Source organism: Paenibacillus kribbensis (assembly GCF_002240415.1).
Classification (GTDB): Bacteria; Bacillota; Bacilli; order Paenibacillales; family Paenibacillaceae; genus Paenibacillus; species Paenibacillus kribbensis.
The window spans coordinates 3,461,348-3,519,018 of the sequence record NZ_CP020028.1 but is presented as its reverse complement, the minus strand read 5'-3'; the positions used below and the strand labels follow the sequence as shown (position 1 = coordinate 3,519,018).

The 57,671-nt window shown below is 48.1% G+C and carries 60 protein-coding genes (2 of these 60 running past the window's edge); 56 read left to right on the top strand and 4 right to left on the bottom strand.

Going from position 1 to position 57,671, the window contains the following annotated elements:
- Positions 1-118 carry the beginning of a beta-galactosidase gene (locus tag B4V02_RS15605; RefSeq protein ID WP_094155486.1) on the bottom strand. 1,913 nt of this gene lie to the left of the window's left edge, so the window shows 118 of its 2,031 coding nt (coding positions 1-118); its start codon is at positions 116-118; the stop codon falls past the left edge of the window.
- A 137-nt stretch (positions 119-255) separates the two neighbouring features.
- On the opposite strand from B4V02_RS15605, the gene B4V02_RS15600 reads away from it, so the two are divergent.
- From B4V02_RS15600 to coaD, 8 genes are all read left to right on the top strand, one after another.
- Positions 256-1,092, top strand: a complete 837-nt coding sequence (locus B4V02_RS15600) for an AraC family transcriptional regulator (RefSeq protein ID WP_007429964.1) — start codon at positions 256-258, stop codon at positions 1,090-1,092.
- Positions 1,093-1,284: 192 nt separating this feature from the next.
- On the top strand, positions 1,285-3,102 hold the full coding sequence (locus B4V02_RS15595; protein ID WP_094155485.1) for an APC family permease: 1,818 nt from the start codon (positions 1,285-1,287) through the stop codon (positions 3,100-3,102).
- Positions 3,103-3,269: 167 nt separating this feature from the next.
- Positions 3,270-4,388, top strand: coding sequence for an acyltransferase family protein (locus tag B4V02_RS15590; RefSeq protein WP_094155484.1), 1,119 nt, complete (start codon positions 3,270-3,272; stop codon positions 4,386-4,388).
- Positions 4,389-4,557: 169 nt separating this feature from the next.
- A complete protein-coding gene (locus B4V02_RS15585; protein WP_094155483.1) occupies positions 4,558-5,190 on the top strand; it encodes a hypothetical protein in 633 nt (210 codons plus the stop codon).
- The gene (locus B4V02_RS15580) at positions 5,183-5,698 is read left to right on the top strand and encodes an accessory gene regulator ArgB-like protein (RefSeq protein WP_094155482.1); all 516 of its coding nucleotides are present in this window, start codon (positions 5,183-5,185) and stop codon (positions 5,696-5,698) included. The genes B4V02_RS15585 and B4V02_RS15580 overlap by 8 nt, the downstream gene beginning before the upstream one ends.
- Positions 5,699-5,703: 5 nt before the next feature.
- Entirely contained in the window at positions 5,704-5,826 is a 123-nt protein-coding gene (locus B4V02_RS15575) for a cyclic lactone autoinducer peptide (protein ID WP_007429969.1), read from the top strand.
- 322 nt (positions 5,827-6,148) lie between these two features.
- On the top strand, positions 6,149-6,790 hold the full coding sequence (gene rsmD / locus B4V02_RS15570) for a 16S rRNA (guanine(966)-N(2))-methyltransferase RsmD (protein WP_007429970.1): 642 nt from the start codon (positions 6,149-6,151) through the stop codon (positions 6,788-6,790).
- Complete coding sequence (gene coaD / locus B4V02_RS15565; RefSeq protein WP_007429971.1) at positions 6,783-7,304, top strand: pantetheine-phosphate adenylyltransferase; 522 nt, start codon at positions 6,783-6,785, stop codon at positions 7,302-7,304. The genes rsmD and coaD overlap by 8 nt, the downstream gene beginning before the upstream one ends.
- Here the strand turns inward: coaD and B4V02_RS15560 are convergent.
- On the bottom strand, positions 7,267-8,562 hold the full coding sequence (locus tag B4V02_RS15560) for a nucleoside recognition protein (RefSeq protein WP_244188334.1): 1,296 nt from the start codon (positions 8,560-8,562) through the stop codon (positions 7,267-7,269). The two genes, coaD and B4V02_RS15560, sit on opposite strands and share 38 nt — an antisense overlap.
- Before the next feature lie 189 nt (positions 8,563-8,751).
- Between B4V02_RS15560 and B4V02_RS15555 the strand changes: the two genes are divergently transcribed.
- On the top strand, positions 8,752-9,783 hold the full coding sequence (locus B4V02_RS15555) for a SepM family pheromone-processing serine protease (protein ID WP_094157015.1): 1,032 nt from the start codon (positions 8,752-8,754) through the stop codon (positions 9,781-9,783).
- Here B4V02_RS15555 and B4V02_RS15550 read toward each other — a convergent pair.
- The gene (locus B4V02_RS15550) at positions 9,773-11,008 is read right to left on the bottom strand and encodes a nucleotidyltransferase (protein ID WP_094155480.1); all 1,236 of its coding nucleotides are present in this window, start codon (positions 11,006-11,008) and stop codon (positions 9,773-9,775) included. The genes B4V02_RS15555 and B4V02_RS15550 overlap by 11 nt on opposite strands.
- A 285-nt stretch (positions 11,009-11,293) precedes the next feature.
- Between B4V02_RS15550 and B4V02_RS15545 the strand changes: the two genes are divergently transcribed.
- The 29 genes from B4V02_RS15545 to B4V02_RS15405 all read left to right on the top strand — a co-directional run bounded on the left by B4V02_RS15545 (position 11,294) and on the right by B4V02_RS15405 (position 37,669).
- Complete coding sequence (locus tag B4V02_RS15545; protein ID WP_094155479.1) at positions 11,294-11,812, top strand: YceD family protein; 519 nt, start codon at positions 11,294-11,296, stop codon at positions 11,810-11,812.
- Positions 11,813-12,002: 190 nt separating this feature from the next.
- Entirely contained in the window at positions 12,003-12,176 is a 174-nt protein-coding gene (gene rpmF, locus B4V02_RS15540; protein ID WP_007429979.1) for a 50S ribosomal protein L32, read from the top strand.
- Positions 12,177-12,452: 276 nt separating this feature from the next.
- Entirely contained in the window at positions 12,453-13,049 is a 597-nt protein-coding gene (gene fapR / locus B4V02_RS15535; RefSeq protein ID WP_007429980.1) for a transcription factor FapR, read from the top strand.
- Positions 13,033-14,025 carry a phosphate acyltransferase PlsX gene (gene plsX / locus B4V02_RS15530; protein ID WP_094155478.1) on the top strand — a complete coding sequence of 331 codons (993 nt, stop codon included), beginning with the start codon at positions 13,033-13,035 and terminating at the stop codon, positions 14,023-14,025. The genes fapR and plsX overlap by 17 nt, the downstream gene beginning before the upstream one ends.
- Before the next feature lie 8 nt (positions 14,026-14,033).
- On the top strand, positions 14,034-15,023 hold the full coding sequence (locus tag B4V02_RS15525) for a beta-ketoacyl-ACP synthase III (RefSeq protein WP_094155477.1): 990 nt from the start codon (positions 14,034-14,036) through the stop codon (positions 15,021-15,023).
- A gap of 79 nt (positions 15,024-15,102) precedes the next feature.
- A complete protein-coding gene (fabD, locus tag B4V02_RS15520) occupies positions 15,103-16,044 on the top strand; it encodes an ACP S-malonyltransferase (RefSeq protein ID WP_094155476.1) in 942 nt (313 codons plus the stop codon).
- A gap of 42 nt (positions 16,045-16,086) precedes the next feature.
- Positions 16,087-16,836, top strand: a complete 750-nt coding sequence (gene fabG / locus B4V02_RS15515; protein ID WP_094155475.1) for a 3-oxoacyl-[acyl-carrier-protein] reductase — start codon at positions 16,087-16,089, stop codon at positions 16,834-16,836.
- Positions 16,837-16,945: 109 nt separating this feature from the next.
- Complete coding sequence (locus tag B4V02_RS15510) at positions 16,946-17,179, top strand: acyl carrier protein (RefSeq protein WP_007429985.1); 234 nt, start codon at positions 16,946-16,948, stop codon at positions 17,177-17,179.
- A gap of 219 nt (positions 17,180-17,398) precedes the next feature.
- Entirely contained in the window at positions 17,399-18,637 is a 1,239-nt protein-coding gene (fabF, locus tag B4V02_RS15505) for a beta-ketoacyl-ACP synthase II (RefSeq protein WP_094155474.1), read from the top strand.
- Between the two features lie 12 nt (positions 18,638-18,649).
- Positions 18,650-19,348 (top strand): ribonuclease III, encoded by a 699-nt coding sequence (rnc, locus tag B4V02_RS15500; RefSeq protein ID WP_007429987.1) that lies wholly within the window; start codon positions 18,650-18,652, stop codon positions 19,346-19,348.
- A 271-nt stretch (positions 19,349-19,619) separates the two neighbouring features.
- The gene (smc, locus tag B4V02_RS15495; RefSeq protein ID WP_094155473.1) at positions 19,620-23,189 is read left to right on the top strand and encodes a chromosome segregation protein SMC; all 3,570 of its coding nucleotides are present in this window, start codon (positions 19,620-19,622) and stop codon (positions 23,187-23,189) included.
- Positions 23,190-23,227: 38 nt separating this feature from the next.
- The gene (gene ftsY / locus B4V02_RS15490; RefSeq protein WP_094155472.1) at positions 23,228-24,244 is read left to right on the top strand and encodes a signal recognition particle-docking protein FtsY; all 1,017 of its coding nucleotides are present in this window, start codon (positions 23,228-23,230) and stop codon (positions 24,242-24,244) included.
- Entirely contained in the window at positions 24,207-24,458 is a 252-nt protein-coding gene (locus tag B4V02_RS15485; protein WP_157739747.1) for a hypothetical protein, read from the top strand. The genes ftsY and B4V02_RS15485 overlap by 38 nt, the downstream gene beginning before the upstream one ends.
- The gene (gene trhA, locus B4V02_RS15480; RefSeq protein ID WP_094155470.1) at positions 24,452-25,102 is read left to right on the top strand and encodes a PAQR family membrane homeostasis protein TrhA; all 651 of its coding nucleotides are present in this window, start codon (positions 24,452-24,454) and stop codon (positions 25,100-25,102) included. Before B4V02_RS15485 ends, trhA begins: the two co-directional genes overlap by 7 nt.
- A 175-nt stretch (positions 25,103-25,277) precedes the next feature.
- Positions 25,278-25,646 carry a putative DNA-binding protein gene (locus B4V02_RS15475; RefSeq protein WP_094155469.1) on the top strand — a complete coding sequence of 123 codons (369 nt, stop codon included), beginning with the start codon at positions 25,278-25,280 and terminating at the stop codon, positions 25,644-25,646.
- A gap of 52 nt (positions 25,647-25,698) precedes the next feature.
- Positions 25,699-27,075, top strand: a complete 1,377-nt coding sequence (ffh, locus tag B4V02_RS15470; RefSeq protein ID WP_007429993.1) for a signal recognition particle protein — start codon at positions 25,699-25,701, stop codon at positions 27,073-27,075.
- Between the two features lie 65 nt (positions 27,076-27,140).
- Positions 27,141-27,413 carry a 30S ribosomal protein S16 gene (gene rpsP / locus B4V02_RS15465; RefSeq protein WP_007429994.1) on the top strand — a complete coding sequence of 91 codons (273 nt, stop codon included), beginning with the start codon at positions 27,141-27,143 and terminating at the stop codon, positions 27,411-27,413.
- 23 nt (positions 27,414-27,436) lie between these two features.
- Complete coding sequence (locus B4V02_RS15460; RefSeq protein ID WP_007429995.1) at positions 27,437-27,667, top strand: KH domain-containing protein; 231 nt, start codon at positions 27,437-27,439, stop codon at positions 27,665-27,667.
- A gap of 96 nt (positions 27,668-27,763) precedes the next feature.
- Positions 27,764-28,279: a ribosome maturation factor RimM gene (rimM, locus tag B4V02_RS15455; protein WP_094155468.1), complete on the top strand. Its 516-nt coding sequence runs from the start codon at positions 27,764-27,766 to the stop codon at positions 28,277-28,279.
- Positions 28,279-29,097, top strand: coding sequence for a tRNA (guanosine(37)-N1)-methyltransferase TrmD (trmD, locus tag B4V02_RS15450; protein WP_094155467.1), 819 nt, complete (start codon positions 28,279-28,281; stop codon positions 29,095-29,097). The genes rimM and trmD overlap by 1 nt, the downstream gene beginning before the upstream one ends.
- Before the next feature lie 226 nt (positions 29,098-29,323).
- The gene (rplS, locus tag B4V02_RS15445; RefSeq protein WP_007429998.1) at positions 29,324-29,668 is read left to right on the top strand and encodes a 50S ribosomal protein L19; all 345 of its coding nucleotides are present in this window, start codon (positions 29,324-29,326) and stop codon (positions 29,666-29,668) included.
- A 101-nt stretch (positions 29,669-29,769) separates the two neighbouring features.
- Positions 29,770-30,396, top strand: a complete 627-nt coding sequence (lepB, locus tag B4V02_RS15440; RefSeq protein ID WP_094155466.1) for a signal peptidase I — start codon at positions 29,770-29,772, stop codon at positions 30,394-30,396.
- Positions 30,397-30,483: 87 nt separating this feature from the next.
- Positions 30,484-31,344: a ribosome biogenesis GTPase YlqF gene (gene ylqF / locus B4V02_RS15435; RefSeq protein ID WP_043890903.1), complete on the top strand. Its 861-nt coding sequence runs from the start codon at positions 30,484-30,486 to the stop codon at positions 31,342-31,344.
- Positions 31,345-31,557: 213 nt separating this feature from the next.
- On the top strand, positions 31,558-32,205 hold the full coding sequence (locus B4V02_RS15430) for a ribonuclease HII (protein WP_094155465.1): 648 nt from the start codon (positions 31,558-31,560) through the stop codon (positions 32,203-32,205).
- A 91-nt stretch (positions 32,206-32,296) separates the two neighbouring features.
- Positions 32,297-34,417, top strand: coding sequence for a DNA ligase (locus B4V02_RS15425; protein ID WP_094155464.1), 2,121 nt, complete (start codon positions 32,297-32,299; stop codon positions 34,415-34,417).
- Complete coding sequence (locus B4V02_RS15420; protein ID WP_007430005.1) at positions 34,414-34,713, top strand: EscU/YscU/HrcU family type III secretion system export apparatus switch protein; 300 nt, start codon at positions 34,414-34,416, stop codon at positions 34,711-34,713. Before B4V02_RS15425 ends, B4V02_RS15420 begins: the two co-directional genes overlap by 4 nt.
- Positions 34,713-35,096, top strand: coding sequence for a YraN family protein (locus B4V02_RS15415; RefSeq protein ID WP_007430006.1), 384 nt, complete (start codon positions 34,713-34,715; stop codon positions 35,094-35,096). The genes B4V02_RS15420 and B4V02_RS15415 overlap by 1 nt, the downstream gene beginning before the upstream one ends.
- A gap of 169 nt (positions 35,097-35,265) precedes the next feature.
- On the top strand, positions 35,266-35,817 hold the full coding sequence (locus B4V02_RS15410) for a nitroreductase family protein (RefSeq protein WP_007430007.1): 552 nt from the start codon (positions 35,266-35,268) through the stop codon (positions 35,815-35,817).
- A gap of 115 nt (positions 35,818-35,932) precedes the next feature.
- Positions 35,933-37,669 carry a YifB family Mg chelatase-like AAA ATPase gene (locus B4V02_RS15405; protein WP_094155463.1) on the top strand — a complete coding sequence of 579 codons (1,737 nt, stop codon included), beginning with the start codon at positions 35,933-35,935 and terminating at the stop codon, positions 37,667-37,669.
- 149 nt (positions 37,670-37,818) lie between these two features.
- Here the strand turns inward: B4V02_RS15405 and B4V02_RS15400 are convergent, their stop codons facing one another.
- Positions 37,819-38,247, bottom strand: coding sequence for an organic hydroperoxide resistance protein (locus B4V02_RS15400; RefSeq protein WP_007430009.1), 429 nt, complete (start codon positions 38,245-38,247; stop codon positions 37,819-37,821).
- Positions 38,248-38,394: 147 nt separating this feature from the next.
- On the opposite strand from B4V02_RS15400, the gene B4V02_RS15395 reads away from it, so the two are divergent.
- From B4V02_RS15395 to B4V02_RS15310, 18 genes are all read left to right on the top strand, one after another.
- Positions 38,395-38,865 carry a MarR family winged helix-turn-helix transcriptional regulator gene (locus tag B4V02_RS15395; protein ID WP_007430010.1) on the top strand — a complete coding sequence of 157 codons (471 nt, stop codon included), beginning with the start codon at positions 38,395-38,397 and terminating at the stop codon, positions 38,863-38,865.
- A gap of 334 nt (positions 38,866-39,199) precedes the next feature.
- Positions 39,200-40,360 carry an ADP-forming succinate--CoA ligase subunit beta gene (gene sucC, locus B4V02_RS15390; RefSeq protein ID WP_007430011.1) on the top strand — a complete coding sequence of 387 codons (1,161 nt, stop codon included), beginning with the start codon at positions 39,200-39,202 and terminating at the stop codon, positions 40,358-40,360.
- Positions 40,361-40,409: 49 nt separating this feature from the next.
- The gene (gene sucD / locus B4V02_RS15385; protein ID WP_007430012.1) at positions 40,410-41,339 is read left to right on the top strand and encodes a succinate--CoA ligase subunit alpha; all 930 of its coding nucleotides are present in this window, start codon (positions 40,410-40,412) and stop codon (positions 41,337-41,339) included.
- A gap of 227 nt (positions 41,340-41,566) precedes the next feature.
- Positions 41,567-42,685, top strand: coding sequence for a DNA-processing protein DprA (gene dprA / locus B4V02_RS15380; RefSeq protein WP_094155462.1), 1,119 nt, complete (start codon positions 41,567-41,569; stop codon positions 42,683-42,685).
- A 366-nt stretch (positions 42,686-43,051) separates the two neighbouring features.
- Positions 43,052-45,154 (top strand): type I DNA topoisomerase, encoded by a 2,103-nt coding sequence (gene topA, locus B4V02_RS15375; RefSeq protein WP_094155461.1) that lies wholly within the window; start codon positions 43,052-43,054, stop codon positions 45,152-45,154.
- Between the two features lie 27 nt (positions 45,155-45,181).
- Complete coding sequence (trmFO, locus tag B4V02_RS15370; RefSeq protein WP_007430015.1) at positions 45,182-46,522, top strand: FADH(2)-oxidizing methylenetetrahydrofolate--tRNA-(uracil(54)-C(5))-methyltransferase TrmFO; 1,341 nt, start codon at positions 45,182-45,184, stop codon at positions 46,520-46,522.
- A 26-nt stretch (positions 46,523-46,548) separates the two neighbouring features.
- Positions 46,549-47,091 (top strand): ATP-dependent protease subunit HslV, encoded by a 543-nt coding sequence (hslV, locus tag B4V02_RS15365; protein WP_007430016.1) that lies wholly within the window; start codon positions 46,549-46,551, stop codon positions 47,089-47,091.
- Between the two features lie 36 nt (positions 47,092-47,127).
- Positions 47,128-48,528, top strand: a complete 1,401-nt coding sequence (gene hslU / locus B4V02_RS15360) for an ATP-dependent protease ATPase subunit HslU (RefSeq protein ID WP_094155460.1) — start codon at positions 47,128-47,130, stop codon at positions 48,526-48,528.
- 408 nt (positions 48,529-48,936) lie between these two features.
- Entirely contained in the window at positions 48,937-49,344 is a 408-nt protein-coding gene (flgB, locus tag B4V02_RS15355; protein WP_007430018.1) for a flagellar basal body rod protein FlgB, read from the top strand.
- A gap of 6 nt (positions 49,345-49,350) precedes the next feature.
- Positions 49,351-49,803 carry a flagellar basal body rod protein FlgC gene (gene flgC / locus B4V02_RS15350; protein ID WP_010346387.1) on the top strand — a complete coding sequence of 151 codons (453 nt, stop codon included), beginning with the start codon at positions 49,351-49,353 and terminating at the stop codon, positions 49,801-49,803.
- Between the two features lie 39 nt (positions 49,804-49,842).
- The gene (fliE, locus tag B4V02_RS15345) at positions 49,843-50,157 is read left to right on the top strand and encodes a flagellar hook-basal body complex protein FliE (RefSeq protein WP_007430020.1); all 315 of its coding nucleotides are present in this window, start codon (positions 49,843-49,845) and stop codon (positions 50,155-50,157) included.
- Between the two features lie 35 nt (positions 50,158-50,192).
- Positions 50,193-51,776, top strand: a complete 1,584-nt coding sequence (gene fliF, locus B4V02_RS15340; RefSeq protein ID WP_007430021.1) for a flagellar basal-body MS-ring/collar protein FliF — start codon at positions 50,193-50,195, stop codon at positions 51,774-51,776.
- Positions 51,777-51,850: 74 nt separating this feature from the next.
- A complete protein-coding gene (gene fliG / locus B4V02_RS15335) occupies positions 51,851-52,804 on the top strand; it encodes a flagellar motor switch protein FliG (RefSeq protein ID WP_425270792.1) in 954 nt (317 codons plus the stop codon).
- Positions 52,797-53,633, top strand: a complete 837-nt coding sequence (locus B4V02_RS15330) for a FliH/SctL family protein (protein ID WP_007430023.1) — start codon at positions 52,797-52,799, stop codon at positions 53,631-53,633. Before fliG ends, B4V02_RS15330 begins: the two co-directional genes overlap by 8 nt.
- The gene (fliI, locus tag B4V02_RS15325; protein WP_007430024.1) at positions 53,620-54,939 is read left to right on the top strand and encodes a flagellar protein export ATPase FliI; all 1,320 of its coding nucleotides are present in this window, start codon (positions 53,620-53,622) and stop codon (positions 54,937-54,939) included. The genes B4V02_RS15330 and fliI overlap by 14 nt, the downstream gene beginning before the upstream one ends.
- Before the next feature lie 10 nt (positions 54,940-54,949).
- A complete protein-coding gene (fliJ, locus tag B4V02_RS15320) occupies positions 54,950-55,393 on the top strand; it encodes a flagellar export protein FliJ (protein WP_007430025.1) in 444 nt (147 codons plus the stop codon).
- A gap of 47 nt (positions 55,394-55,440) precedes the next feature.
- Positions 55,441-56,427, top strand: coding sequence for a MotE family protein (locus B4V02_RS15315; protein WP_094155458.1), 987 nt, complete (start codon positions 55,441-55,443; stop codon positions 56,425-56,427).
- Between the two features lie 26 nt (positions 56,428-56,453).
- On the top strand, positions 56,454-57,671 hold the 5' portion of the coding sequence (locus tag B4V02_RS15310) for a flagellar hook-length control protein FliK (RefSeq protein WP_094155457.1). 240 nt of this gene lie beyond the right edge of the window; the window shows 1,218 of its 1,458 coding nt (coding positions 1-1,218); it begins with the start codon at positions 56,454-56,456; its stop codon lies beyond the right edge, outside the window.

Below are 57,671 nucleotides of genomic sequence, written 5' to 3'. Positions count from 1 at the left end.
CGATATCAATCCCTGCCAGCCTGAACATCCGTAAATCCTCCTGATGTGTGGCCTCATCCCATTGCTCGGGATTGTAATCTCCACCATAAAATACTTTAGGAAGTTTGCCGCTTATCATGCCAATCACCTCTATATATAAGAATAATTCTATCTTATAATACAAGTAACGGCTTTTAAATATAATAAAATGAACTTCGATGTAACAATATGGATCTACAAGAGAAATACATACCCGCATACGCCGGAGGTGTTTTTATGATTTTGACTCCCCATCATTTGCGATTTTTTCTGACTACGCGTGAGCACTCTTTGCCGCTTTTTATTGAAAGCATCGGGTTCAACAGCAGACAGGAGGATGTATCCCGTCCAGAGGGGTATCCGTGCTTTCACTGGATTCAGACGGTGTCCGGTGAAGGGATATTTACATTTAAAGGGGGAACTTTCCGTCTGGGTGAGCAGTCCGGAGTGCTGCTGCTGCCAGGCGAATCCCATGCGTACAGACGGGCGACAAAGGTATGGCGAACGTTATACATCACATTTGACGGCCCCATTGCCGCTGCTGTACTGACTGCTCTCGGATTGAAGCATACGCGCGGGTATCATTGGGACAAGGACAGCGAGCTGCATACCTTTGGAGAAGGTATCCTTCATTCCCTGGTTAGCGAACGGGATTTATCCGGATTAGATGCTTCGGCCAATATGTACCGATTTTTGACGCTGTTGCGTAAATATGGGCAACACAGCTCAATGCCTTCTCTTTCGCATAATGTGGAGCGTTTGGCGCCTGTTCTGGCGTTTATGGAACAAAATTACGCCAGTCCGGATGTGGGACTATCTGATATGGCGGTCATGATGAATGTAAGCGCCCGTCATTTAAATACATTGTTCAAGCAGGCTTTTGGCGTGACGTCCTATGCGTACCTGATTGTGATTCGGCTACGCAAGGCTAAAGAAATGATGACAGAATACCCGCATTTGACCGTTAAGGAAGTTTCGGAGCGGGTCGGATTCCGGGATGCCAGTCATTTTGTGGCAACTTTTCGCCGTGCTGAGGGAATTACGCCGGAAAGGTTCAAATTACTGTATACTTAAGGGTATTTTATCGAAATACTCTTTCTTGCTCGGGAATGCTCATTATAGGGAGCATTCCTTATTGTTTTTTTCAGGATGAGGGGGTATAAAATAATAGTTCATTTGTTTCATCAATCTGATGTGCAGGTGACATAATAAACATACGATCCAGAGTTTTTCTGCAAAACCCCCATCCAAGAAGGAGTTAACGAAATGCTGAGTAAAGTCAAAAGATTACTAATCGGTCGCCCTCGAAAGTCGACGGCCCTTGAAGAGGAGAAGCTAAACAAGCTCAGGGCTCTGGCCATTCTGTCCTCAGATGCATTGTCTTCAGTAGCTTACGGCACCGAGCAAATTTTGCTGGTTTTGATTACAGCTGGTTTTGCTGCCCTATGGTATTCCATACCTATATCCATCGCAGTACTGGGATTGCTGGTCATTCTGATTCTGTCCTACCGGCAAACTATTTTTTCCTATCCCGGTGGCGGTGGTGCCTATATCGTCGCTCAAGATAATTTGGGCAAGGCCCCAAGTCTGATTGCAGGCGGCTCCTTGCTGGTCGACTACATTCTAACGGTTGCGGTCAGCTCGTCAGCGGGTACAGATGCCATCACATCGGCATTTCCATCATTACACGATCATCGAATTGCGATTGCTCTGACCATGATCATCTTTTTGACCATTATGAACTTGCGCGGGGTGACGGAATCTGCCTCGGTGCTGGCTGTACCGATTTACTTATTTGTTGTTGCCATTTTTGTTCTGATTATTAGTGGTATTATTCATTATGTGACAGGGGGAGCTCATGCTGCAGCACCGCAATTTGGAGCTACGGTATCCAACGTCAGCCTGTTTCTGTTGCTAAAGGCGTTCAGCTCAGGCTGTTCGGCGTTAACCGGGGTAGAAGCTGTCTCGAATGCCATTCCGAACTTTCGCAAGCCTGCTGCCAAAAATGCGGCAACCACATTGATGATGATGGGCTTGATTCTCGGGTGCATGTTTATCGGGATCAGTTTGCTGGCTTATTGGTACGGTATTCGTCCGAATCCGCATGAAACAGTTATCTCACAAATTGCGAACGCCACTTTCGGACGCGGTGTCATGTATTACATTATTCAGGGTGTGACGGCGCTCATCCTGTTTTTGGCGGCGAACACAGCCTATTCTGCCTTTCCGTTGCTCGCTTTTATGCTGGCTAAGGACAAATACATGCCGCATATGTTCATGGTACGTGGGGATCGGCTCGGATACTCGAATGGTATTCTGTTTTTGAGTATTTTCTCAGCATTGCTGGTCATTGTATTTGGCGGAAATACCGGAAATCTGATTCCGCTGTATGCTGTAGGGGTATTTATCCCGTTTACGCTTTCGCAGCTTGGGATGATGATTCGCTGGATTCGGCTCAAGCCGTCCGGCTGGGTCGTCAAGCTTGCCATTAACACGATCGGCATGCTGACCACGCTGTCGATTACGCTTATCTTTATTTTTACCAAGTTCAGTCAGGTGTGGGTCGTATTTATCTTCCTGCCCTTGGTTCTGTATTTCTTTATGAAGATCAGTAGACATTATGAAAATACAGCTGAGCAGCTGCGCATTGACATTACAAAGGATAAACCGATGGTCAAAGGCAATACCATTATTATTCCGGTGGCGGGCATTACTCGGGTCGTCATGAATACCATCAGTTATGCCAAGACGTTATCGGACAATGTGGTTGCAGTATATGTCGGTATGGATGATGAAGCGATTCGTAAAATGGAACAGAAATGGGAAGAGTGGGATGTAGGTATCCGCTTGGTGGTCTTGAGATCCCGTTATCGCAGTATTATTAGCCCGCTCCGCAAGTTTATTGATACCGTGGAGTGGAAAAAAGCAGACGAGGATCATATTACCGTCCTCATTCCGCAATTCATTACCAAGCACTGGTGGGAAAATATTCTGCATAATCAGACCAGTTTGCTGATGAGAGCTTATCTGATTAATTACAAAGACGTGATTGTAACGACGGTTCCTTTTCATTTAAACAAATAAAAAGCCTGCCTACAGCTTACTATAGCTTAACAATTTGAACATCTTTTGGCCGCGGGTCGTGCAGCCAAAAGATGTTTTTTTACATAAGGAGTTATTTACTTTGATGATACGTTTTGTGTATTATAGATACAAAATGTATCGAAAAAGGATCGTTATGGAGGGATACGATGCCCGAAGCCATGGGTGAAGTGGAACATGACAAGCTGCAATTTGTAGATACGCTGAGAGCGGTGGCCATTATTGGGGTTTTGCTGGTGCATGTCAGCCAGCACGTGGACGGAATCAACGGATGGATACAAAAAGGCTTGAGTATGGGTGCGAAAGGAGTCGCTTTATTTTATCTGGCCAGTGCTTTTACGTTGTTTCTGTCTCTGAGCAGACGTTCGGGGGACGGGAGGGAAGGAATTTCGGCTTATCTGATACGTCGTTTTTTTCGAATTGCTCCTTTATATTACGTAATGCTCGGGATCTATTTAATGGTGAACGGGACAGGTCCTCGATTTTGGCTTGGGGATCAGGAGGGGGTCACGGTCGCCAATATTGCAGCGCATGTCCTGTTTTTGAATGGTCTGAACCCGTACTGGATCAACAGCATTATCGGTGTGGAATGGTCTATAGCGGTGGAATTTATGTTTTATCTGTTTGTCCCCTTATTATTTAAGCTGATCCGATCAGTCCGCCATGCTGCCTGGTTTGTCATGGTTGTGCTTGTGCTAAGCTACGGTCTAAATATGTGGTTTGCCCAATATCCATGGATTAGTGACCATTCCTTATGGGGGCATTATCTGTATTTATGGTTTCCGAATCAATTGCCTGTCTTTGGGCTGGGGATATTGTTGTTTTTGATCTGGAAGAACGAGCGGCATTGGAAAAGCATAGACCGGATCAGCGGGGGTTTGCTGCTTGGATCTGTACTATTTGCCTTTTTTGGAGGTATGACGGATTACCTCATAGGTGCAGGGCTGCTGCTGGGAGCGTATGCCTTGTATCATTGGCAGCCGATGTGGTTGCTTAATCGGGTATGGTCGTGGATCGGCCGCCTTAGCTACAGCATGTATTTAACGCATATGCTAGTTCTGAGTCTGATCATTCAGATCAAATTCCCCTTTGCCCCGATGGTCAACCTCATGATGATGTTTATGATGACGTTGCTGTTCACCACTGGACTGTCCTGGCTCACCTATTCGTGGATTGAACAGCCTGGTATCCGTTCTGGGAAAAAGCTCATATCACGTATGAAGCCTATGCGTTCACAGGGGGATTCGGTCAAGGAAAGCGTTGCTTAAGCTTACTTGAAGATTACATCTGATAACATTTCGTTAAAGTGCTTGAAAAAATCTATGAATCCTTGAAAAGATCTCTTGAAAAGTAGCTCCCAGCCCTTTATATTCGAGGTACAGCCAAGTTTTTTAATATACCGATGAGGTTTGTTGGAATTGTAAAGGAGATGCGTGCATGCTTGTGAAGCCGATCAGCTTTTTGCTTTTTTCAACGCTTGAGGGAGTGGCTGTTTTTGCACTGATTCTTAGTATTTTTCAAGTCAGGTTAACCCCTTATCTGTGGCAGGCCATTTGTGTAAATCTGATTATGAACATACAAAGCTATTTGCTCCGAGAGGGATGGTCCCTCTCGTATTTGGTGCCTGTCATCAATATGCTGCTTTTTATTTTTTTACTCGCTGCCGTGGTGAAAATCCCGATTGTGTGGTCAGGCATTATGACAGTAACAGGCTATTTTGCGTATGCTGTTATTCAGTCGGTGTTTCTAAAGATGCTGTTCGGCAGTTTGCCGATTTCTGAGCTGCAGGCTGGTTTCTTGAAGGGCTATCTGCTGCAATCGATATGCGCAATTGCAGGGCTGCTCGTCTCATTGATGTTGTATCGAAAAAGGATCGGCTTTTCGCCTATATTCAAAAAGCTTGAATTTAAAGAGGAATACGGTATTGTCATCACGCTGATTATCCTGTCTCTCATTTCAACTTCTATTGTGCTGTACTATAACGAGGTATGGTTAAATATGATGTTTTTTGCACTGGTTTCCGGCTTCTTCATCTATTATGCGATCGGAAAGGAATACCGGGATGATTGAAACGATAGCTTCCAAGCTTGCTAAGCAGATCAAGGATACGGTGCCGGACCATCCGGCTTCTGTTCCGGTGCTTCAATATGCACTTGCTCTCATTATAAATGCATCCATGATTATTATTTTGACTCTATTCGCCTCTCTCTTCACGGGGCGGATGGCAGAAGCTGCAACGATTCTCATCGCTTTTGCCCTGTTGCGCCAAATATCAGGTGGCATTCATTTGAAAACAGGAATGGCATGTGTGGTGGTGACCTCTGTCGCTTTTACATTCCTAGCCTGCATCACTTTGGACAACTGGTGGACAAACCTGTTTACCGGAATAGCTCTTATGCTTGTGTTATGTTTTGCCCCATCCAGAATTGAAAAGCAGTCGCGTATTCCAGCCCGGTTTTACCCTCTCCTGCGACTGTTATCCTCCATACTTGTATGTACTAATTTTGTAATCGGTTCTTCTGTAGTGGCTGTTGCTTTTATGGTCCAAAGCCTGACATTGATTCGGGGAAGGAGGTGAGAGGAATGGTGAGAAAAATAGTATATGGTTTAGCGACATCCTTGTCTATGTTTGCAGCATTTGCTGTATCGGTAGCGAGCTATGTGTATGTTTATCAGGGCGATACACCTGAGGAGCTGCTTAAATGAACAAAATCCGAGAATAGAAGAAATGAAATGATACATAAAGCTGCTACCCTGCAGCTTCTTTTTATGCAAAAAAAATCAGGCGCTCCATGAAAGAAGCGCCCGAATGGGAGAGGAGAAACCGGACGAAGAGCTTATGGGGAAACGTAAGTCTTCTCCGCGGTTGTCTACGACATTGGTTGAATGCCGATATCCTAAGGATGCCCAGGGAAGGATTTTTTATACCTGCACGATCCTACGTTTTTCAAACGGCGGTGCATGTGGTACGATAACGTCATAATCTTATATGGTTATGAACACATATAGAAAATAGGTGAGTTTCAGCGTGAGAGTGGTATCGGGTAGTGCCAAAGGAAGGCCGTTAAAGGCAGTTCCCGGCACAGGGACGCGGCCGACCACGGATAAGGTCAAGGAAGCGCTATTCAGCATGATAGGTCCTTATTTTGATGGGGGAGTCGCACTTGATCTGTTCGCTGGCAGTGGCGGCCTGGGCATAGAGGCGCTTAGCCGGGGGATGGACAAGGCGGTTTTTATTGATATGGAATCGAAAAGCATTGAGGTCATTAAAGAAAATTTACGAAAAACCGGATTGGAAGGACAGGCTGAAGTGTTCCGTAATGATGCCGGAAGAGCGCTCAAGGCGCTCGCAAAACGTGGAGCTCTTTTTGATGCTGTTTTTCTGGACCCGCCCTATCGTCTCAAACACGGAGATGAATTGATGAGCCGTATGGCCGAATTGGACTTGCTTCGTTCAGAGGCAATCATCGTACTGGAGTATGAATCCGGACATGCATACCCGGAAAGCTTCGGGCCGTTCGAGCAGGTCAAAAAAGCAGTCTATGGTGAAACAGCGTTATCCATCTATCAATTTGCAGCCGATGCTTTGTCGGACGCCGAAGAGCATACAGAAGCCGGAGTGACTAAATCCGGCATCACCGAATCAGACGGGGAGGACCATCATGATTGAGCACAAACCACGTATTGCCGTATATCCGGGAACCTTTGATCCCGTGACGATGGGGCATCAGGATATCATTCAAAGAGCAGCCAGACAGTTTGATGTACTGATTGTCGCGGTTCTTAACAATATTAGTAAAAATCCGCTATTCTCGCTGGAGGAGCGAATGGAGCTATTGCGGACCGTAACCCGTGATATTCCAAATATTGAGGTGGACAGCTTCCGTGATCTGACAGCCAATTATGTACGTCAAAAAGGGGCTCAGGTTATTGTTAGAGGAATACGGTCGGTGACTGATTTTGAATACGAGCTGCAATTAGCCTCTACGAATCATAAGCTGAACCCGGATGCGGAAACGATCTTTATGATGACGAATCCAGCCTATTCATATCTGAGTTCCAGTATGGTCAAGGAAATTGCCCATTTTGACGGCAAGGTCGTAGATTTGGTAGCCCCTGAGGTCGAGGACGCGCTGCGTTCCAAGGTCAACGCGATGCGTGGCGGCTCCACCATGAAGTCATAAAGGAAATGACCAGTAATATAAGCACAATCGTAATCAAGAGGGTGGCGGACAGCACGGTCAGTTGCCAGGGATACATGGATGCACCTTCCAATTGTGTCAGAAGATTAGTGGCTTCCATCATGACGGTTTCTGTGGCCCTGTCATATCCGCTTTCTGCAAAGGAAGAAGCCGAACTGCCGCTGATGTAAGCTGGAATTGTATTGTTGGAGATGCGAGTAAGAGGTGTCCATGCTACCAGCGTAAGCCCAAAGGCGATAAGCCCATGAAGCACTCGCGACAAGGTGAAGGTGATGCCTTTGTCGGACGGTTTGGTGACTGCGGTAATTTGGAGCCAGCCGCATAGACCGCCCCAGCCCAGCACGGCACTGATTAGCGCCGTTTGGGTGCGGAGATCGTAAGGCAAGCGGCTGATTTCATAGGAACCCAGATGGATTTCCATCCAGGCAGGCCATACAAACGAATATGCTCCTTGGCCTAAGTATATGGATATGAGTCGAACCAGCACGGAAAAGAAAATAATAAATCCACCTGTTACCATAAGCGTCTGTACAGCGTGAGACACGGTTTCGCCCAGCAGTTTTCCGAAGCTGCGGCCATCCCGCTCTCTGGCAGAGCGTGTAGCATCCCATGCGGATTGGATCAAGGTGGCGGAAGTACGGGAAACAGAAGTGCGCCGAAGGGCAGCTGGCGTTTCCCGTTTTTGCAATTCCTTTGACGTAGCAGGCAGTCTGGCTGTAATCCAGCCTGCCAGCAGCCCGGAGATCCAGTGAACAGCAAGTAACATCCCGCCTACAGCAGCATTGTGCAGCAATCCTGTTCCGATGACGAGCAGGATGGTGATCGGATTGCAGAAGTGAGCGATGGCGGTCAATCGTCGAAGTTGGGGCTCGGTCATGTCCTCTTGCTGCGCCCATTGGCGCACTGCCTCCGCAGCAGCCGGGAAGCCAGCGGTCAGGCCGAGGGCCAGCACCCAGCCGCTTCGTCCAGGCAGGCGGAACCAGAAGCGCATGAACGGCTCCAGCAGGACACCCAGCCCATGGACGAGACCGAAGGCGATGAGCATTTCGGATAACATCAAAAAAGGGAGCATAGCCGGGAAAATAATACTCCACCATAGCTTAAGTCCTTGGGCAGAGGCTTCAAACACCTCTTCTGGTGAGGTGACAACAGCCAATACAAGCAGGATGGCTCCGAAGCCAAGCAGCAGGGTTGTCCAGTAAGGGGCGGTATGGGCTTCCTTTTGTGTCAAAGGGTTCACCTCTCATCCATATACTAAGAGAGTCGGATGCTGTCGCCAGCATTCTATTCACGATGTTGTCAGCAGGGATTGTTCATATACGTAGTCTTGTCATAAACAATGTATGCTTGTTCGAAAGGCTTGAGAACAAGCAGGTGCGCAGGATTGATTGGCGGAGGATGGGAAGTCGGGCTGAAAGGGGGAAAAGCGATGAAGCGAATCAGCCGCAAAAGTGCTCTTTTTTCAATCGGTTATGTTTTGATGCTGACCGCAATGGTCTATGTGCTGGTCTATATGCCAACCCCTTATCTGATCTATGGACCAGGTGGGGCCAACGAGATCAAACCGATGGTTACAGTCCGGGAAGGTGATCGCAACGAACGTGGCACCTTTATGATGACGACAGTGTCGGCACGTTATGCCAATCTTGTCATGCTGGGCATGTCCAAGCTGGATAGCAATTCGGAGATTCAGCGCAAGGAGGATCGTCTGCACGGAAGAAGTGAGGACGAATACACAGCAGAGCAGGTATGGTATATGGGGGATTCCCAGTCTTCCGCCATGGAGGCTGCCTACAGCCGCGCCCATATCCCGTATCGGATTGTGCCGGATTATGTGTATGTGTTTAAGGTGCCCCGATCCAATAGCGTATTTGAGCCCGGAGATAAAATATTGGAGTTGAACGGCACGAGGGTAACGAATAATCGCTCCATTCGGATTGCCTTGGGAAATGAGAAGGCGGGGACCAAAGTCCAGGTAAAGCTCAAGCGCAATGGCACCTTGCTGACGGTGCAGGCTCCGTTAACGACCATCACGGACAGCGAGACGGGCAAACAACGTCCTGGCTTTGGCGTCAGCATTGCCACGGTGCAGAAAGTAGAGCCGAAGGATGGACGTAAGACGATTCGTTTTACATCCACAGATGTTGGCGGGCCTTCGGCAGGTTTAATGTTTACGATGGAAATTTATAACCAGTTGACACCCGGTGATCTGAGTAAGGGATATCGTGTGGCCGGTACGGGTACTATTGATAAGGACGGTCAGGTGGGAGCGATTGGTGGTGCAAAATATAAAATTGTCGCCGCTGACCGTCAGGGTGCAGAATTGTTTTTTGTCCCGGCGGATAATTATAAAGAAGCCAAGGCCAAAGCTGAGCAAATCGGAACCCGGATGAAGCTCGTTCCGGTGCGCACGCTTGACGATGCGCTGAATTATATGGAAAAGCTGCCCATCAAACCATAATGGGCGGTCGCAAGTAATCGGCATACATATCGCGGATGGCGGGACGCGGCATCCCGGTTGCATGTATGGCGGCAGCGGCCGTATCCCAATCCAGATGGGGATGTGAGCCGGCAGACGGCTTGACCCATACAGGAAGAGTAGCTGTCTGCTTCATCCGGGCCAGCAGCTCGCGTCCGGCCGCATTAAAGCCGAGTACACGGATATAGCCAGGGCCTTTCGCCAGCTCAGCGGGAGTCATATCGGCTTTGGCATGATTCAGCAAAATATGCGCAAGCATACGCTGAAGCTTCGTACGAGTATATCGCCTTGTCTTGACGGCGGCGAGTAATGCTTCTACCGATGGCTGGGACAGTGTGTACAGCGATTGCCGCAGGCGATGCTCCAGCCCTTCGGTGACCTCGTGCAGCTCCGCCAGCTGCTGCGGGCTGCGCGTGATCAGGGCGTTCAGCAGCGGCTGGCTGAACGCTTCCCATTGCAGCGGCGCGCGTCCGGCTTGCCACTCGCGCCGCAAAATCTCCAGCGTCGCCGCTGGTACATACGGCGACGCAGCCTCCGGCCCGCCGTCCAGCAGGAGACGGCGGATGGCCGTGGCGCTGGCGATGACTCCGTCCGCGGGCGCCACGGCTTCATGGTAGCCCGATCCGGTGCGGGCTACGGTGAAGGGCTTGATTGTGCTGCCCAGCCGTTCCAGCGCAATCAAGTAATGCAGCCCGAGCGTATTGTTGGGCTGCTGCATGAGGGCGGCGAGCGCAGCGCCGTCCGCCCCTTCGGCCGCGAGCGCGGCTGCGGCTCCCGCGTAGGCGGCGGGATAGCTCGCGCCGCTGCGCAGGCGATGCGCGATGCCGGCCTTGAGCTCGGCCGGCTCTGCCGCCAGCACGCGGGCCAGCGCGCGCAGCGGCGCGATGTCTCCGCTCTCGCTGCCGAAGCAGAGCGCGTCGACGACGCCTGTGGCGCGGAGCAGGGCGACCGCCCCGTGGGCGAACCATTCTGCGGGCTGAATGGCATAGGCCACAGGCAGCTCCATCACCAGGTCCACGCCCATGGCGAGTGCCATTTCGGTGCGGGACCATTTATCTGTAATCGCGGGTTCCCCCCGCTGGAGGAAAGGACCGCTCATCACAGCCACCGTGCGCTCTGTGCCAGTGATGCGAAGAGACTCCTTCCAGTGATGAACATGTCCGTTATGCAGCGGGTTATACTCTACAATAACTCCGAGTGTTTTCAAGGCGGTATGTCGGCTCCTTTCTTTATAGCTGATCCAGGTAACTATTCTGAACAAGGCCATTGAGACCTGAAGCAAAAAGCTTTATACTCGCATTATTGTACACGAAGAGTGGCGGGGGTACGAATACGCTCAGGTACATGATCCGTACAACGTATTTTCACTTCCTCATAAAACGTGCTGTACCATTGGAAGACCAATGGTTTTGTATGTGGTGTAAAGTGAAAGGTGTTGACAAACGACTCGATCAGTCGGTATAATAATTTTTGTTTGTTTGGAGTGATAGTGATGCAACTATTTTTTCGCAAAGTAGCAACAAGTGACGGTCCTTTTCCTATCCGTGAATCTCTAAACGTGAGTGAATTGGTGGATGATCGTGCTGATGTTACGGCCGTTTCCCCGCTGGAGACCGATTTGGTCGCCGTTAGTCTGGGTCAAGGCTTGATGAGCGTGGAAGGCACGCTGACCGCAAGTCTGGACATGCTGTGTTCACGCTGTTTGAGCCCGATGCATGAGGATTTGAAGATTGAATTCCGTGAACGGTTCAAGCAAACCTCTTCAGGTAGTGAAGAAGAGGATGAAGATGGCGAATTTATCGCAGTGACGGAGGATTCCTTCGACATTGCACCGTATTGCAAAGAACTGTTTGTACTGAACGTGCCGTTTGCGCCTGTGTGCAGTGAGAATTGTCAGGGGATCGCACCAGCGGCCGGACAAAACTGGAGTATCGGCTCCGATGACAGTGATGATGGCAGTACGGACAAGATTGATCCGCGTCTGGCAGGGCTTAAGGATTTTTTTAAATGAGAATTGAGTTCAATTCTGAAAAAAATCATCATCCGCTTGTGCTGGGGAGTTACAGAACCCGTGCATGGATGTTGCAGGCTTGATTCACCGGCTGTAAAGTAACTGCTTCCGCTAGTTACCTTCAGTCTTGAATGAGATAAGAAGTCATACCCGCTTTTGCGGGGTCGATTTGGTTAAGGAGGTGGGAATAATGGCAGTACCTCAACGGAGAACATCCAAAACTCGTCGCGACAAACGTCGTACTCACTTTAAACTGGCAGTACCAGGTATGGTGAAATGCTCCGAATGCGGCGAATTGAAACTTGCTCACCATGTGTGCAAAGTTTGCGGAACGTACAAAGCTAGAGAGATTATCTCTCAATAATGTCCGATAAGTGGATTCTTTGGAATCTTCGCAGGGAAAGTGGCGCTTCACTCCAGTGAGGCGTCACTTTTTTTATTTGCATGCTTTCTTTTTGTGTCAGCATGCTATATACTGTTTTAGTACCAGGTTCTAAGAAAGAGGGCCGAAGGGGTTCCTTTATACATACAAGATAACAAACAGGCTCGAAGCTTTTGCCGTTAGAACGTGAAGTAACCCGAACCGTCGGCTGAACGGCAGTTTATTGCAGGGAAAGGAGGCGTCACTGACATCGAACGTTTGCCGAAAAGACAGAGACAGCAGCGGCTGACTCAATTGATTGATGATAATCCGTTCGTAACGGATCAGGAATTGACGAGACAACTGAAGGTAAGCATCCAGACGATTAGGCTGGACCGAATGGAACTCGGAATCCCGGAATTGCGGGAGCGGCTAAAGCTGATGGCTGAGCGCTCCTACGATCAGGTTCGTTCCTTGCCTTTGCATGAAGTGATCGGGGATATCGTTGATCTCCAATTGGACCGAAGCGGTATTTCCATCTTTGAAATTAAAGAGGAGCACATCTTTTCACGCACCGGCATTGCACGGGGACATTATGTTTTTGCTCAAGCCAATTCATTGGCTGTCGCCGTGATTAATGATGAGATAGCATTGACCGCTTCGGCGGATATTCGCTTTGTACGCCCGGTTCATTTGGGGGAGAAGTGTATTGCCAAGGCATATGTACGCTCAAATCCTGAGCAAAAAGGGAAGGCCAAAGTGGAGGTTTTTGCCTACGTAGGAGAAGAAATGGTGTTCCAAGGGAACTTTGTCATTTATCGCTCCACGGAGGAAGAGTATAGCGAAGGAGGAAGTCAGCATGCGGATCGCCATTGATGCCATGGGGGGAGACAATGCCCCTGAGGCGACAGTAGAGGGTGCGCTATCTGCGGCGGCGGAATGGAAGGATACAGACATTACGCTGGTTGGTGACCGTGAACGGATTGAATCGGTTCTGAACGGCAGAGCGCTGCCTGCGAACCTCAGCATTCGTCATGCATCTGAAATGATTGATGCGCAAGACGAGCCTGTAAAGGCAGTACGGCGCAAAAAGGATGCCTCAATGGTCGTAGCTGGCCGAATGGTCAGAGAAGGCGAAGCGGATGCCATGATATCTGCAGGCAATACCGGTGCGCTAATGACCACAGGATTGCTGGTGGTTGGAAGAATGGAAGGGATTGAACGCCCGGCTCTTGCCCCGATGATACCGACGATTGATGATCAGGGTGTGTTGGCACTGGACTTGGGAGCCAATATGGATGCCAAGCCCGAGCATCTCGCCCAGTATGCATTGATGGGGAGCCTGTATCGTCAGAAAGTTCACGGTATGGCTTCTCCAAGGGTAGGTCTGCTGAACGTCGGGACCGAAGCCGGGAAGGGTAATGAATTGACAAAACTGACATTTCCCCTCATTGAGCAGTTGCCTGTCCATTTTGTGGGCAATGTGGAATCCAGAGATGTGTTAACCGGAAATTGTGATGTACTGGTGTGCGACGGATTTGCCGGAAACATCATGTTAAAATCGCTGGAGGGTACGGCCGGAGCGATATTTTCTCTCCTGAAAGAGCAGTTCACCAAATCTTTAAAGACCAAGCTGGCGGCGGCGTTGATTATGCCCGAACTTCGCAGTCTAAAGGATAAGCTGGACTATAAGGAGCATGGCGGAGCTCCCTTGCTGGGACTGAGCGGACTTGTCTTGAAAAGTCACGGTTCATCTGACGGTATTGCCGTCAAAAATGCGGTAAGACAGGCCCGCACGGCCTTGCAAAACCGGTTGGTGGAAAGTATATCCAAGGAAATTAGCAGGAAGTGAGTGACGATATGAATAAATTACGGCCGGTTGGTGTGATCGGAACGGGGAAATATGTTCCTGAGAAAATTCTGACCAATAAAGATCTGGAAGCGATGGTAGAGACAAGTGACGAATGGATTGTCAGCCGTACAGGGATTCAGGAGCGCCATATTGCGGCCCCGGAGCAGGCTACATCTGACTTGGCTTATGAAGCGGCGATTAAGGCTTTGAAGTCTGCTGGTATGACGGCAGAGGATTTGGATCTGATCATTGTAGCTACGGTCACACCGGATATGGCATTTCCGTCAACTGCCTGCATTCTGCAGGACAAGTTGGGAGCAAAAGGTGCGGCGGCTTTCGATTTGTCGGCAGCATGCTCGGGTTTTGTGTATGGGCTGGCAACGGCAACGAGCTTCATTAAGACAGGCATCTATAATAATGCGCTAATCATTGGAGCAGACTGTCTTTCCCGGATTACAGATTATACCGATCGCAATACCTGTGTTCTTTTCGGAGACGGTGCAGGAGCTGTTGTGATTGGTGAAGTACCTGAAGGCAGAGGATTCCAATCCTTTGATCTCGGTGCCGAAGGTGCGGGAGGCAGCTTGCTGAACCTGGCAGCTGGCGGTTCGCGTTTGCCTGCGAGTGCGGATACGCTGGAAAACAAACAGCACTATATCTACATGAATGGACGTGAAGTGTTCAAGTTTGCGGTCCGTGTGATGGGGACGGCGACGGTGGATGTATTGGAAAAAGCAGGGTTGTCCAAAGATGACATCGATCTGTTCGTTCCGCATCAGGCCAATATTCGCATCATCCAATCAGCGATGCAGCGTTTGGATTTGCCGGAAGAAAAAGTCGTCATTAATGTTAATAAATATGCAAATACATCTGCAGCGTCAATCCCTCTTGCTCTTGTGGAAGCGGCAGAAGAAGGCCGTATGAAGGAAGGCGACCGGATTTTGATGGTGGGCTTTGGCGGCGGATTGACCTGGGGCGCGTCGGTTCTTGTCTGGTAAGAAAACAGCAGATTTGATAGAATGTTGAATTTCTGGTATTTTACAGGATAAGCATTGGATATAGAGAGGTGCATACAAGATGGGCAAAACGGCATTTATATTTCCCGGTCAGGGTTCACAAGCTGTAGGTATGGCTAAAGACGCTTATGAAGCGATTCCAGCTGCAAAAGAGGTATTCCGTCAAGCGGATGAGCGATTGGGTTTCGCGCTAAGCACATTGATTTTTGAAGGACCGGATACTGCCTTGAAGCAGACTTCAAATACGCAGCCTGCGCTGCTAACGGCGAGCATTGCGTTGCATGAAGCGTTCAAGGAAACAGGAATCCGCCCTGATTATGTGGCTGGACACAGCCTTGGGGAATACAGTGCGCTGGTGGCTTCCGGTGTCCTCGCATTCGCGGACGCGGTTGAGATCGTACGTGCACGTGGCGAGTTCATGGAGCAGGCCATACCTGATGGACAAGGCGGAATGGCTGCTGTGCTGGGAGCTGACCGTGAAGCGCTGGCAGCATTATGCCGTGATATTACGGAGGCTGGTCATCTGGTTGAACTGGCCAATATCAACTGCCCCGGACAAATCGTCGTATCTGGCACGAAGGAAGGCGTAGCTGCGGTGGCTGAACGCGTGAAGGAAGCAGGCGGCAAGCGCGCTATTACTTTGGAGGTCAGCGGTCCTTTCCACTCCTCATTGATGAAAGAAGCGGCAACCAAGCTCTCCGGCAAGCTGGAGGCTGTGGCCTTCTCTGAAGCTCAAGTTCCGGTTGTGGCTAATGTAACGGCAAAACCTGTGTGTGAGGGGAACGAAATTCGCCAGCTGCTTGTGGATCAGGTCTATTCCCCGGTGCTGTGGGAAGACAGCGTGGCGTGGCTGCTGGAACAGGGTGTTGACACCTTTATTGAGTTCGGACCTGGAAGTGTTTTAACCGGATTGGTTAAAAAGATCGACAAAACGGTTAAGCTGTATAATATAAACAGCCTGGAGTCGTTTGCTTCTGTAGCAGAGGCCTTGGAGGCCCGCTAAAAGGTTTAGTGATTGCCTATATACTTGCAAGGAGGTACTATGATGTCTAAGCCATTAAGTGGAAAAACGGCGTTGGTTACGGGAGCGTCGCGAGGAATTGGTCGTAGTATCGCGCTGGCGCTGGCTGAAGCAGGCGCTAATGTGGCGGTAAACTATGCTGGCAGCGAAGCGGCTGCGGCTGAGGTTGCAGAGCAGATTCGGGCCAAGGGCGTGGAAGCTATTACGGTTCAGGCTAATGTCGGTCGTGCTGATGAGGCGGATCGTTTAATCAAGGATGTCATCGACGCTTGGGGCAAGATTGACATCCTGGTGAATAATGCCGGGATAACAAGAGATAATTTAATCATGCGCATGAAGGAAGAAGAGTTCGACCAGGTGATCGAAACGAATCTGAAAGGTGTGTTTAATTGCCTCAAGGCAGCTACACGGCCTATGATGAAGCAGCGTTCCGGTCGAATTATCAATATCTCTTCTGTTGTCGGTGTACTTGGCAATGCAGGTCAAGCAAACTATGTAGCTGCTAAAGCAGGCGTGATTGGTCTTACTAAATCCTCTGCTAAAGAGCTTGCTTCAAGAGGCATTACAGTCAACTGTGTAGCACCCGGATTCATCGATACGGACATGACGCAGGTGCTGGCTGACGATTTGCGTGATAGTATGCTTGGCAGTATTCCGCTGGCCCGTCTCGGACGGCCTGAGGAAATTGCGAACGTGGTGCTGTTCTTGGCCTCGGACGCTTCCTCATACATGACGGGCCAGACTTTGCATGTGGATGGCGGCATGTACATGTAGTGACGTGTTGCCAATCCGCATGCCGTGATGAAGAGTAATGAATGAAAACTCTCTTCTATGGCATTTTAATTGTAATTTTCGTATAATACCTAAGGAGGAGGTGAGCCGGATGTCCGACGTATTGGAGCGCGTAAAACGCATTGTCGTTGACCGTTTGGGAGCCGACGAAGCCGAAGTTACACTTGAAGCATCTTTTAAAGATGATTTAGGCGCTGATTCTCTCGATGTAGTTGAATTGGTTATGGAATTGGAAGATGAGTTTGATATGGAAATCTCTGATGAAGATGCAGAGAAAATTACAACTGTAGGTGAAGTTGTAAAGTACATACAATCTCATACCTAATTCATGTCAACAAAGTCCCGTTCTGTTACAGGCGGGACTTTCTCCTAATTATACAGATTGAACTAAAGACGGAATTGCCGTGTATTTTGAGCTTGACCTAACTTAGTAAAAGCTGAAGATGATGCGGCATTACTAACTTTAGTTGATTCTATATTATTTCTGCGCACAAAGCGTGCGACCTTAAAATACAATTTGCAGTAGACATAGAGGTGATTATCTTTGAAACAACGAGTTGTCATAACAGGAATGGGTGTAATCACTTCGCTGGGACAGGATTTGAACACACTGTGGGATAATCTGATGGCTGGAAAATCTGGTATCAGCGCAATCGAAGCTTTCGATACAACTGAGTACCCTACGAAAATAGCCGCTTCCGTTAAGGATTTTAATCCAGAGGATTACATTGAACGCAAGGATGCACGTAAAATGGACCGCTTTGTACAGTTCGCGGTTGCAGCCAGTAAACTGGCGCTTAAGGATAGCGGACTTGTTATCGGAGAGAATGCGGAAGCCGAGCGTGTAGGTGTATCTGTAGGTTCTGGTATTGGCGGATTGGGTACTTGGGAGGATCAGCATCATACATTAATCGAAAAGGGACCTAAACGCGTAAGCCCTTTCTTTATCCCGATGATGATTGCCAATATGGGCTCCGGCCAAGTATCCATTTCACTCGGTGCCAAAGGACCCAATACATCGCCAGTAACGGCTTGTGCCACAGGCAGTCATGCCATCGGTGATTCCTACCGTATGATTCAGCGTGGTGATGCTGACGTCATGATTTGTGGCGGTGCTGAGGCGACGATTCGCCCGATCGGTATGGCTGGATTTTGTTCCATGCGGGCGATGTCCACACGCAACGATGAACCTGAAAAGGCGAGCCGTCCTTTTGATACGGAAAGAGATGGATTCGTGATGGGCGAAGGCTCTGGTGTTCTGATTCTGGAATCGTTGGATCATGCTTTGAAGCGTGGTGCACGTATTTATGGCGAAGTGATTGGCTACGGTCTTTCTGGCGATGCCCATCATATGACGGAGCCTGATCCAGAGGGTGCGGCGCGCTGTATCAGAATGGCGATCCGCGATGCTGGATTGAAGCCGGAAGAGATTGATTATATCAACGCTCACGGTACGTCGACTCCGGTGGGTGATAAATCGGAAACGGAAGCAGTCAAGAAAACGCTTGGAGAGCATGCTTATAAGGTAGCAATCAGCTCGACCAAGTCAATGACAGGGCATCTCTTGGGTGCAGCGGGCGGCGTTGAAGCCGTAATCTGTGGTCTTGCCCTTCAGCATCAGACGATTCCGCCTACGATTAATCTGGATAATCAAGACCCGGAATGCGATCTTGATTATGTGCCTAACAAGCCAAGAAAAGCGGAACTGAATGTGGTTATGTCCAATTCCTTTGGGTTTGGCGGTCACAATGCTACGGTTATTCTAAAAAAATATGAAGCGTAAGGGGTCAGTTCGTTGAGTGGAGACTTGAAGCAATTACAGCAGAAACTTCATATTCAATTCAACAATCGGCAGCTTCTAAAGCAGGCCTTTACGCACGCTTCCTACGTAAACGAGCATCGATTCAGTCAGCATGCAGACAATGAGCGCCTTGAATTTTTAGGTGACGCTGTGCTGGAGCTGACTGTATCCGAGCAATTGTACAATCAATACCCTAACCGACCCGAAGGCGAACTGACCAAGCTGCGCGCAGCTATTGTCTGCGAGCCTTCTCTGGTGAAGTTTGCTGTCGGGCTTGAGTTCGGGCAATATGTACTGCTTGGAAAAGGTGAAGAGCTGACGGGCGGACGTACTCGTCCCGCTTTGCTCGCCGACGTGTTCGAGGCGTTCGTAGGCGCGCTTTATTTGGATCAGGGTCTGGAGGCCGTCCGGTCGTTTCTGGAACGTTATATTTTTCCTCAAATTGTGTTAAATGGCAAGCTCCAGATGAGTGATTTTAAAACAGAGCTTCAGGAACTGACACAGCATCATAACATGGGGATGCTTGAATACAGGATTGTGGAGGAGCGCGGACCTGCCCATGAGCGCGAGTTTGTAGCCGAGGTATATATGGACAGCGAACGGCTGGGGGCAGGTACAGGACGCTCCAAAAAAGAAGCTGAGCAGCAAGCGGCGGCAGTGGCTTTAAACCGTTTGAAACTGGCTGAATCGTAATCGGTACCTGTGCGGCCCGGACGGGTTACGCAAGCAGGGGACACAAAGTAAGAGCAAAGGGCAGTCCGCGGGGGAGTCCCGGCCCGCAAAGGCGAATGGACTGCGTTTTGCTCTTTTTTCGTGGCTTGGCTGCAGTGCGTTGAACGTCGATGTTGAACGTCGGTAGTGTGCTTTATCCAAAGTAGTCTTGTGCTACAATAGGGATAATTCATGCCCATCAGGTAATCGGTGTTGTACAAGCATATTTGAAATGTTAGAGGTGAAATTGAGCATGTTTTTAAAGCGCATTGAGCTGGCGGGCTTCAAATCGTTTGCAGATAAAACGGAAATGGAATTTGTCCGCGGCATTACGGCAGTCGTCGGGCCTAACGGAAGCGGAAAAAGTAATATTTCCGATGGCATTCGCTGGGTGCTGGGCGAACAGAGCGCCAAATCACTGCGTGGCGGCAAAATGGAGGATATTATTTTTGCTGGCAGTGATGCTCGCAAGGCTGTTAATTATGGCGAAGTATCGCTTACGCTGGATAATGAAGATCAGGCGTTGCCTCTGGATTTTGGCGAAGTCACGGTAACTCGCCGTGTGCACCGGAGTGGCGATAGTGAATATTTCATTAACCGACAGTCATGCAGACTTCGGGATATTACCGAGTTGTTTATGGATACAGGGATTGGTAAAGAGGCTTACTCCATTATCGGGCAAGGGCGCATTGAAGAGATTTTGAGTACCCGATCCGAGGACCGTCGAGGTATTTTTGAGGAAGCATCGGGTATCGTAAAATATAAATCACGTAAAAAAGAGGCAGTCCGCAAGCTGGATGACACGGAGCAAAATTTGCTGCGCATTCACGATTTGGTCAGCGAGCTGGAGGATCAAATCGGCCCGCTTAAGGAGCAATCGGAAAAGGCGATTCATTATAAAGAGCTGCGTAGTGAGTTGAAATCAAAAGAGATTTCGATGTACGTCCATCAAATTGAACAAATTCATACTTCGTGGAGCGATGCGACTTCCAAGCTAGCCTTGCTGCAGCAGGAGCAGCTTCAGTTGTCTACGGTGGTATCCCGCCACGACGCGATGCTGGAGAGTGAGCGTAATGAATTGCGTCAGCTTGAGGAGCAAGTCGAGCGCCTGCAAAGTGATTTGCTGCAGTACAGTGAGGCTACAGAAAAGAGCGAGGGCTACGGTGAATTGCTGAAAGAGCGTACACGCAATCTGCAGGCTAACCGGGAACAGCTTATTCTATCGCTCAGCACGAGCGAGGCAAGGCATTCCGATCGCAAAAATGAACTGGATCAGCTGAATGAAAAGCTGTCTGCATTAATTGTAGAGCTTGAAGAGCTGCGTGCGAGGCTATCTGATGAAGAGGCCAAGCTGATTGGCGTCACAGGCGGCATCAGCCAGGAGCAGGAGGAAAGCCTTAAAGGTAACCTGCTGGAGCTGATGAACCAAATGGCACAGGCGCGCAACGAAATCCGTTATACCGACCAGCAGAAGGAAGCGCTTGAGCGGCGGGTGAACCGTGTAAGTGACGAATCCGGTAAATGGGAAGCACAAAAAGTCGAGCTGGATCAGCGCAAAAAGGGATTGGAAGCTGCTATTCAGAAGCTGGGACAGGAAATCAGTAGTCTGCGCAGTGGGTATATTCAGGGGAGTGAAAAGTACCAGGCGCTGCAAAAGCTGCTGGAAGAAAGTCAAGGCACCATTCGTAAATGGGAACAAAAACGTGAGGCGCAAATTTCACGCCGAGATACGATGAAGGAAATGCAGGATGACTTTGACGGCTTTATGCTGGGTGTCAAGGAAGTATTGAAGGCTGCGCGCAAAGGAACCTTGCACGGTGTACACGGAGCGGTGGCGGAGCTGATTCGGGTGCCTGAGCATTTGGAGCAGGCGATGGAAACGGCTTTGGGCGCTTCCGTACAGCATATCGTCATGGAAAATGAATCGGTATCCAGACAGGCGATCAGTTTTTTGAAGCAGCGTCAATTGGGTAGAGCGACTTTTTTGCCTATGGATGTCATTCGACCGCGCCAAATCGGTGCGGGGGAGCGCCAAATTGCGGAAAGTGCTGAGGGCTTTATCGGAATCGGTGCGGATCTTGTTCAGTATGATGAGCGGTATGCCGGAATTGTAGGCAGCCTCTTGGGGAATGTGGTCATAGCGTGTACGCTGGAAGATGCGAACCGGATTGCCGCCCGTTGCCAGTATAGATATCGTGTCGTGACGCTGGAAGGCGACGTTGTCAATGCAGGTGGTTCCATGACTGGTGGTAGCCAGTTTAAGAAAAATGCCAATCTGCTTGGGCGCAAACGTCAGCTGGATCAGCTGGATCAAGACATTTTAGATACGGAGCAGCAAATTGCGAGATTGCGTCAAAGCGCCGTGGATACCAAACGCCAGCTGGAGGAGACACAGACCCGTTTGGAGGAGCTGCGTCAGGCCGGAGATGTGAAGCGCGGCGAAGAGCAGCAGACCGCAATGGAGCTCAAGCAGCTGGAGCATGAACTGCGTCATGTGTTGGAACAGGTGGCTGCGTCTAGTCAGGAGAAAAAGGGCTTCGACCAGGAGATAAAAGAGTTGGAAACTGCACGTGAAGAAGCGTTGGCCAAGTTGGCTGCGCTGGAAGAGGAAGAGAAGAAAACCCATCAAGCCATCCACGCTGCCGAATTTGCTCGTAAAGCCAACGAATCTGCCAAAGAGCAGCTGCAAGGTGAACTTACCAATCTCAAGGTTAGAGAAGGTAAGCTGGATCAGGAGCGCTTTTCATTGGAAGAGCAGCTGCGCAGATTGCGTGGAGATTATGATACTCTTGGCAAGGATTCGAGACAGAATAAAACCCTGCTGGCTTCCATCGAAGCTGATCTGCTGACCAATGAGCAGGAGAGCGTAAAGCAAATTGAAAATCTCAATCAATACCGTTTGAAAAAGGAAGAAGCCTCGCAGCAGTTGGAGTTCAAGCGGGCTGCACGCAGCAGCTTGTCCAAAAAGCTGGAATTGGCCGAGAACGAGACAAAAGAGCAGCGAATCCAGCTTAAATCGGTTGAAGAGCAGCTTCGTCAAACGGAAATTGGAGTGAATCGGCTTGATGTAGAGCTGGAAAATGTGCTCAAAAAATTAAGCGATGATTATGAACTCAGCTACGAGCTGGCCAAGCAGCGCTACCCGGTGCCGGAGGATATTGAAGGTACGCAGGCTGAAGTGCAAAGGCTCAAACGCGGTATTTCCGGGCTGGGCGAGGTCAATCTGGGTGCGATTGAGGAATATCAGCGTGTGCATGAACGTTATACGTTTCTCGATGAGCAAAAATCTGATCTGGTGGAGGCCAAAACCACGCTCTATCAGGTTATTCGTGAAATGGATGATGAAATGTCCAAACGTTTCAAATCTACGTTCGATGCCATTCGGCGTGAATTTGGTACGGTTTTCTCCAAGCTGTTCGGAGGCGGACGGGCTGATCTGGTACTGCTTGACCCGGAACGCCTGCTGGAGACGGGAATTGACATTGTAGCTCAGCCACCGGGCAAAAAACTGCAAAACTTGCAGCTGCTGTCGGGCGGTGAGCGGGCGTTAACGGCGATGGCGCTGCTGTTTGCCATTTTACATGTTAAACCTGTTCCATTCTGTGTGCTCGATGAAGTAGAGGCCGCATTGGACGAAGCCAACGTGGTGCGTTTTGCACAGTATTTACGGGAATTCTCGGAGCAGACACAGTTCATTGTAGTTACTCACCGCAAGGGCACAATGGAAGAATCCGACGTGCTGTACGGGGTTACGATGGAGGAAGGCGGGGTTTCCAAGCTCGTATCTGTCAAGCTGGACAGTGACGAAGCCGAGATTGCCTGATATCCAATAACATACTTTCAAGTCAACGGAGGGAACTTATGAGTTTCTTTAGAAAATTAAAGGAAAGCATTGCAAGCAAAACAGAATCCGTCACAAAACAGTTCAAGGACGGCCTGGAAAAAACAAGAAAAGGATTTGTTGAAAAAGTAACGGATTTGATGATTCGTCGCAAAAAGATTGATGAGGAGTTTTATGAGGAACTGGAGGAAATTCTGATCGGAGCGGACGTAGGTGTCAACACGGTGATGAACCTCATTGAAGACCTGCGGGTAGAAGTGAAAAAACGCAAAATCGAGGATGCATCCGAGCTTCAGCCTGTATTGTCGGAAAAGCTATCCGAGCTGCTGAGAGGCAATGACAATAGTCAGCTCCAAATGAGCTCTAACGGCATTACAGTCATACTATTCGTCGGGGTCAACGGTGTCGGCAAAACAACAACGATCGGCAAGCTGGCTCACCGTTTTAAACAAGAGGGTAAAAAAGTGCTGCTGGCTGCCGGAGATACGTTCCGTGCCGGTGCGATTGAACAGCTGGAGGTATGGGGTCAACGAGCAGGTGTGGAGGTTATCAAGCAGCAATCCGGTTCCGATCCGGCTGCGGTTATGTATGATGCCGTACAGGCTGCAAAGCAGCGTCAGGTAGATGTTTTGCTGTGTGATACTGCAGGACGTCTTCAGAATAAAAGCAATCTGATGGAGGAGTTGAACAAAATTTTCCGTGTTATCCAGCGTGAAATCCCGGACGCTCCTCACGAAGTGCTGCTGGTACTTGATGCCACGACCGGACAGAATGCACTGAACCAGGCCAAGCTGTTTGGAGAGAAAAGCGGCGTAACCGGGCTGGTGCTGACGAAGTTGGATGGTACAGCAAAGGGCGGAATTGTTGTAGCAATCCGCCAAGAGTTGAATTTGCCTGTTAAGCTGGTGGGCTTAGGCGAAAAAATGGATGACCTTCAACCGTTTGATTCTGAGCAATTCGTTCATGCATTGTTTGCGGGCTTGATTCAGGAAGAGGCTGGTGAAGCAACTGCTGCTGGAGAGGAAGAGCAGCGCTGATTTAGGTTGTACAGGATGGCCTGGAAGTTTGGAGGATGTCTTGCAATCGCCTAGTCTATCAGGCTCGGGGCTTGGACTTGGCCTGTTGCTGCTCGAGGTGGTGGAGATATATATCGTAGAGATATATAATGAGAGCAACGGGTCTGTCGATGTCGGATATATATTTTTGTATATAAAAAAAATTACAGAAAGCCGGGTGAAGAACCGATGGTGAACACCTATACTTATTCCCGACGGGAGGAAGTAGCCAACGCCATTACACATGGAATTGGAGTCGTTTTAAGTGTGGCGGCGCTTGTGCTGCTCATTGTTTTTTCCAGCTTAAAAGGGACAGCTTGGCATGTCGTCAGCTTTACGATTTATGGGATAACCATGCTGCTGTTGTACACCAATTCCACGTTGCTTCATAGCCTCCGTGAAGGGAAATTGAAGGATTTGTTCGAAATATTCGATCATTCTTGCATTTACCTGTTCATTGCAGGCAGCTACACCCCGTTTATGCTTGTTGCATTGCGAGGGACTTTAGGCTGGACGCTGTTTGGAGTGGTATGGGGAATCGCTTTGGTCGGTGTGCTGTTCAAGGCGTTCTTCACCAAACGCTTTCTGTTCATGTCCACCGTGTTTTACATTGTGATGGGCTGGCTCATCATCATTGCCTGGAATCCTCTGGTGGCGGTAGTCCCGGCTGGAGGGATGACGTTATTGTTCGTAGGTGGTCTTCTGTACACGTTGGGCACGATTTTCTATGTATGGCGGGCATTCCCGTATCATCATGCAATCTGGCATCTGTTTGTTTTGGCAGGCAGCATACTTCATTTTCTGGCAATTCTGCTGTATCTTACTCCAGTCAGGGTTTAAGGAACAGGAAGAAAAAAGTCGATCTGTAATTCCATTCAAGGGTTGTGGATCGGCTTTTTTTTGGTTGACAAGGGATAACGCTTGACATCTTCTTTTCTTTTATGTATGATAAGGAACGTTGAAAAGAACTGTAAAGTGTTTTTCCTTGACGATGGAGGCAATGGAGGTATTGGTGATGAGTCAGGAGAATCGGCTGGAAAAGACAAACCGAATTAACCGACTGTTTGACTTCTATGAACCTCTGCTTACGGAGAAGCAACAGATGTTTTTGAAATATTACTTCCATGATGATTTTTCTCTGGGAGAAATTGCTTCGGAATTTGAAATTAGCCGTCAGGCAGTGTATGAACATATTAAACGTGCTGAACAGGTACTGGAAATGTATGAGGAAAAGCTTGGATTGCTGAGCAAGCATGAACGCAGAAGCCAAGATCTGAAAGAGCTAAATGCAGCGTTGCAGGAGGCATTCGGTAAGATGGGCGAGCCCCATGAAGGCACTCTGCTGCATGTTCATCAAATTGTAAATCGCCTGCAGGAATTGTAGGTCATATAAATGAGTAAATAAACAACCCTGGTAGACAAGGAGGTGCGAAAGTATGGCATTTGAAGGATTATCGACTCGCTTGCAAAATGTATTCAGTAAACTGCGCGGCAAAGGGAAAGTGTCTGAGGATGATGTAGCTCAGGCGATGCGTGAAGTACGATTGGCTTTGCTTGAGGCGGACGTTAACTTCAAGGTTGTAAAGGACTTTATTGCCAAGGTGAAAGAGAAGTCCGTTGGTAAGGAAGTAATGGACAGCTTTACGCCAGGTATGGTCATTATCGACATCGTGAACAAGGAATTGACCGAGTTGATGGGTGGCAGCCAGGCCAAGCTTGCCAAAGCTAACAAGCCGCCTACAGTCATTATGATGGTGGGTCTCCAGGGTGCAGGTAAGACGACGACGTCTGGCAAACTGGCGAAGCTGCTGCAAAAGCAAAATCATCGTCCGTTGCTTGTAGCTGGTGATATCTACAGACCGGCCGCGATCAAGCAGCTCCAGATTCTCGGCGAACAGATCAATGCACCTGTATTTACCCTCGGAGATCAGACAAGCCCGGTGGAGATTGCAAAGCAGGGTCTGCAGCATGCCAAGGATAACGGTAACGATTACGTTATTATAGACACTGCTGGTCGTCTTCATGTTGATGAAGAACTCATGGAAGAGCTGCGCCAGATTCATGCTAACGTCAAGCCGGACGAAGTTCTGTTGGTGGTAGATAGCATGACGGGGCAGGACGCAGTTAACGTTGCAGAGCACTTTAACAGTAGCCTGGAGCTAACGGGGGTTGTACTGACGAAGTTGGATGGCGACACTCGTGGTGGTGCGGCCTTGTCAGTTAAGGCTGTGACGGGATGCCCGATCAAGTTTGCTACACTGGGTGAAAAGCTGGATGCGATGGAGCCGTTTCATCCGGAACGGATGGCTTCACGGATTCTGGGTATGGGCGATATGCTGTCCCTGATTGAAAAAGCGCAGTCCAATATCGACGCTGACAAAGCGAAGGAAATGGAACGGAAAATGCGCAATGCCGAGTTTACTTTCGAAGATTTTCTGGAGCAGATGGATCAGGTTAAAAAGCTTGGCCCGATTGATCAGATTCTTGATATGATTCCCGGTATGGGCAACATGAAGCAAATGAAAGATATCAAAGTGGATGATAAGCAGATGGGCCGTATTGAGGCTATCGTGCATTCAATGACCACACAGGAGAAACAAAACCCGGACATGATTAATCATAGTCGGCGCAAACGGATTGCTGTAGGCAGTGGAACGTCGTTGGCTGAGGTAAATCGTTTGATTAAACAATTTGACGAAATGCGCCGTATGATGAAGCAGTTCTCAGATATGATGGGGCCTAAAGGCGGCAAAAACAAGGCTCTGAAGCAGTTGAAAGGTATGGGTAAGGGCTTGAAGTTTCCTTTCCGTTAAGGCTCTTGGGCCGTTGGAATGAAGGATAACATATACAGTCTACTTTTTGAAGGAGGTGAATTTTCGTGGCAGTTCGTATTCGTCTGAAACGTATGGGTGCACATAAAGCTCCTTTCTATCGCGTCGTGGTATCTGATTCCCGTTCCCCGCGTGACGGTCGTTTTATCGAAGAAATCGGTTATTACAACCCTATTACAGTACCAGCGGTTGTAAAAATTGATGAAGATAAAGCGCTGAAATGGTTGCAAGATGGTGCACAAGCATCCGACACTGTTCGCAACTTGCTTAGCAAAGCGGGTGTGATGAAAAAGTTTCATGAGCTTAAAACACAGAAATAAGGTGCTGATACGGAGGGTCAACCATGGAAGAATTAGTGATAATCATTGCTAAGGCTTTAGTCGATCATCCGGATGATGTAACCGTGAAGACCTTGGAGAAGGATCGGCTTGTTGTATATGAGCTTAGTGTGCATCCTGAGGATGTAGGTAAAGTCATTGGCAAGCAGGGTCGTATCGCCAAGGCGCTTCGCACTGTGGTTGCATCAGCAGCCGTTAAGATGGATAAACGGGTTACCGTAGACATCATATCTTAAAGATATACGAAAGTGGGTTAGGATGTATGTCCTAACCCTTTTTCGTACATGATGAAGATGATATGGAGCGGACCGATTATGTGCAGGAGGAACACGATGCAGCAATTGTTTAATGTCGGGAAAATTGTGAATACCCATGGAATTCGCGGCGAGCTTAAAATATTAACGACTACTGATTTTCTAGAGGATCGTTTTGCCAAAGGCAGCGAGCTATTGATTGTTCCGGCGGATGGTAAAGCACCGGTTCCCGTAACTGTCGAGACAGCGCGTTTTCAAAAAAATATGGTCATCGTCAAATTTAAGGAATATCACAATATCAATGATGTTGAAAAATACAAAGGTACTTTGTTGAAGGTATCTGCTGAACGTCTAGGCGAGCTAGAAGAAAATGAATTCTATTTTCATGAAGTTATCGGCCTGGAAGTCATTACAGAAGACGGAGAAAAGCTTGGTGTGGTTAAAGAAATTTTGACTCCGGGAGCCAATGATGTATGGGTAATCAAAATGCCTAATGGCAAGGAACTGCTATTGCCATATATAGAGAGTGTTATTTTGAATGTAAACGTGCGTGAAAAGCGGGCTACGGTACGGTTGATGGAAGGACTGCTATAATGCGGGTGGATGTGCTGACCCTGTTTCCTGAAATGTTTGATGGTGTATTTAGTGCAAGTATTCTGGGAAAAGCAAGGGATAAGGGAATAGTTTCACTGCAAGCGGTTAATTTTCGCCAGTATGCCGGTAACAAGCATGGACAGGTAGATGATACGCCCTATGGCGGTGGGGGCGGGATGGTATTAAAGCCCGACCCTATTTTTGCCGCGGTGGAAGCGTTGTTGGATGAATCAGAGCGTCCCATATTAGAGGCTGCCGATGGAGTCGTCCATCAAGAGAAGAGCGAAGGAAACGCTGATTTGAAAGCTCCGCGTATCATTTTGATGTGTCCACAAGGTGAGACCTTTACGCAAAAGAAAGCGGAGGAGCTGGCCCGAGAGGACCATCTTATTTTTATATGCGGACATTATGAGGGCTATGATGAGCGGATTCGCGAGCATTTGGTGACGGATGAGCTTTCTATCGGCGATTATGTACTGACTGGCGGAGAGCTGCCAGCGATGACTGTTATTGATAGTGTGACACGGCTGCTGCCGGGAGTGCTGGGCAATGAAACAAGTGCAATTACAGACTCATTTAGCACGGGGCTTTTAGAGTACCCGCATTATACCCGGCCTGCTGAGTTTAGGGGCTGGAAAGTGCCTGATGTGCTGCTGTCAGGGCATCACGTTAATATTGATGCATGGAGAAGACAGGAGGCATTGCGCCGTACGTTGGAACGCCGACCTGACCTGCTGGAGAAGGCTGAGCTGACAGGCAAGGAGCGCGCGTGGATTGAGGAGCATTGCAAACCGGACTGTTCGGAGAACAAGCGTTAAAGTGCTTTAGTCATAAGTGGATTTGAAAGCAGGTAGCAACCTGTTCTATAATGAAGTCAAATTAAATAAATGTTTGGTCAAATCCCTTTTTGTTGTTGCAATACGGTAACCTCCATGATACAATAATTCTGTTGTGTGTAATACGGTGGTCCTCTGTGGATGATGAAGGAAACGGATGTGTTTCCAGAAGAAACATGAACACCTGTACGGAAGGAGGGAGTCATAGATGAATATCGTCCAAGCGATCACTGAAGAACAACTGCGTAAGGATCTGCCTAACTTTCGTCCTGGTGACACTTTGAAAGTGCACGTGAAAGTTATCGAGGGAACTCGTGAGCGTATCCAGTTGTTTGAAGGTGTAGTAATTAAGCGCCGTGGTGGTGGAATCAGTGAGACTTTTACAGTTCGTAAAATTTCTTACGGTGTAGGTGTGGAAAGAACTTTCCCGCTTCATTCCCCAAAAATCGATAAAATCGAAGTGGCTCGCCGTGGTAAAGTGCGTCGTGCGAAGCTTTATTATCTTCGTGAACTGCGCGGTAAAGCAGCGAGAATTAAAGAAATTCGTCGTTAATACAACGAATAACGAAAGGGGCTTGGTTACAAGCTCCTTTCGTTTTTTCTACGTACATAGGGAACTGTGGATTATTGACCGTAAAGAGAGGACAGTGAGCTATGGAGCAAGAAGTAGGACAAGGAGCTGTGCAGCAGCCAACCGATCAGGATGGTACGCCCAAGCGTAAACCAAAAAATGAAATTTTTGAGTGGCTAAAGGCCATCATTATTGCGTTAGTGCTTGTCTTTTTAATCCGTTGGCTTCTCTTTAAGCCGTTTATTGTGGATGGACCGTCGATGCAGCCTAACTTTCATACGGGAGAACGTGTCATTGTAAATGAGATTTTATATGATTTTCGTGACCCTAAACCGGGTGAAGTGATTGTGTTCCATGTTCCGGAGGAAGGAAGAGACTTCATCAAGCGCGTCATTGCCGTTGCGGGTGATACGGTCAAGGTAGATGGTGACACGATTACAGTGAATGGCAAGCCGATTCAGGAACCTTATCTCAAGGCTCCTTTGGCAGAAGCGCATCAAAATGGCGAGCTTTACAACAAATTTACCAATTTTCCAAATGAGAAGTTTAAGGATGGAAAAGTTCCGGCAGGGCATATTTTTGTTATGGGCGATAACCGTTCCAATAGCACAGACAGCCGGATGATTGGATATGTTGATTTGAAGGAAGTCGTGGGCCGGGCTGACGTTATTTTCTGGCCAGCGAAGGATATGAAGTGGATTAACCACTAAAACAACTAATATGCAGCATAGCTGCCGTAATTCTCTGGCGGAGCCTAAAAGGCAAGGGCAGGAATTGCGATCAATGAGGTGATGACGGTGACGATTCAATGGTTTCCTGGTCATATGACCAGAGCGCGCCGCCAAATTGAAGCAAAATTAAAGCTGATTGATTTGGTAATTGAGCTGATTGATGCTCGATTGCCGCTTTCGAGCCGAAATCCAATGATTGATGATATTCTGCAAGGAAAGCCGCGAATGATTATTTTGAATAAGGCAGATTTGGCGGACCCGGTAGTATCGCAGCAGTGGATTGCCTATTTTAAGGAGCAGGGCCATGTAGCCTTTCAGGTGGATGCTACGACAGGGACAGGGATGAAGGAAATTCCGGTTCAGGCCAAGCTGTTGCTTAAGGAAAAAATAGATCGGCAGATTTCCAAAGGAATGAATCCGCGTCCTATACGTGCTTTGATTGTCGGTATTCCGAATGTCGGCAAATCGACACTGATCAACCGAATGGCAGGACGTAATATTGCAGCTACAGGTGACCGTCCGGGGGTAACGAAGGCACAGCAGTGGATCAAGACCGGAGAAATTGAGTTGCTGGATACACCGGGCATTTTGTGGCCTAAATTTGAGGATCAGAACGTTGGCTATCGTCTGGCAGTTACAGGAGCGATCAAGGAAGAAATTCTGAATGTAGAGGATATCGCCTTTTTCGCAACAAAATATTTTGTCCAATATTATTGGGATGCCATGGCAGAGCGTTTTGAGCTTACCGAACGTCCTGAGGATACAGAAAATCCCGATGATGTTGTCAGCGTTATGGAGGCTATCGGACGTAAACGTGGCTGTATTGTTAGTGGCGGACGTGTAGATCTCGAAAAGGCGTCAAAAATTATTTTGCGCGAGCTGCGTGCAGGGAAGCTGGGACGTTTTAGTTTGGAAGCCCCTTACTGATTGTGGTCGGTGTGCCCAAGACAGAACATAGCAAATTGCGGCAAGGAAGAACCTTCCCCATCTCTCCGGAGAGGAGGAAGGTTCTTTGTTATGTGTTTTGGTATGTAAAGGTAGGTAGAAAAGGGTTTTGGACGGTGCGGGTCTGTGGTAAGCTGAATTACATCATACAGAGCTACGGCATGTAAACTACATATGGATGGGCAGGTATTGAGGATGGAAGACAAAGAGGTAGTGGTGAAGGACATGCTGCATTATGAAAAAAAGTGCTGGGAGCAATCCTGCGAGCGAATCGCTGGTATTGACGAGGTAGGCCGAGGCTGTTTGTTCGGGGATGTCGTGGCTGCAGCCGTTATTTTACCAGTAGGTGAGCTGCTGGAGGGCGTGGATGATTCCAAAAAACTGACGGACAAGAAGAGAGAAGCATACTACGAGTTGATTATGGAGAAGGCCATTGCTGTAGGAGTAGGCTATGTAAATGCGCGGACGATTGATGAGATCAATATTAAACAGGCAGCTCGTTTGGCTATGAAGCAGGCTATTGAGGCTCTGTCTGTATCTCCTGATTATTTGCTTGTGGATGCTGAGAAGGTGGATGTCCCCATTCCTCAGCTGTCCATCATTAAGGGAGATGCGAACAGCCAATCTATTGCGGCGGCTTCTATTATCGCGAAGGTTACCCGTGATCGGCTGTGCAGAGGCGAATGGGATGCAAAGTATCCTGAATACGGAATCGGTATACATAAAGGCTATGCTACTAAGCTGCATAGGGAACAAATTTTGGCGCTAGGACCTACGGAGATGCATAGACGCAGTTTTTTGGGCAATTTGCTGACAGAGCAGCCGACGCTGTTTGATCTGTAAAGCCTTATTACGAAACGGGACTATGCCGATATAATGTATACCCAATAAAATAGACCCTTTTGATAGAGGGATGAAGGAGAGGAGGGGCGATATGAACATCGGATCTGTATTTCGTGGATTACTTGGTGATGTGAAGGCGGGAGAGGTCAAAAAGCTCGATATGCAGCCAGGTCAAGTCGTAAGGGGCGTCGTATTAAAGGTGTCTGAGGACGGTGGTGAGGCTGTGCTGCAAATACAAGGCTCTCAAGTCAGGGCAAAGCTGGAAACCCCTCTTCAGCCTGGACAGACTACAACATTTCAGGTACAACCGGCTTCGCCCAGTGGAATGACGGTGCTTAAACCTTTGAACGATGCAGCTAATGCACCACAGCAAACCGTAGCTCTCGCAGATGTATTGGAATCGGTGGGACTGCCGGATACAGTTCAGAACAGAGCGCTTATCCAGGCCATGCAAAAAAATGGTGTGCCATTGACATCGGAAAATGCCTCTTCTTTGCAAAATGCCTTGGCAAAGCAACCTGGCAATGTAGAATTAGGAACGTTTGTACAGGCGGCGGCGGTTGCTTTTCAGCGGGGACTTCCATTGACGGCTGAAAGCATTAACGGCTTGCGGCAAGCGATGTTTGGTCCTCCTTTAAATAATTTGCTGTCATCGCTGGAGCAGGAGCTTGAAACGGTATTAAAGCAGCTAGGACAAGGAGCAACATCTACAGACCAGCCAGTGAGGGAAGCAACAGCGGTAAAGGGAGCTGACCAAGCATCAGCTAGTTCAGCAGGTGCTTCCAGCACAGGGATAGCAGATGCACCGGAAGCCCAGGCCCCTGTATTGTCCAAGGATGCCTCTGCTGCTGCTAAGCAGGCAGAAGCCGGACAAGCAGCAGGAGGCAAGGAATTGCTGAAAGGGACTCAAGCAGCCAACCTTGCTGCTGCTGCGGGGAATGAAGCGGATGCTGTGGCTACTGAACCGGATGCTCCGACCGGGGCTGTAGCTCGGGCGCTAGGGACTGCTCCAGAAGAAGCGGAGGCAGCTAAGGGGCGTGGAGCGACAGTTGCTTCGGACGCTGGCGCAAATGCGCCTGAATCGGGCGCTGACGCATTAAGCGGCTCCCGTGCCAAAGCGGAACAGCCGGGTGTCACGACAGCCACGCAGCTTAAGGATGCTGGTGGCGCTTCAGCAGCGGCAACGACAGAGGCTACCGACGTGAAGCCAGCGGCAACCGCTGCTACAGCTGAACGCGCAGCTGCACAGCCGGCTGGCGGCCCTGTGCCGCAATCCGCGGCGGGCAACGCCGCTGCGGCAGAGGCACCGCTCCAGCGGCTGCGCACGCTGCTGCAAGAGCTGCGCGCAGCCGTGCCTCCTGCGCTGGGCACGGCTGCGCCGGAGCAGCCCGCGGCGGAAGCGTCGCAGCTGGCCGCGAGCGCTCCGCGGGCTACAGACACCGCTGCTTCGCAGCCCGCGGCGTCTGTAGCGTCCAGCACGCAGCTCACCCCCACGGAGGCCGCGTGGGTGGGCCGCGTGCTAAAGCTGCTCGGTGCAGAGCACGAGCAGCAGGTACACCGCGCGGCTGCACAACCCGCGCAAGGGGCGGCGGCAGCTTCGAAGCCGCCGGAGGGAGCGCCGCAGCCGCTGCCGGGGTTAGCAGCTGCGGCAGGCGGCACGGTGTCGGCAGATGCAGACACCGTAAAAGGGGCGCTGCTCCAGCTGATGAGCAGCGATGACCTGCCACCCGCTTTGAAAGAGGCGGCCCAGCAGGTCGTACAGCACCTGACGGGTCAGCAGCTGCTGCTAAATACCGATCGCACGGCCCCTTTTGCACAAGTACACATGTTTATTCCGTTTGTCGGACCGGACGGTCGTGAAACAGCTACCATTCAGATTCAGTCTCGTCGTGGCAAACGAGGGGAGCTGGATTCATCCAATTGTCGTCTTTGGTTTGATCTGGACATGAAGGGGCTTGGACCGACGTTGGTGGACGTACAAGTCGTGGACCGAATTGTGAGTCTCAAGCTCCATAATGATCAGGAGTGGGTCGCTTCGCTGTTAACCAGCGGACGTGAATCCCTAAATACGGCTTTGGAGTCATTAGGATACCAGCTTCTATCGCTTCGTACCGAGTCTATGCCGATTAGGACTGAACCGGACAGCACCGTTTCTTCTGAGGTACAAAGCTATGTACCTCAGCCGTATAAAGGAGTCGATCTTAAAATATGAAAGAGCCGTTGGAAGCTCCCTCTCCTTCCAGGAAGAAGGCAGTCGCCCTCAAATATACGCCCGGTGAGAACGAAGCCCCGATTGTCGTTGCCAAGGGGAGCGGCCGCGTTGCGGAAAGCATTTTAGAAAAAGCCAAAGAGCATGGTGTTCCTGTACAGGAGGATGCCGCGCTGGTTGAGGTATTGTCCAAGCTGGATTTGGACGAGCAAATTCCGGCAGAGCTCTATCATTTGGTAGCAGAGGTGCTTACCTATATATATCAAATGGACAGGCTTGCTCCGATGGATGACAGGTGATGGGAAATGAAATGAGGACCGGAGGCAAGGATCGACGGAAAGCTAAAGGGACGATGGGTGAACAGGCAGCGGCTTTATTTTTGGAGGAGCTGGGTTATCAAATCATAGCGCGTAATTGGCGTTGCCGCAGTGGTGAACTGGATTTGATTGCCAAGCAGGAGGACACACTTGTGTTTATTGAAGTACGTAGTCGAAGCAGCTCCAAGTATGGAACGCCAGCAGAATCGGTCACCGCGCGTAAAATAACCCAGGTTCGCCAAACAGCCTCCGTATATTTGCATATGAACGGGATTGGAGATGCTCCAATTCGTTTTGATATGCTTGCTGTACGATTAACCGACGAAGCGGCTGTTGTTACGGACCATTTCATCAATGCGTTTTAAAATGGGATTTAAAAAGAGCGAGAACCTTTTTGAAGGGAAGCAAGCGAACTGAATTTCTATATGTACAGGTTGACAGGAAGGAAAGCTAAAGGTATATTTTATTGATAATGGTTATCATTTTCATCATATAATGGACATTTGGAAGTTGTACCTATGAAGGAGGATATACGTGACAAAGCAAACCTTTAGTGAACATGTCATAGATGTAATTCAGGAACGTCGCACCATTAAAAAATTCAAAGCTGATTCCATTCCGGTAGACACCATCAAAGAACTGTTGGACGTTGCTGTATGGGCCCCTAATCATAAAATGCGTGAACCGTGGCGTTTTTTGTTGTTTGCTGGTGAAGGACGGAAAAAGCTTGCAGAAGCCATCGCAGCCGATGTGGGCAAGGATAACAAGTTTGAGAGCGGTATTTTGCACAACCCCATTCAGCTTTTAGTTGTACTGGAAGAAGATCCGCGTCAAGCGGTTTGGGATGAAGATTTTGCAGCAGTCAGCGCTCTTGTGCAAAACTTTATGCTTGCTGCATGGAGTAAGGGAATCGGAACGTTTTGGGTGACAAAACCATTTTTGTACTCGCCTAAATTCCGTGAACCCCTGGGAATTCAACCGGGTGAAAAGGTAATTGGGATGATATATGCAGGCTATCCTGAGGTCATTCCTGAACCAAGGCCACGTACATCGGCAGCTGATAAGCTGACCCTGTTTGACAAATAATCTGTGGTCAGATAATCTTAATTAAGGCTTATGAAAATTTGGAAGCACCTTTTTTCATATATGCAATGATTCCTTTTGGGAGACATTTCAGTATGAGGAGAGGTGCTTTTTTGTTATGTATGGAAAATTACACGGAGCTTGTCTGTATGGAATAGATGGTGTCCTGATTGAGGTGGAGACGGATTTGTCCAATGGCCTGCCTCAGACTGCCATTATCGGATTGCCCGATTCGGCGATTCGGGAAGCCGTGGAGCGCGTACGGGCAGCAATCAAGAATTGTGGCTTCAAATATCCGTCCCAGCGTGTAACGATAAATTTAGCCCCTGCTGATTTGCGGAAAGAAGGCTCATCTTTTGACCTTGCTATCGCTTTAGGGCTGCTGACAACCAGTGGACAGGTTGTTCTACCAGATGGGGAACGGACACTGTTTATTGGCGAGCTGGCGCTGGATGGCAGCATTCGACCTGTGAACGGAGTGCTATCCATGGTGGATCTGGCAAAGCGAGAAGGGTTTCATTCGGTGCTGCTTCCTGAGGAAAATGCGAGGGAGGCCCGTCTGATCACAGATATACGTATTTACGCTATTCGTCATCTGACAGATCTCATTCCGGTTAAAGATCATGCACAATACACTGGTGGAGAGCAACCGACCGATCTAAGTTCTAATCCTGTACCTCTTCCAGCTTACGATCAGTCCATGAACGAAGTCGCAAATCAGATGATAGATTCTGTCTCCAATACAGCTATGAATCACACTGCAAAGCCTAGTCAAGAAAAGCATACAGCTAGACAACAGGTCATAATCCATTCCTATGACCATTTAACTCAGGCAGAGCATGTACCGCTGCGTGAGGAAAAAGAGATCATCAGCAGCATGGAGGATTATAGCGATGTGCTTGGTCAGCTGCACGCCAAACGTGCGTTGGTTATCGCTGCGGCTGGAATGCATAATATCCTTCTTATGGGACCACCAGGTGCCGGAAAAACGATGCTTATCCGCAGGCTGCCTTCCATCCTGCCGCCCTTGACTGAAAAGGAGGCACTAGAAGTGACTAAAATATACAGTGCCGCCGGGAAGTGGAAGGAGTCATCTCCCCATCTGATGAACATTCGACCATTTCGTTCTCCTCATCATACGATTTCTGCTGCTGGGTTGGTGGGAGGGGGAGGTATACCCAAGCCGGGAGAAATCAGCCTTGCCCACCGGGGAATTTTATTTCTGGATGAGCTGCCTGAGTTTAGCCGCCATGTGCTTGAGGTGCTGCGTCAGCCGCTGGAGGACCGCAATGTTACAATCAGCCGTTCGCGTGCTGTTTTTAAATATCCGGCGCACTTTTTGCTTGCTGCCTCCTTAAATCCATGTCACTGTGGCTTTTTCGGCAGCGATATGGAACATCAGCGCTGTACCTGTTCACCTGCGGCTGTAACCCGCTACCGTTCGCGTATTTCCGGTCCGCTGCTGGATCGGATTGATCTCCAACTTGAAGTATCGCAGCCGAAGGATTGGCGAGAGGAAAAAGAATCCCTGTCGTCGGCTGAAATGCGAAGGCAGGTGCTGGCTGCACAAGCGATACAAATCCATAGATACGGCAAGCTTCCCTTTTCATGGAATAGTGAATTGTCCGGGCAGATGCTGCGTAAATATGCGGTATTGGAACAAAACGCGGCTAAGCTGCTCAATCAGACGATGGATGCACTTGGTTTAAGCATGCGCGCATATGATCGAATTCTAAAGCTGTCTCGCACGATTGCGGACTTAAATGAGTCAGAAAAAATCAAGGCTTCGCATGTTGCTGAAGCTATTCAATATCGCAATATGGACAGGACTAGCGCCAATCTTCTCGAGGGCTGATATGAAATAAGGGCAAAAAAAAGCTCCAGACGCAAAGTTCTGGAGAAGAAAAAAAGATTATGACAATGTGATTATACTATGAGTATATCACTTTCGTATATACGATTATGCATCATCTACCATGTTACTTGTTGGAAGGTATAGTAGTTTTACAGGACGTTCAGCTTCACTTCAATATTTCCGCGGGTAGCGCGGGAGTATGGACATTGCTCATGTGCACCTTCCACCAGTTTTACTGCTGTCTCATGATCTACACCTTTTACCAGTACGTCCAGATTTACTCCAATTCCGAAGCCGCCGTCTTCCACTTTACCTAATTGGACTGTGGCTGTTACTTCAGTACCTTCGTGCTTAACGCGTTGCATACGGGCAACCATATTTAAAGCACTGTCAAAGCAGGCGGAATATCCTGCAGCGAACAATTGCTCGGGATTCGTTCCTGCACCGCCTGCGCCACCCATTTCTTTTGGCATATCAATATTTAAACGAAGCTCAGGGGAGGAAGACTCGATATAACCGTTACGTCCACCAACCGTTTTTACTGATGTTTCATACATTTTTTGTTGAATGGTCATCATAATTCAATCACTGCCTCTCGCTCAATTTATATTTTATACAATTTAATTTAACAAAATAATTATTGTTTGTAAAGTATTTTGTGCAATTAGCATGTATTTTGCTATATAATGTGCTAAAATAGTGACGAAAGTAGGTGATCTGACAACATGGACCATAGTCATAACGAAGGTGCAGCATTAAAACTTGATAACCAGTTATGTTTTGCCATATATGCGTGTTCGAGAGAGATTACGAAGCTGTACCAGCCTTATCTTGATAAGCTTGGTGTGACGTATTCACAGTACCTGGTGCTAATCGTGCTCTGGGAGCGTGAAGAATGTACGGTGAAGGAATTGGGTGAAGCGTTGTACCTGGATTCCGGTACACTGACTCCGCTATTAAAGAGATTGCAAAATGCCGGATTGATTGATCGCAAGCGTTCGACTCAGGATGAGCGCAAAGTGCTGATTTCTCTGACGACAGAGGGAAGTGCATTACGAGAAAAAGCTCTATCTGTACCAGGATGTATTCAGGAAAAAACGAGTATGACCCAAGATCAATTTGGTTCGCTTCTGCTGCAGTTCAATGATCTGCTGGACCGTGTCCATCAAGCGAATGTGAAGATTGAAAAATCATAATAGGCACTTTCAGTTACGCTACAATCTGATTGCCCAAGTCGTTCTTGGCTGAAAAAAGAATGCCTGATGACATAAAGTGCCTCTCGTGGTGGGTTGTAACTCCATTCTGAGAGGTGCTTTTTTGCGTACCATTGTATAAAAATGTATCAAAAGTAAATACCCATTAATATCCAAACATTCGATTTTGGGAATGATAATGATATCAAAATACTGTAATTCATGAGGTTAAATTATAAGGAAAGCGTTTTAAAAACATGTTACAATGATGTAGGTTTAGTATAGATTTCCTTGTGAACCGCCCTTGTTGCAGTCATGTTGATAGGAGGATTCCAGAATGAATATCCATGAATATCAGGGTAAAGAAGTATTAAAGCAGTACGGAGTGGCTGTACCGAACGGTAAGGTTGCCTATACGGTGGAGGAAGCCGTTGCTGCGGCAGAATCGCTTGGAAGCGCTGTTACGGTGGTAAAAGCACAAATTCATGCTGGTGGACGCGGTAAAGCGGGTGGCGTGAAGGTAGCCAAAGGCTTGGAAGAGGTGCGAACTTATGCCTCTGAAATTTTGGGAAAGGTGCTGGTGACGCATCAGACCGGACCTGAAGGTAAAGAAGTCAAACGCCTTTTGATAGAGGAAGGCTGCGACATTCGTAAAGAATATTACGTCGGCGTTGTTGTAGATCGTGCAACCGGACGTATCGTGATCATGGCCTCGGAAGAAGGCGGTACGGAAATCGAAGAGGTAGCTGCGGCTACTCCAGAGAAGATTTTTAAAGCGGTCGTTGATCCAGCGATTGGGCTTCAGGTGTATCAGGCTCGCAAGCTGGCTTATGACATTAACATTCCTAATGAGCAGGTAAACAAAGCGGTCAAATTTATGCTGGCGTTGTACGAGGCTTTTGTGGACAAGGACTGTTCGATTGCAGAAATTAATCCCCTAGTCGTTACAGGTGATGGAAATGTACTGGCACTGGATGCCAAACTGAATTTTGATTCTAATGCGTTGTTCCGCCACAAAGATATTTTGGAATTGCGCGATTTGGATGAAGAGGACGAGAAGGAAATTGAGGCATCCAAATACGATCTAAGCTATATTGCCCTCGACGGAAATATTGGCTGTATGGTCAATGGTGCAGGCTTGGCGATGGCAACCATGGATATTATCAAATATTACGGTGGCGATCCGGCCAACTTCCTGGACGTAGGGGGCGGTGCGACGACGGAAAAGGTGACCGAAGCGTTTAAAATCATTTTGGCCGATCCGAAGGTAAAAGGTATTTTCGTGAACATTTTCGGCGGGATTATGCAGTGTGACATCATTGCGAACGGCGTTGTGGAGGCTGCCAAGCAGTTGGGGCTGACTCGTCCGCTTGTTGTCCGTCTCGAAGGGACGAATGTCGAGTTGGGCAAGCAGATTTTAGCGGAATCCGGGTTAAATATCGTGGCTGCCGATTCCATGGCGGATGGCGCCCAAAAAATCGTTGAACTTGTTCAATAGCCTGTTTGCATTCCGATATGCCGAATAAACGATAGGGGATGTGAAGATCGTGAGTATTTTGGTCGATAAGCATACAAAGGTGATTACACAGGGGATTACGGGAAAAACGGCGTTGTTTCACGCCAAGGGTGCGCTTGATTACGGCACACAAATGGTAGGAGGCACCTCTCCGGGCAAAGGCGGCACAGAGGTGGAAATTACGCTGGAGAACGGACAACAGGTTAAGCTGCCGGTGTTTAACACGGTGAGTGAAGCAAAAGAAGCTACGGGTGCAACAGCAAGCGTGATTTACGTGCCGCCGGCTTTTGCAGCGGATTCCATTTTGGAAGCTGTGGATGCGGAGTTAGACCTCGTAATTTGTATTACCGAGGGTATTCCGGTGCTGGATATGATCAAGGTCAAACGTTTTATGGAAGGTAAAAAGACGGTTCTGATCGGTCCGAACTGTCCGGGTGTTATTACGCCGGGTGAGTGTAAAATCGGCATCATGCCTGGTTACATTCATTTGCCAGGTCATGTAGGTGTTGTGTCACGTAGTGGTACGTTGACCTATGAGGCAGTGCATCAGCTGACAACCCGGGGCATAGGACAATCTTCTGCGGTCGGTATTGGCGGTGATCCTGTTAAAGGCTCGGAATTCATTGATATTTTGCGGCGCTTCAATGAGGACCCCAAAACTCACGCTGTTATTATGATCGGGGAAATCGGTGGTACAGCCGAGGAGGAAGCTGCCGAGTGGATTCGGGATCATATGACCAAGCCGGTGGTTGGTTTTATCGGCGGTGTGACTGCACCTGCAGGCAAACGAATGGGGCACGCAGGCGCCATTATTTCCGGTGGAAAAGGGACAGCCAAGGAGAAAATTGCTACGCTTGAAGCCTGCGGGATCAAGGTAGCACCGACTCCTTCCGAAATGGGCTCGACGCTGGTGAGTGTGCTGGAGGAACGCGGTATTCTGAATTTGTGTACGACACATTAAGTCGTGTTTCTACATTAATATACAGGCTGTAAATTAAATCGAAATTTGCTGCCTTTTAGTGTATAATGAAAGAAAGGTAAGCAACCTTTTTATCTTCTGTAACAGGGGATGAAAAGGTTGCTTTTTTTGCGTTGAGACAGGTTTGTCAGGGAAACGCTTGCAAAATAGTGCAATGTGCCACAAAATAAGGGAGGGTTTACTCTTCCCGTGAATGGGGGAACCGCAGTTTGGAAGAAAGATGGCTTTTGTTAGGTTTACATGAATTAGAGGGAATCGGAAGAAAGACCATTCAGCGTATTTGGTCGAGTGATTATCGACTGCACGAGCTGCTGCATTTTAGTGAGCAGAAATGGATGGAGATTGGATTAAGTTCTGCTCAGGCTCGCCTAGCGGCACAGTGTTACAACGAAGAATGGGTTCATGAACGATATCAGCGAGCTCAATCCGGTGATATTGGAACGATAACTTATGTAGACGAGGATTATCCCCTATTAATGAAGGAAACAGTTGATCCTCCTTGGGTAATCTATACAAAAGGGGATAAATCACTTTTGCATACATGCGCTGTAGCCATGGTAGGAACTCGCGTTCCCACTGCGTATGGACGCAGAGCAGCGGAGATACTAACAGAGGGATTATGTCGTGCTGGGATTACGGTGGTTAGTGGATTGGCAAGAGGAATCGACAGTATTTGCCATGAAGCAGCGCTGCGCCAGGGAGGAAACACAATTGGTGTGCTCGGAACCGCGATTGATCAAATTTATCCGCCTCAAAATGCGTCTTTATTTGCAGAGATGGCAAGCAGAGGCTTGATCGTATCGGAGTATCCACCAGGCACGAGATCTCATCCAGGAATGTTTCCGCAGCGTAACCGGATTATTGCCGGCTTGACGAAGGGAACGCTTGTCGTCGAAGCAGATGCAAGAAGTGGCTCTCTCATTACAGCTGATGCTGCAATGGAGGCAAATCGAGATGTGTTTGCTGTTCCCGGACCGATTACGTCACCTAAGAGTAGAGGTACGCTCAGTCTGATTAAGCAAGGAGCCAAAACGGTCACTGAAGCTTCGGATATTATTGAAGAGTATGCAACTGATTTGCGTACAAGGGATGTTTCTTCATACAATAGAGAGCAGGGTCGCGATGTAAGGGAGGTCTTGAAAGCGCCAGAAAGTGAAACTTCCGAGGAGAATCGTATTGTGCTGTTACTGGAGCAGGGGACCCTGACTTTGGATGAACTGCTTGAAGCCACTGCATGGGATTTTGGACTTTTACACGCAGTTCTGTTATCGTTAATCATAAAAAAAAGGATCGCCCAGCTGGCGGGCACAAAATACAAGCTTATTTAGTAGTTGTTTTTGCAAAGTCCTTAGGCAAAGTCTTTAGTTAGTAATTGCACAAATTCAATTTTAAACATCAGGTGAAGGGAAGTAGGATATTCATTCGCACTGCGGATTCCTATTCCCTCCCCACTTCCTGAAATGTGTTGACTTTATAGCTCGCAGTAGCGCAGCAAGGGATTTGAATTCGGAAAAGCGATAGCGTTCGCCTTTGTAATGGAATTCTAACCTTATCGAAGGTTTTATAAAATCTAAGAATTCCGTTACAACAGCGATTGTAGAATCAAATCCATTGTGGAGCGTCTCGCGCTATAGCTCACCACATTTCAGGAAGACTATCATATTCATGTATGCAATCGAGAGGAGGAAGAGCCTATGGCGGATTCACTCGTCATCGTGGAATCGCCTTCCAAGGCGAAGACGATCGGCAAATACTTAGGCAGCAAATATATCGTCAAGGCTTCCATGGGTCATATCAGGGATTTACCGAAGAGTCAGATCGGCGTAGAGGTCGAAAATGATTTTAATCCCAAATACATTACCATTCGAGGTAAAGGCTCAATTCTAAAAGAATTAAAGGATGCCCGGAAAAAAGTAAAAAAAGTATATCTGGCGGCTGACCCGGATCGCGAAGGCGAGGCTATTGCTTGGCATCTGGCACATGCGCTGGAACTGGATGATACAGCAGATTGCCGTGTTGTATTTAATGAAATTACGAAGCAGGCTGTTAAGGATGCTTTTAAAACACCACGCAAAATCAATATGGATCTGGTCAATGCCCAACAGGCCAGACGCATACTTGATCGGCTTGTTGGCTACAAAATCAGTCCGCTTCTGTGGAAAAAGGTAAAAAAAGGTCTGTCCGCAGGTCGCGTGCAGTCCGTTGCGGTGAAAATTATTTTGGATCGGGAGACCGAGATCAGTGAGTTTGTACCGGAAGAATACTGGACGATTACAGCCAAGCTAGCTATTAAGGATAGCACCTTTGAAGCGAAATTCCACAAGCTGCGCGGCGAAAAGAAAGAGCTTTCCAGTGAAGCAGACGTGCAGGAAGTATTGAAGGCGATTGGCAAATCGTCTTACAAGGTACAAGATGTGAAGGAGAAAGAGCGTCTTCGCAATCCTTCTCCACCATTTACAACAAGTTCCTTACAGCAAGAGGCAGCTCGGAAGCTCAACTTCCGTGCATCCAAAACGATGTCTGTAGCTCAGCAGCTATATGAGGGCGTGGATTTAGGCAAGGAAGGGACCGTGGGTCTAATTACGTATATGCGTACGGATTCCACACGGATCGCCGCTTCGGCTCAAGAGGAAGCAAAGGAAATTATCATTCAAAAATATGGCGAAGATTTTGTACCTGAAAGTCCTCGTCAGTATTCCAAAAAATCGGCCAATGCTCAGGATGCACATGAAGCGATTCGTCCAACCTCTGCCTTGCGTGATCCAGAAACCGTTAAGCCGTTTATGAGCCGGGATCAGTTCCGGTTGTACAAACTGGTATGGGAACGTTTTATGGCGAGCCAGATGGCTTCCGCTATTATGGATACCCTGTCCGTTGATATTGAAGCAGGTGAGACGATTTTCCGCGCAGCCGGTTCTAAAGTTCGTTTTCCAGGCTTTATGAAAGTGTATGTGGAGGGGAATGACGACGGTAAAACCGAAGAAGATAAGCTGCTGCCGCCACTTCAACCGGGCGATAAGCTGAAAAAAGAATCGGTTGAACCAAAGCAGCATTTTACACAACCGCCTCCTCGTTATACAGAAGCAAGACTGGTCAAAACGCTGGAAGAATTGGGTATAGGGCGCCCGAGTACGTATGCTCCTACGCTGGAGACCATTCAGAAGCGTGGTTACGTCGCCATTGAGGAAAAGAAGTTCTTCCCTACAGAGCTGGGAGAATTGGTCATTGAACAAATGGAGGAGTTCTTTCCTGAGATTCTGAATGTGGAGTTTACTGCCAATATGGAAGATGATCTTGACCATGTAGAAGATGGAGAAGGAAATTGGGTTAAAGTCTTAAGTGACTTTTACGAGTCATTTGAGAAGCGTCTGGAAGTGGCAGAGGAAGAAATGAAGGAAATTGAGATCAAGGATGAAGTGTCTGATGTCATCTGTGATAAATGTGGCAGCCCAATGGTGTATAAGCTAGGTCGCTTTGGTAAATTTCTGGCCTGCTCTGCCTTCCCGGATTGCCGCAACACTAAGCCAATTGTCAAGGATATCGGGATCACTTGTCCTACATGCGGTGAGGGTCATGTCGTCGAACGACGGAGTAAAAAAGGACGTGTCTTCTACGGTTGTGACCGCTACCCGGAATGCGATTTTGTATCTTGGGATAAACCGTCCATTAAGCCTTGTCCAAGCTGTAGCGGTCTAATGGTCGAAAAACGAACAAAACAGGGAACGAAGCTCAATTGTACCGTCTGTGATCACAGCGAAATGCTGGAAGAGAGCGATGAGGGTGTAGAGACTTCATAAGAACAACAATAGCAGGGGGATTTATACGTGAGTGAAATGCAAAAGGTAACGGTCATCGGAGCAGGTTTGGCGGGCAGCGAAGCTGCCTGGCAAATTGCAAGCCGTGGAGTACCTGTCAAGTTATATGAAATGAGGCCGGTAGTAAAAACACCGGCACATCATACAGATAAATTTGCTGAACTGGTGTGCAGTAATTCCTTGCGAGCAAACGGTCTAACAAATGCAGTGGGCGTGCTGAAGGAAGAAATGAGAATGCTGAATTCCTTGATTTTGAGCGCAGCAGATCGTCATGCTGTTCCAGCTGGCGGTGCGTTGGCAGTGGATCGTGACGGATTTTCCGGCCATATTACAGATACACTTCATCAGCATCCGCTGATTGAGGTCGTGAATGAAGAGCTTCAGGAAATTCCACAGGATGGCATTGTGGTCATTGCAACAGGGCCCTTAACTTCTCCGGCTTTGTCAGAACAGATTAAATCGCTGATGGGAGAGGAGTATTTTTACTTTTACGATGCTGCAGCCCCGATTGTTGAAAAGGACTCCATTGACATGAGCAAGGTGTACCTGGCCTCCCGTTATGATAAGGGAGAAGCGGCTTACTTGAATTGTCCGATGAATGAAGCGGAATTTGACGCTTTTTATGAGGCCTTGATTACGGCCGAGGTGGCACAAGTTAAGGAATTTGAAAAAGAAATCTATTTCGAGGGCTGTATGCCTATCGAAGTGATGATGCAGCGTGGGAAACAGACTGCATTGTTCGGACCCATGAAGCCAGTTGGGTTAGTAAATCCACATACAGGCGAGCTGCCGTATGCAGTTGTTCAGCTTCGTCAAGATAATGCTGCAGGCACGCTGTATAATCTGGTTGGCTTCCAGACTCACCTCAAATGGGGGGAGCAAAAGCGTGTATTTTCTATGATACCGGGTCTCGAAAAGGCAGAGTTTGTACGTTATGGTGTGATGCATCGTAATACCTTTATTAATTCTCCTCAGCAGCTTCAACCAACCTATCAATTCAAGGGGAGAAGCAATTTGTTCTTTGCTGGGCAAATGACCGGCGTAGAGGGGTATGTGGAATCAGCAGCTTCAGGCTTGCTTGCGGGAATGAATGCGGCGCGTGCGGCGCAGGGACAGGAATTGTTTGTATTCCCTGCGGAAACGACACTAGGCAGTATGGCGCGGTATATTACGACCGCGGATTTCAAGCATTTTCAGCCGATGAATGCAAACTTCGGTCTGCTGCCAAAGCTGGAGAAGCGGATCCGCAATAAGAAGGAAAAGAACGAAGCGCTCGCGAATCGCGCACTGGAAAGCTTGCGTCGTTACATCGATGAAACAGGAGTTATGACAGCTGAAGTACAGGCATAAGGATGAAGGAAAAGGAGGAGCGCGTTATGGATATGTCCTTTCATGCTACCACCATCTGCGCTGTACGCCACAATGGCAAAGGAGCTATTGCGGGTGATGGACAGGTAACGTTCGGCAACAGTGTTGTTATGAAGCAAACTGCTAAAAAAGTACGTAGATTGTATCGTGGGCAAGTCGTTGCGGGATTTGCGGGTTCGGTGGCTGATGCCATCACATTATTTGAAAAGTTTGAAAGCAAGCTGGAGGAACATCACGGCAATCTGCAACGGGCTGCCGTAGAACTGGCCAAGGACTGGCGACAGGATCGTATTCTGCGCAAGCTGGAGGCGCTAATGATTGTGATGGATACCTCCGGCATGCTACTCATTTCCGGAGGCGGGGAAATTATCGAGCCAGACGATGATGTACTTGCGATTGGCTCAGGTGGTAATTTTGCATTGGCGGCTGCTCGAGCGTTCAAACGTCATGGAACTGATATGGATGCAAAGGATATGGCGCGGGAAGCTTTAGAGGTCGCTTCAGAAATATGCGTGTATACAAACAATCAGATTATCGTGGAAGAACTGTAAATCGGCTCTGAGTATTCAAGGGTGGAGGAATGCAAAATGAAGAATCAATCGTTGACGCCCAGACAAATTGTATCCGAGCTGGATAAGTATATTGTCGGACAAAAGCAGGCTAAAAAATCTGTTGCTGTTGCCTTGCGCAACCGTTATCGTCGCAGTAAGTTGCCGGATGATGTCCGGGATGAGATTGTGCCTAAAAATATTTTGATGATCGGGCCGACAGGTGTGGGTAAAACGGAAATTGCGCGTAGACTTGCACGGCTTGTGGGGGCTCCTTTTGTCAAGATTGAAGCGACCAAATTCACAGAAGTGGGCTACGTTGGTCGTGATGTGGAGTCCATGGTACGTGATCTGATGGAAACCTCCATACGCATCGTGAAGGCGGAGCGAACAGAGAATGTGAAGGACAAAGCGGAGGACATGGCCAATGAACGGATTGTCAACATTCTTGTACCTGCGGAGAAGTCGGGCAAATCGCAGCGTAATCCCTTTGAAATGCTGTTCGGTAACAACCCGGGTGCTGCGGTAGAAGAAGAACAACCACAACAGGACGCTTCCTTGACGGAGAAAAGACGCAAGGTCAAATTTGATTTGCTGTCCGGTAAGCTTGAGGATGAGATCATAGAGATTGATGTGGAGGATACCGCACCCAATATGCTCGATATGTTTGCCGGGCAAGGAAATGAACAAATGGGTATGAATATGCAGGAGATGTTCGGAAGTTTTCTGCCCAAGCGGACTAAAAAGCGCAAGTTATCCGTGAAGGAGGCCCGTAAGGTTCTGATTCAGGATGAGGCCGCCAAGCTGATCGACATGGATGATGTAATTCAGGAGTCTGTGAAACGTGCTGAACAGTCCGGTATTATTTTCATCGATGAAATAGATAAGATTGCCAGCCAGGGCAAGGGGAATGGTCCTGACGTTTCCAGAGAGGGCGTCCAGCGTGACATTTTGCCTATTGTCGAGGGCTCTACCATTATGACCAAATATGGTCCGGTAAGAACGGATTACATTCTGTTTATTGCTGCAGGGGCCTTTCATGTCGCCAAGCCGTCTGACCTTATCCCTGAACTTCAAGGCCGTTTTCCCATCCGTGTAGAGCTGAGCAGTTTGACCCTGGATGAGTTTGTATCGATATTGACGGAGCCTAAAAATGCGCTGACCAAGCAATATACGGATCTGCTCCGCACTGAAGAGATCGAAGTTGAATTTTCAGCGGATGCGATCCGTGAGATTGCCAGCATTGCCGAGTCCGTAAATCGAAACACGGAAAATATCGGCGCGCGCCGTTTGCATACTATTTTAGAAAAGCTGCTGGAGGATTTATCCTTCGAAGCTCCTGAGCTTACATTGGATCGTATGATCATTACGCCTGAATATGTTCGTGAGAAGCTGGGTGATATTGCCCAAAACAGGGACCTTAGTCAGTATATTTTATGAATAGGGTTTCTAAAAATAGGGTGTGTGGTCCAGAATAACACTATCTTGCACCGTTAAATAGACCTAGTTAAAAGTTAAGTTGATGATTTTTCTGTCTATTCCAAAAGTAGGACGTGTAATCTTTTACAGGTGTAAAGTGCTAAAAAAAAGCTCGTTTTCTCGAAAAAAACCTGAAAAATTTAACATTTTATGCATCTAAAGCCCTCTTTTTTAAAAAAGATAGGGCTTTTTTCTTATTGTAATTAGGTCCCAACTCTACGAAACTTAGAATATATGACAGAAAGCAATTATTTTCTACTTAAGACCTAAGAGAAATGTATAATTATGAAATTAAATTGTCGAAAAAAAGTGAAAAATCTTGTTTTATTGAATCTTACTTTGGAGTAGACGCTGGAAGGGAGGAGCTAAATGAATCTGCTGGGTGATATTAGCTTTCAAAAGCTTCAGGCAGGTGTTCAGGCGGCCAATACGAGACAACGTGTGATAGCCAACAACATTTCCAATGTGGATACCCCGTATTTTAAGCGTTCGGAGGTTTCATTTGAAGAATTGCTTCAGCAGCAAATGGACGGTGATGTAACGCCACTGCGTGGAAAAGTTACCAATGCAAGACATTTTCAAATAGGACCTGTGAACTCTATTCCGGACGCTATGGTCACCAAAGATGGGTACTCAGTCATGAACAATAATATGAACAACGTCGATGTCGACAGAGAAATGAGTCTTATGGCTGAAAATCAACTAAGATATAATGCCTACATCCAAGAAATTAATGAACGTATCAAAATGATGAGAACAGCGGTAGAAGGGAGATAGGATTAGGTGAAGATTAACAACGGCTTTGATATTAGCGCATCTGCACTTACGGCCCAACGGTTGCGGATGGATGTTATATCAAGTAACATCGCGAACGCAGAGACAACTCGGGCCAAAGTGGAGAATGGACAAGCAATTCCATATCGGAGAAAAACGGTTGTTTTGGAGCCGAACCAATCTGGCTTTGCCGATGTTTTGAAAGCTCAAATGGAAGGAAATGGTACGGGTTCCGCTGGCGTCAAGGTTGCGCAAATTCAGGAAGATCAGTCACCTTTGAAGCCTGTGTACAATCCGGGTCACCCGGACGCTGATAAAGATGGTTATGTATATATGCCTAATGTAGACATTATGAAAGAAATGGTTGACATGATTTCTGCAACACGCTCGTACGAAGCCAATGTAACAGCTCTGAATGCATCAAAAGCGATGGTTTCCAAAGCGCTTGAAATCGGTCGCTAAGTTCCAGGACTACTAACTATTGAATAGGGAGAGTAAAGCATGATTCAAAACGCCATGTTTAATGTACAGACACCGGTAATACAGCAGATTCAATCGCCTAACAATGAGTTGACGAAAGCGACACCTTCCGAATCCTTAAAGGATTTTGGTTCTTTCCTGAAGGATGCTCTCAATGAAGTAGGGCAGCAGGAAGCCGCTACACACCAGATGTCCGACCAATTCATGGCAGGCAAAGTTGATGTGGATCAAGTCATGATCACTTCTCAGCAAGCACTGCTTTCCCTGCAGCTTACGACACAGGTCCGAAACAAAGCGATCGAAGCCTATCAGGAGATCATGCGTACACAGATGTAAAGAGGGTCTAGCAAAGTTTCGGATGGGGTGACGGAGTGAACGAGAGAATCGCCCAATATCGGGATAAAATTGCCGGGTATTGGAATAATTTCAGCAAAAAACAGAAGATACTACTTGTTTCGACATTAGCATTCATTATTATTGCAATTGTAGTGCTAACGATGCAGTTTACTAAAACCGAGTATGAAGTGGCTTTCCGGGACTTGAATGCAAACGATGCTGCCGGAGTCATTAAATATCTCGATTCAGCGGGTATACCGTATCAGCTCAACGCTGGTGGGACGCAAATCTCAGTCCCAACTGCAAGTGCGGATAAGGCAAAGGTAGACGTTGGGTCTCAAGGCCTGATTCAAAAGGGCTCAATCGGCATGAGTGCTTTTGACCAGTCTTCCTCGGCAATTGGTATGACGGAGAACGAGTTCAATGTGAAGTATAATAACGCATTGAATGGCGAAGTACAGCAGCTGTTGGAACGGATGGATGGTGTCCAAAGCTCTAAAGTTGTCATTAATATGCCGAAGGAAAACATTTTTGCCGGCCTTGAAGAGAAGGACAAAGCCTCTGCTTCAGTGCAAATGGAATTTGAACCTGGCTTCACGCCAAATCAACAAGCCATTGATGGCTACTTTAATCTGGTGAAAACGGCTGTGCCGAATTTGCCAGTGGAGAACATTACAATCACCAATAAGGAATATGAGTTGATTCCAACAGCCAAGGGCGGCCAAGGAGGACTCACTAGTGGTGTTCAGGAAAACATGGCTCTACAGAAGAAGTTTGAGAGCGATGTAAGGAATAATGTTCAACAATTTTTGTCGAAAATTGTTGGGGATGACAAGGTGAATGTACTGGTCATGTCCCAGCTGAATTTTGACAAAGTAACATCTAAGGAACAAATGGTCACACCTGTTGACCAGGCGAAAATGAAGGGCATTGAAATCAGTGCTCAACAAATTCAGGAAAGCTATACGGGCAGCAGTGGACAAACCGGAGGAGTTGCAGGAACAGGAACGCAGGATATTCCAGGTTACCCTGGAGGAGCCAATTCCGGCAACACCAGCTCAGATAAGAGCTCGAGTACAATTAACTACGAAGTTAACCGAATTGCGAGAGATATTATCCAAAGTCCGTACGTTGTAAAAGATTTAACCATTAATGTGGCGGTTGAACCACCAACAGGACAACAAACGTTGGATACTGCAACTCAGACAGCAATTCAAAATATCTTGGTTAATATTGTAAGAGCTTCGTTGGCGAATTCCGGTACTACCTTTACAGACGCTGATTTGGCCAAAAAGGTTTCAGTTTTCTCTCAAACTGTCCCGGCGCCAGCGAACACCAACACATTCTTCTCGGCTTCCAATCCGTGGGTTTGGGGCATCGGAGCTGCAGTCCTGGCATTGTTGGCGGGTGCAATCTTCCTGATCGTGCGTCGTCGTCGTAAACAGGAAGAAGATCTAGAGGAAGATTTGGAACTCATGCCAACGCCGACGGAGTTCCCGTCTATTACCATGGAAAGTGTGACAAATGAAAGCCAAGTGCGTAAACAGCTTGAAAGTCTGGCGAAAAAGAAACCCGACGAATTCGTCAATCTGCTTCGTACATGGCTGGCTGACGAATAGAGGTGAGTTCATTGGCAAAGGCAAGCAGTCAAGGTTTAACGGGAAGACAGAAAGCAGCTATTCTTCTGATCACAATGGGGCCAGAAGTATCTGCTCAAATATTCAAACATTTGCGTGATGAGGAGATCGAGCAACTTACATTGGAAATTGCCAATGTGCGAAAGGTCGATGCCGTTGAAAAAGACTCCATTATGGCCGAATTTCATCAAATTTGTCTGGCTCAGGAGTACATTTCCCAAGGCGGTATCAATTACGCGAAAGAAATATTGGAAAAAGCGCTCGGATCGCAAAAAGCGGTCGAAGTCATTAACCGCCTGACGGCAACGCTACAGGTAAGACCATTCGATTTTGCCCGCAAAGCTGATCCAAACCAGATTTTGAATTTTATACAAAATGAGAATCCACAGACGATTGCTCTCGTGCTTTCGTACTTGCAATTCGAGCAGGCGGCGGTTATTCTGTCGTCCCTGCCACAGGAGAAGCAGGCAGATGTGGCCCGGCGTGTTGCTGTCATGGATAGCACATCTCCGGAAGTTATTTCACAAGTGGAACGTGTGCTGGAACAAAAGCTGTCAGCAACCGTAACACAGGATTACACGAATGCAGGCGGTATCGAGTCCATTGTTCAAATTCTGAATGGCGTAGACCGCGGAACCGAGCGTACCATTCTCGACTCGCTTGAAATTCAGGACCCTGAACTGGCTGAGGAAATCAAGAAGAGAATGTTCGTATTCGAGGATATTGTCAATATCGACAATCGTTCCATTCAACGCATTATCCGCGATATCGACAACTCGGATTTGCAGTTGGCGCTTAAAGTATCCAGTGAAGAAGTACGCGATGTGATTTTCCGAAATATGTCGAAACGTATGGCAGAGACCTTCAAAGAGGAAATGGAGTACATGGGACCGGTGCGGCTGCGTGATGTGGAAGAAGCACAGACACGTATCGTATCCACGATCCGCAGATTGGAAGAGGCCGGTGAGATTATAATCGCACGCGGCGGAGGAGATGACATCATTGTCTAACTTGATCAAATCTTTCCAATATGTGCCTGTAGAGGCTTTGAAAACGATTGATGTGGCACATGCATATGCGCCAGAAACGACGGACGAGGAAGTCACAACTGAATATATGGAGCCGGAGCCCCAAAGAGATTATGAGGCTGAGCGGCTCCGGGATGAAATGCTGAATGATGCCAAGGATTTTGCCGAACGGCAGGTTCGTGAGGCGGCTGAAGAAGCGGAACGGATGCTTCAGGAAGCACAGCAGCAGATTGAAGACTGGTGGCAGGAACGACGTGAGAATGACGATCAATTAACCCAGTCGTTAAAAGCCGATGGCTTCCAGCAAGGCTATGAAGAAGGTCAGAAGCTGGCTGAGGCAGAGCTCCAGACAAAATCGGAGCAGATGATGGAAGAAGCACAGGAAATTCTGCGTCAGGCTTATGAGATTAAAGAGCAGCTGATTCAGGAAGCTGAGCCGTTTTTGGTCGAATTGAGTAGCGCTATTGCTGAGAAAGTCATTGAAAAGCAGCTTAGTCTTGAGCCGGAATATACGATCGAGCTCATTCGCAAAAATTTGGCTCGCAAGCGGGAAAAAGGAACTATCACGTTGTGTGTGTCGCCTCAGCATTTCGCATTTGTGCAAGGCGCGCGCGAAGAACTGTCATTAACTGTTGATTCACAGGCAGAACTGCAAATTATTCCTGATGGTACCGTGAAAGATCGCGGTTGTGTGATCCGTTCTTCCTTTGGAAGCGTGGATGCACGAGTTGATACGCAATTAGCGGAAATCAAAAAAGAACTGCTGCGTCTGGCACATGAGAATGAGGAGCGAAGACATGAAGGGGCTTAATGCACAGCGCTACATGGATCATTTGCGACAGCTGGACCCGGTTCGGGTAAACGGCAAGGTTACACAGGTTATCGGTTTGATGGTGGAATCGGAAGGTCCGGATGCCAGCATTGGGGACGTTTGTTACATTTATCCGGGCAAAACGGCCAAACCACTGCAGGCGGAGGTTGTGGGCTTCAGAGACAACAAGGTACTTCTGATGCCGCTGGGAGAATTACAATCCATTGGTCCCGGTTGTGATGTCGTAGGAACCGGGAAACCACTCAATGTGCAGGTAGGATCAGAGCTGTTAGGCAAAGTGCTGGACGGTCTGGGTCAGCCGCTGGATGGTTCGTTGATTCCTTCGAGAATGGCGAGATATTCGACCTTCAATATTCCTTCCAATCCGCTGAATCGTCCGCGTGTGCAGGAACCGATCAGCATCGGAGTGCGGGCTATCGATGGATTGCTAACCATTGGTAAAGGACAACGGGTTGGTATTTTTGCAGGATCTGGTGTAGGCAAGAGTACCCTGATGGGAATGATTGCACGTAATACGGAGGCCGATGTCAACGTAATTGCGCTGATCGGAGAACGTGGACGCGAGGTACTGGACTTTATCGAACGGGACTTGGGCCCGGAGGGTCTCGAACGTTCTGTAGTCATTGTGGCTACTTCCGACCAGCCTGCATTGATTCGCATTAAGGGTGCACTCATTGCGACGACGATCGCAGAGTATTTTCGGGATCGCGGGTTGAACGTCATGCTGATGATGGACTCCGTTACCCGGTATGCTATGGCTCAGCGTGAAGTAGGACTGGCCATAGGGGAGCCGCCAGCAATGAGAGGTTACACCCCTTCCGTGTTTGCCAGCTTACCGAAGCTGTTGGAGCGTGCAGGAACGGGGCCTACCGGCTCCATAACTGCCTTTTATACAGTGCTGGTCGATGGTGACGACATGAACGAGCCCATCGCGGATGCGGTGCGCGGAATTTTGGATGGACATATTGTATTGAACCGGGGGATTGCTCACAAAGGGCATTTTCCTGCAATTGATGTGTTAGCGAGCATAAGTCGGGTCATGAAGGACATTTCACCGCGTGATCAGATTGAAGCTGCCGAGAACATTAAGCGTTTGATGGCCATTTACAAAAATTCGGAGGACCTGATTAACATTGGGGCCTATCAGCAGGGTTCAAATGCAGAAATTGACGAATCCATAGAGCGCATACGGGATATATGGGATTTTACAAGACAAAGAACAGATGAAAAGACTGAGCTGGATGAGGTACGGGAACGTTTGATTTCTGAATTTACGAGGAGATGAAGGTTGAACGATGAGATTTCAGTATTCCTTTCAGAAAGTTGTAGACTTGAAAACGAACGAAAAGTCACAGGCCGAATGGTTGCTTTCCAGTGCTGTTGGACAATTGCAGGCTGAAGAGCAGACGTTGTTACAGCTTGTAGGCGAAAGGAATCGGGTCATATCAGCCATTCAAAAGGCTGCCGAGGATTGCGCGCCACTCTCTACTATTCAGGAATTACAAGCTTATGTTAATCATCTGGACCAATGTATTACACGCAAGCATAAAGACGTTCAATATGCGCAGCAAAATGTGCAAAGCAAACAAACCGTTTTGACCGATAAAATGCTGGATGAACAGGTTTGGCTGAAAGCGAGAGAGAAGGCCAACGTGAAATTCCAACAGGAAATGCTCCTGCGCGAGCAGAACGAGCTGGATGAAATGGCTTCCGTGCGATTTGCCATGAAAGCCCGGTAAGCGGAAAGTCACAGGATAAGCATATCAGCTGCCTGAGGAGGAAGACGATGGCACAGAAGTTAGCAGATAATGAACTGGATATGGATTTAGAAAAAGAATCAGGCGGGGGATTTGAACGGTTTATGTTTTTCCTGATTCCGATTGTTTTCACAATCGTTCTGGTCGGGGTCCTGCTTACACTGTTCAATATGGATTTCAGAAGCGAAATGATTTCATTGGGGAACAAAATTCCAATTGTGAAAAATTGGCTTCCTGAATCAAAAGATAAGGCTGCTCAGACGAAAGAGGCAGATCAGAAGGCCCAGTCTGAAAGTTCTGAAGCAACCATACAGCAGTTAAAGACAGATTTGGCCAAACAGACGGAGGAGCTTAAAAAGGCTTCCGCTGCCAAAACGGCCCAGGATAAAAAGGTTACAGAACTGCAGAATCAAGTCAATTCGCTGCAAATGCAACAGACACAGGCCGGTCAGCAGGGACAGACAGGCACGCAAGCCGCAGGTGCTACTGCTAGCGGAACAGCGAATGAAGATCCATATGTAAAGCAGGCGAAGGATCTCGCTTCCATGTATGAAGGAATGACAGCAAGCAAGGCGGCACCGATCATGGAAAACCTGACTACGGAAGAAACTGTACAACTGTTAAGCTACATGGACCCTGCAAACAGTGCGAAAATCCTGCAAAAGATGGATGCCAAAAAGGCAGCCGATATTACCATGGCTCTGAAAAATATTACACCATCCACGGATTTGTCAGTAGCTGCGTTGCAGTCCCGTCTGAAAAAGGATCAAAGCAGTACAGCGGGATCGACGAGTAAAAGCTTGCAAAACACTCAAATCAGCAGCACATTTGCTTCCATGGACAAGAAAAGCGGTGCTGAACTTATTTTACAAACTTATAAAATCAGTCCGGACAAGGCGTTAAACATATTAAATACAGTAGATGATTCAACACGTGCTTCTTTACTGCAAAATATGTCTGCCAAGGATGCAGGACAGACCGCAAAAATTTTGAACAAGCTGATGGGCAGCAAGTAATGTACATGAAAGGAGGTGAAAAATAAATGACCCTTATTTCTCAAAGTGTATCTCTTGGTTCCAGTCAGACAGCGGGTAGCACGACGTCAGCATCAACAACGAATACAGCAGCAGCTGGAGCAGCAAACGGTGCGTTTAATCAAACACTTACGCAAATGATGACAGGCGGGCAAACGGGCTCAGCCGGGGCAGATGCTAACGGTTCTCCATTAGTTATGGTACTTCCACTTATTGCAGCTGGAGAATCTCTGGAAGCTCCATCCGAGCCGCTTGTCGAAACATTGGCTCCTTTGCTGCAAAATCTTGAGCAGCTGGATGATCAGGTAGCTTCTGATCCTGCTTTGCTTGCAGCTCTGCAATCATGGATTCAGCAAGTTCAACAGTTTTTGCAAGGCGGCGGAGCTAACCAACAGACAGATGGTGGAGAAACGACAGAGGCAACAGGCTTAACGGCTTTGGCAGCTAATCCGGCTACTCTTCGATTTGCATTGCAGGACGCTTTGTCACAGCTTGCTAATGTAGCAGAGCAGGCTTCAGGAGAACAAAAGTCCCAGGTGACACAGCTGCTACAATCGCTTCAAAGCGTGACAGCTGGTACGGGAACTATTTCCGATGAGCAGTGGAATGGTGTGATGAAAGCTGTGGAACTCGCTGATGCTGGAGATTCACAAGCTGCTCAGCCTTCTGCAAATCGTGCTAATGGTACTCAGACATTGACAGTAGCTTCTACTGACAAACAGGTTGTTGCTCCTGAGCAGCAAGCGAGTCAAGGTGGAACGAGTCAACAAGGCTCAGAAGGACAACGTTCATCCACTAATCTGCATGTTCAATCTGCAGTTAAAGCGACTGCAACGGATGAATCTAGTACATTCGTAGATGCAACTGAGCAAGCAGACCCGGCAGTAACTGACAATCAGACTCCAGTGATCACGACTGCAGGACAGCTTTCGGTACAGACGCAAGGAACAGCACCTTCGGCTCCGGCCCAACCTGTTGTGCATGTACGACAATTTGCCAAGGAAATGACTGAATTTGTAGTGCAGAAGCTTGATATTGTAAAGCATTCCGGTTTAACGGAAGCTACGATCATGCTTCGTCCGGAACATCTGGGTCAGCTGGAAGTTAAGCTGACGATGCAGAATGGTCATCTGGTCGCCCAATTCATGACAGAGCATAGCGGAGCGAAAGATTTGCTGGAACAGCAAATGTCGCAGCTGCGTACCAGCCTGCAAAGCCAGGGCATT

What these genes read in the sequence shown, in the direction of transcription:
- fliJ (WP_007430025.1), top strand. Translation starts at nt 54,950, where the DNA reads ATGAGATTTCAGTATTCCTTTCAGAAAGTTGTAGACTTGAAAACGAAC.
- lepB (WP_094155466.1), top strand. Translation starts at nt 29,770, where the DNA reads ATGGAGCAAGAAGTAGGACAAGGAGCTGTGCAGCAGCCAACCGATCAG.
- hslU (WP_094155460.1), top strand. Translation starts at nt 47,128, where the DNA reads ATGAAGAATCAATCGTTGACGCCCAGACAAATTGTATCCGAGCTGGAT.
- B4V02_RS15395 (WP_007430010.1), top strand. Translation starts at nt 38,395, where the DNA reads ATGGACCATAGTCATAACGAAGGTGCAGCATTAAAACTTGATAACCAG.
- B4V02_RS15545 (WP_094155479.1), top strand. Translation starts at nt 11,294, where the DNA reads ATGCAACTATTTTTTCGCAAAGTAGCAACAAGTGACGGTCCTTTTCCT.
- B4V02_RS15420 (WP_007430005.1), top strand. Translation starts at nt 34,414, where the DNA reads ATGAAAGAGCCGTTGGAAGCTCCCTCTCCTTCCAGGAAGAAGGCAGTC.
- B4V02_RS15595 (WP_094155485.1), top strand. Translation starts at nt 1,285, where the DNA reads ATGCTGAGTAAAGTCAAAAGATTACTAATCGGTCGCCCTCGAAAGTCG.
- B4V02_RS15460 (WP_007429995.1), top strand. Translation starts at nt 27,437, where the DNA reads ATGGAAGAATTAGTGATAATCATTGCTAAGGCTTTAGTCGATCATCCG.
- rimM (WP_094155468.1), top strand. Translation starts at nt 27,764, where the DNA reads ATGCAGCAATTGTTTAATGTCGGGAAAATTGTGAATACCCATGGAATT.
- B4V02_RS15585 (WP_094155483.1), top strand. Translation starts at nt 4,558, where the DNA reads ATGCTTGTGAAGCCGATCAGCTTTTTGCTTTTTTCAACGCTTGAGGGA.
- ftsY (WP_094155472.1), top strand. Translation starts at nt 23,228, where the DNA reads ATGAGTTTCTTTAGAAAATTAAAGGAAAGCATTGCAAGCAAAACAGAA.
- trhA (WP_094155470.1), top strand. Translation starts at nt 24,452, where the DNA reads ATGGTGAACACCTATACTTATTCCCGACGGGAGGAAGTAGCCAACGCC.
- B4V02_RS15580 (WP_094155482.1), top strand. Translation starts at nt 5,183, where the DNA reads ATGATTGAAACGATAGCTTCCAAGCTTGCTAAGCAGATCAAGGATACG.
- B4V02_RS15405 (WP_094155463.1), top strand. Translation starts at nt 35,933, where the DNA reads ATGTATGGAAAATTACACGGAGCTTGTCTGTATGGAATAGATGGTGTC.
- rpmF (WP_007429979.1), top strand. Translation starts at nt 12,003, where the DNA reads ATGGCAGTACCTCAACGGAGAACATCCAAAACTCGTCGCGACAAACGT.
- B4V02_RS15590 (WP_094155484.1), top strand. Translation starts at nt 3,270, where the DNA reads ATGCCCGAAGCCATGGGTGAAGTGGAACATGACAAGCTGCAATTTGTA.
- fliE (WP_007430020.1), top strand. Translation starts at nt 49,843, where the DNA reads ATGATTCAAAACGCCATGTTTAATGTACAGACACCGGTAATACAGCAG.
- B4V02_RS15555 (WP_094157015.1), top strand. Translation starts at nt 8,752, where the DNA reads ATGAAGCGAATCAGCCGCAAAAGTGCTCTTTTTTCAATCGGTTATGTT.
- B4V02_RS15575 (WP_007429969.1), top strand. Translation starts at nt 5,704, where the DNA reads ATGGTGAGAAAAATAGTATATGGTTTAGCGACATCCTTGTCTATGTTT.
- B4V02_RS15475 (WP_094155469.1), top strand. Translation starts at nt 25,278, where the DNA reads ATGAGTCAGGAGAATCGGCTGGAAAAGACAAACCGAATTAACCGACTG.
- B4V02_RS15400 (WP_007430009.1), bottom strand. Translation starts at nt 38,247, where the DNA reads ATGATGACCATTCAACAAAAAATGTATGAAACATCAGTAAAAACGGTT.
- fabD (WP_094155476.1), top strand. Translation starts at nt 15,103, where the DNA reads ATGGGCAAAACGGCATTTATATTTCCCGGTCAGGGTTCACAAGCTGTA.
- plsX (WP_094155478.1), top strand. Translation starts at nt 13,033, where the DNA reads ATGCGGATCGCCATTGATGCCATGGGGGGAGACAATGCCCCTGAGGCG.
- B4V02_RS15425 (WP_094155464.1), top strand. Translation starts at nt 32,297, where the DNA reads ATGAACATCGGATCTGTATTTCGTGGATTACTTGGTGATGTGAAGGCG.
- hslV (WP_007430016.1), top strand. Translation starts at nt 46,549, where the DNA reads ATGGATATGTCCTTTCATGCTACCACCATCTGCGCTGTACGCCACAAT.
- smc (WP_094155473.1), top strand. Translation starts at nt 19,620, where the DNA reads ATGTTTTTAAAGCGCATTGAGCTGGCGGGCTTCAAATCGTTTGCAGAT.
- B4V02_RS15430 (WP_094155465.1), top strand. Translation starts at nt 31,558, where the DNA reads ATGGAAGACAAAGAGGTAGTGGTGAAGGACATGCTGCATTATGAAAAA.
- B4V02_RS15525 (WP_094155477.1), top strand. Translation starts at nt 14,034, where the DNA reads ATGAATAAATTACGGCCGGTTGGTGTGATCGGAACGGGGAAATATGTT.
- coaD (WP_007429971.1), top strand. Translation starts at nt 6,783, where the DNA reads ATGATTGAGCACAAACCACGTATTGCCGTATATCCGGGAACCTTTGAT.
- flgB (WP_007430018.1), top strand. Translation starts at nt 48,937, where the DNA reads ATGAATCTGCTGGGTGATATTAGCTTTCAAAAGCTTCAGGCAGGTGTT.
- fabG (WP_094155475.1), top strand. Translation starts at nt 16,087, where the DNA reads ATGTCTAAGCCATTAAGTGGAAAAACGGCGTTGGTTACGGGAGCGTCG.
- fliI (WP_007430024.1), top strand. Translation starts at nt 53,620, where the DNA reads ATGAAGGGGCTTAATGCACAGCGCTACATGGATCATTTGCGACAGCTG.
- B4V02_RS15600 (WP_007429964.1), top strand. Translation starts at nt 256, where the DNA reads ATGATTTTGACTCCCCATCATTTGCGATTTTTTCTGACTACGCGTGAG.
- fliG (WP_425270792.1), top strand. Translation starts at nt 51,851, where the DNA reads ATGGGGCCAGAAGTATCTGCTCAAATATTCAAACATTTGCGTGATGAG.
- ffh (WP_007429993.1), top strand. Translation starts at nt 25,699, where the DNA reads ATGGCATTTGAAGGATTATCGACTCGCTTGCAAAATGTATTCAGTAAA.
- sucC (WP_007430011.1), top strand. Translation starts at nt 39,200, where the DNA reads ATGAATATCCATGAATATCAGGGTAAAGAAGTATTAAAGCAGTACGGA.
- topA (WP_094155461.1), top strand. Translation starts at nt 43,052, where the DNA reads ATGGCGGATTCACTCGTCATCGTGGAATCGCCTTCCAAGGCGAAGACG.
- B4V02_RS15415 (WP_007430006.1), top strand. Translation starts at nt 34,713, where the DNA reads ATGGGAAATGAAATGAGGACCGGAGGCAAGGATCGACGGAAAGCTAAA.
- B4V02_RS15315 (WP_094155458.1), top strand. Translation starts at nt 55,441, where the DNA reads ATGGCACAGAAGTTAGCAGATAATGAACTGGATATGGATTTAGAAAAA.
- rplS (WP_007429998.1), top strand. Translation starts at nt 29,324, where the DNA reads ATGAATATCGTCCAAGCGATCACTGAAGAACAACTGCGTAAGGATCTG.
- trmD (WP_094155467.1), top strand. Translation starts at nt 28,279, where the DNA reads ATGCGGGTGGATGTGCTGACCCTGTTTCCTGAAATGTTTGATGGTGTA.
- B4V02_RS15510 (WP_007429985.1), top strand. Translation starts at nt 16,946, where the DNA reads ATGTCCGACGTATTGGAGCGCGTAAAACGCATTGTCGTTGACCGTTTG.